Here is a 57,671-nt window from a genome sequence, read left to right on the forward strand (position 1 = left end):
TATAAACCCAAGTATTAATTGAACTTTCTTGTCTAAAACTGTCTAAACTTTTCCAAATTCTAATTAAAACTTCTTGAAATAGGTCATCTGCATCAGCTGTATTTCCCATAAAACCTAAGCAAAGACGATAGATTTTATCTTTTAAATCTGCATAGATTTGGTCAAAATATTTTTCTTTATTTTTCATAAAATTCAGCAAAATTACTACGGTAAATCGAACTGATTTTATGAGAAGTATTAAATGATTTCTGTGTAATTATTGCTGTTTTTTTCATCTAATTTGTTTGAATGATTTACTCTTTAGATTAGCAAATGAAGTTTTTATTACACTTTTTCTTGACGTTTTTTATTCGAAGTGGTTTTCAGCTTGTGCCTAAAGTGTTTGTGTATGATTTCGTTGCGTGGTTTAAGCAACTAATTTAGCAAATAGAAACCGAATAGAAAATCTACGACGATTTTCGTAAGTGGGCTAGAGCTAGCAATAAATTATATACGGTGTTAGCTACAGATTAATTTACAAAATACATTTCCAAATTCCCTTTTCCTTTTGCAAAGATCTTTCCACGAGAAAGACATGTAAAGTCATTTTTAATCTGTTCATAGGTGGATGAAGATATATTGATCTTACCTGCCTCACCAGCGGATTCTATTCTGCTGGCAGTATTTATTGTGTCTCCAAAAAGGTCGTACGCAAACTTCTTTTTACCTACAACACCTGCTACTACAGTTCCTGAATGTATCCCAACCCTCATTTTCCATTTTATTTCATGGCTTTTATTTCTCTCCTCAAGATAGGATAGCATCATTTGTGCTGCTCTAATACAGTTAGTAGCGTGATTTGTCATTTCTTTTTCAAGGCCACAAGCTGCCATATATGAATCACCAATTGTTTCAATTTTTTCAACTTCCGTTTCTTCCATTATTTCATCGAATCGACCAAAAATATCATTGAGTTCATTGACCAAAGTGATTGCCGATATGGATGCTACAAGCTTCGTAAAATTTTCAAAATCAGTAAATAGTACAGTGATATTCTTATGTCTTTTAGGAATTGTTTTACCGCTTTCTTTTAAGTCTCTGATTATGTTTGCTGGTAGAATATTATGCAGAAGGTCATCTGATTTTTTCTGTTCAGCCATTAAAGATTCCTCTGATTTATCAATTAGAACAGACAAACTGGATATGAGTATGAGGCAAATGAATCCAGTAATACTGATATTAACTATTTGCGATATGTAAGAATCTAATCCGTCAAAATGAGCTGTTATATTTGATTGAAATATTACAGTAATAATCAAAGTCAGGCAAGCTAGAATACTAAATACACGGGCTATATCCCTTGCCTTTCTAGGGAAAGTCATGTATGGTAGGATAATAATCAGAAAACAAACGATTGCAACGCCAGAGGAATATCCCAACAAATAAAGAAACAAGATAACAGACATATAAGATGCCAGAATAAGCCATATGGAAGCTAGGACCCGCCACCCTTTCCTGTTGAAAATTAAGGCCATAAGAAACATTAAACCCAACAAAGCATTACTCCCATAAATCACCAATTCGTCTGTGAGAAACAATGCAATTAGCATCCAAATTACATTATAAATTACACCTAAAATCGAAGCGATATTCGTTACGCGCAAATATCTGATTTCAGTATAGGAAGAGTTATAATTAGCACCAATGTCAACCATTCTTTGAAAAAATCCAGATTTTTTTTTATCATAAGTTGACATAAGCTCTTCTTAATTTCTATGGATTATTCTCGTATTCTATTGTAGCTAACGCTTAAAAATAATTTAATTATTAAAGATATATATATATTCTTACGAATAAAGTAATTCCGTGTATTATAATAGTTAAAGATGTAAACAAATGGTCATTTTGTATATCAAAAAATTAGGTATATTTCTATATGATATACAAAATGAACATAATATTTTTGGTGTATAAATATTTGCATATTACTTAGCCATATTTATAAACTAAGTAGAACTTTTATTGTGATTTACGATTTAATTATATCTCGGTATTCCTCAAAAAAAGCCTCAAATAAAGTCATTTTTTCATTAAAGAATTCCATAACATTGCGCCAAGAATTTTTGTTATGGATAGATACTTTTTGTTCTAAAGGTATGTATATACGTGAAATTTCTTTACCGTTTTCTAAGTAGTATTCCTCTTCGTAAATAGCTTCTGGTAAGTATTCACTTTGTAGAATGTTTTTAAGAGCAACTAGCTTTTCCCAACAGTTAATTCGGTTTTCTAAATCATCTTCTAGATCTAATGCAACTAGTGCAGATTTGGTATCGAAATTAAATTTAAAAGCGACACCTTTTATTTTGGTGTCATATAAAATCCACTTTTTTGGAAATGATTTTCCGAAGCTGGTCCAAAACTCTTGTCGTAGTTGTCGACTTTCTTCTTTTGAAAACATTTAAATAAAATATGCAATCACAATACCTAAACAAATCGCAATCAACTTAGATAAATTGAATTTATGACCTTCACCAGTTTCAAACAGAATCGTTGTAGAAATATGTAAAAATATACCAATGACAACTGCATTTATAACATCCACATAATCCGCAACAAAAGCAGTATTATTAGAAACGTATGTTCCTAAAGGTGTCATGGCTGCAAATATGATTATAAAACTTGCAATTTGCGGTTTCGTATAACTAGACTGTAATAAAAAAGCTGTGATCAAGGCTGCAATTGGTATTTTATGGATTAAAACCCCATACACCATATCATTGTGCTGGTGAATAGGAAACCCTTCTAAAAAACTATGAATACAAAGGCTTATGAACAATAACCAAGGAAATTGTGTATCTTCTTTATGAATATGCACATGACCATGCTCAGCACCTTTAGAAAAGAACTCTAAAATAATCTGAAGCAGAATACCGCACATAATGAATAAGCCTGTTTGCTTTGCTTCTAAATGTTCATATACCTCAGGTAATAAATCAAATAATGTGAGTGCCAATAAAAAAGCTCCACTAAAAGAGAGTAATAATTTAGTGCTGACGGATTTTTGCTTTTTGGTTAAAACCGCAATAACAACACCAATAATGATAGCATATATTGGAAATAGATACTTATTCATATCTGCAATTTACTTAAATATCATAATCAAACGTTCTGATGTTTTTGAATGGTATTGACGTAGTTTGTAATCACCAAATACATCTAACAAATAGACTCCAGCTTCTTCAAATAATGTTTTAAAATCTTCTAAAGTAAACGCCTTTACACGTTCCTGAAATTCGTAATGTTCGCCATCAGCCTCAAAGCTAATATCTTTTATAATATAACCATCTTTGACACTACGTTTTTGATGAAAGTCAATCCCTTCAACCGTCTTTACATTTTCTTCCACTAAATTTTCAATAATGTAATTGACATTCATAAAGTCAATGACACCAAAACCAAATTCATTTAATTCAGCTTTTATTGACTTTATGGTCTCAAGATTACAATTTTCGTCTTCAAAATACCCAAAGCTTGTAAAGAGGTTAAAAACAGCATCAAATGTTTCAGGATAGGTTTTACTCATATCATGTACATCGAACTTTAGGGTTTCATTTTCAAATTGCTTGGCGTGAGCAATGCTTTGTTCAGATAAATCAACACCAGTAACATTATAGCCAAGTGTATTAAGATAAACGGAATGTCTGCCTTTACCACATGCTAAATCTAAGATTTTACCGCCTTCAGGAAGGTTAAGGTAGTTGGTGAGATTATCCATAAACCCTTGTGCTTCTGAATGGTCACGATCTTTATATAGAATATGGTAGTAAGGCGTGTCAAACCACGACGCGTACCATTGTTTTGTTGATTTAGTCATAATCTTAAATGTCCTGCAAAAATAGTGTAAATTTGCAATCTCTCAGACGTAATATATGGACAATAATTTCAAGATGGTTGCCAAAACTTTATTTGGCTTCGAAGATATTTTAGCAAAAGAACTGACACAGCTTGGTGCCATGGAGGTAGAGAAGGGTGTGCGTAACGTTAGTTTTGTTGGTGATAAAGGCTTTATGTACAAAGCCAATCTTGGTATACGTACTGCTATTAAAATTCTTAAACCAATCAAATCTTTTAGAGTCACTAGAGAAGATGATTTGTATAAGAATGTTAAAAACATGAAGTGGGAAAACTATCTAAAAGCCACTGGTTCTCTTGCTGTTGATGCGACTGTACATAACAGTATTTTTACACATTCGCAGTACACAGCTTTAAAAACAAAAGATGCAATTGTAGATCGTTTTAGAGAAAATGATGGGACAAGACCAGATGTAGATTTACGTTTTCCGGATTTAAAAATTAATGTGCATATAGATCGTCAGCGCTGTACCATTTCATTAGACACCTCTGGTGAATCCTTGCACAGACGTGGTTATAAAACAGCAACCAATATTGCACCAATTAACGAAGTGCTTGCTGCTGGACTAATTATGATGAGCGGTTGGGATGGACAAACAGATTTTATGGATCCTATGTGCGGTAGTGGAACCATGTTAGCAGAAGCTGCTATGATTGCGTGTAATATTCCACCAAATTTGATGCGTAAGGAATTTGCTTTTGAACGTTGGGAAGATTGGGATGTCGATTTATTTGAAAAGATTGAAGAATCTTTACTAAAGAAAACACGCGATTTTCATCATAAAATATTAGGCTATGATAAGTCACCTTCTGCTGTTGCTAAAGCTAAAGAGAATATTAAGAATGCGCATTTAGACGAGTTTGTACATATTCAACATGAAGATTTCTTTAAAACTCAAAAAGCAGGAACAGATAAATTGCACATGGTGTTTAACCCACCTTATGGTGAGCGTTTAGAGAATTTGAATGTTGAAGAATTCTATAGTAATATTGGTTCAACACTAAAGCATGGTTATCCTAATACAAATGCTTGGTTAATAACATCTAATCTTGAAGCTTTAAAGTTTGTTGGATTACGTCCATCTCGAAAAATAAAAGTCTTTAATGCAAAGCTTGAAGCACGTTTAGTAAAGTATGAGATGTATGAAGGTAGTAAAAAGGCTAAGAAGCAGAATCTTTAATCAACGCTCTAATTCATCTAATTGCAAATTATAATCGTATTGCAAATCTTCGTGTAATACGCTAATCTTTTTCTTGATAGATAATATTTGCCTTTCGTAAAGGTTACTCAACGTCGTATTTCTGTGAATAGATGGTCTTAATTCATTTAAACGATCGCAGAAATAGAGTAGAAGTTCTACTTCAGTAGATTTTTTAAGTGAGTAACGACTGTAAACTCTAATTTGTCTTAGAATCTTTCTAATGGTCTTTTTCATGTAGAAGTAACTATCTGAGTTGATACCTTCAAACAATTCATCTAAGGTAGACTTTACACTTGCAATGTAAACATCTTCATCATGAGACTCAAATAACAAATAGGTGAGTAGTGCTTTGTTCTCTTTTTTAAATTTTCCTAAGCGTAAGCATAATTCTAATAGCTCTTCTTGCGGTAGGTGCTTTAGTTCTTTTTTAATAGTGACTATGGATTCAATCTTCATGGTATAAATTTAGAACTAAAAAACAAAGAAGGCAAAAATGCCTTCTTTATTATAATGTAATATATTGTCGAGATTAGTTTTTACAATATTCGTCGACAATTAGCTTTAAGTTGTCAAAGTTGCTTAAATCAAATTCTCCATTCTTTAAGTCTTCAGCTAAACTCTTACAGTTATCAATATACTTAGCCAATTTTCCTGAAACCTTTTCATTTTTTCTACCGTCAATCATAAAGCCTTCTTTTTTATCTGAGAACTTTAAAACATAAGTACCTTCTTCACCTGGCTTCGACAATACCATATGGCCATTATTCTCATAAATGATTTCATAGAAGTACGAATTGTCAAATCCGAAGTTAGATGCATTCGACATTTTTTTAAGTGCATTTCCTTTTGTTTTCATTCCCATAAAACACTTTTCTGTGCCTTTATCATCTGCACAAAACTTCACCTTATTTTTTGCAGCAAACTTTTTTGTTCTTGGTCTATTTTTTTCATTCATATACTTTACACTAACAAACTTTCCGAATTTATCAATAGTATTCATTTCGGCATAATCGCTTTGTTGTTGCGCAGGATTGATCTCTAGTTTTTCGAAAATTGCATAGACAGTGCCTTTATAGGTTTTGCCATCTTCATCTGTAATTGAACCTTCAACACCATATAAATTAATGCTATTTTCTTTGGCTACTTTTACACGCTCATTATGCAACTTGGCTTTGTATGCCTTAGCTTCGTGTTGTAATTGATATCCTCTCCCTAATAACTCTTCTACAAATATTTGTGCAAACGATCTTGAGAAACGTCCTGTCATCATGGTACGAGAACCATAGTCGAATTTAAACTCTTCATCAGTATAAGTAGTCGCATCTACATCAGTACATGTAGAACAACCTTTTGCAGTACCAATTGTAATACCATCTAAATCTTTAACTGTGTATGTATTTTGAGAATAAGATACACGACCAGCAATTTTTGTACCTCTAGATCCACCAAATAGAATTGTACCATCGTCTTTTACAAACGGATCGTATTTGCCAACGGTTTTTTGTCTCTCAGCTTCATCTGCTTTTGCAGACACAACAGCTTTAGCATATTTATCGCTTAATACTTCGCGCTCAACAGCAAAGAATTCATTGACCTTAGCCATATCAATACCGTTTGTTGTGATGAGTTCGTATTTTTCGCTAAGTAGTTTAATTACGAGTTTTGTAACACTAAATGAAGTCATTAAAACTTCGTATGGAATCTCAGTTTTTTTGCCATCTGCAGAAGTTAATTCTAGCCATTGAAACCCTTCAAGGTTTGAAGCTGACATACCTTTAAACGAGACATTGAAAGCCTTTTCGTCCTTAAGAGTTGAGAATTTCCAAAAATCTCTTGTATCGTCATCTACTTTTGCAACTGCTGTACCATCAAAAGTAATGATACCTTTTTTTACTTTAATTTTTTGCCCGAAACTTAATAACGGAAGTGTTATTAATAAGACAAGAATAATTCTTTTCATCTTTTTTAAAATTATTGATTAAGATTGATGTTCTGAATTTAAGTCAGAATTTATCAGCATGCGAAAATACAATAATTAAGCCATAATCATAAAGTTCAGATTTTCATGAAATTATTTTAAGTATTATGATAGAAAGTAGTGTTTTACTAAAATAAGTTCACGGTTTTGTTTTCATCTTCTTTTTTAATAGTGATTAATAATTTTCTGAACCCTAGGCTATTAACTTTGTAAACCTTAGTGCCAACGGTCCAGTTTTCTTTCCTTGTGGCGTTTGGTATCATAGGAAAGCCATAGCCAAATTTTGAGCCGTCTGACTTAGGGCCAACAACTTCAAAATGATTGCGGTTAGACGAATTATTTTTAATCTTGAATTTAATAAATATAGCTTCCGGATTCTTTAGTTCTTCGCTGTTATTTAGCACATATACTTTTCCTCCTTTTTTAGTCTTAACTTTTAGTTGTTTTGGTTTTTCTAAATAAATTAGTTTTCCATCATTAGAAACATCTGCCCATAGTAGGTCAGTAACATTAACGGTGATTTTTCCCCAACTCCAAAGATTAACATATGCTTTTTCGGTTATGAGTTTTGAGGCATCAATAGTCGCCAATTCACTTCCTAATCTTAATTCTTTGGTTTTGCCTTCTATAATAATGTTGCCCACAGGTGCATTAACTCTTAGTTCATCATTATCTACGTTAATAATCTTAGTAGTATCATGTGTCCCAGATTCTACACGTCTTAAGTTTGGTGCTCCAATTGTTATGATTGCATTTTGTGATGGTGAAATCCATTCTTTTTGATTGAGATGTAATACACCATCTACAACTTCAGTGTCAATTAAATCGAATAAATTACTGTCTGTAGTGATTTGCATACCTGCTTTAGCTGATTGGTCGATAGTAACTTTTGCATAAAAATTAATTTTTATATGGTCTAAGCTGTCAACATTAAAGCTTCGCGTTTCAATGGCTTTATTTCCTTTTATTTGAGCTATTGCTGTCATTCCAACAAGCAATAACAATAATGTTATTTTAGTTTTCATAATTCAATTTTTTGTAATCTTTTCTTCAGGATTATTGAATACTGCTTCATAGATTATTGTTTCTGGTTTGTAATCAAAAGTGATACTTCTATTGTTTTGATCTTGTAATTCGAACTCAGAATCATTATTTACAAATTTGAATTCTATAGTACTATTTGCTGTATAAATTTCGAAGGTTTCTTCGTATATTCCATTATTATCTTCATCGCTTAGAAATGTGGTTTCATCCCATGACAGCGGGTAGTTCCCTCTAATACCTACTTTGGAATGATTTTTAATTTCCGTCATATCCAATTTAACGATAATCGTCTTTGGCTGTGTTTGTTGAACACAACTAGCAGTTAATAAGATCAGTAAAATTGTGCTAAGTTGTTTTAATAATTTCATGCTGATATAAATTAGATTTTTGTGAATTCGTAAGTGTTTCTTATAAAGCGTTCATCTGCATTTTTAAGTAAAACTTCTTTAGTTTCCTTATAACTGGTCTCACTAAATTGACGTGTTATAAACATGGTTGCTTTTTTACCATTATCTTTACCTTCGTAAGAGGTTACAAAGATTCGTGTACCATTTTCTAGTGTATTGCTTACCACTTTCTCATTACCATAGTAGGTGCCATTCTTTTTAATCTTTACGGAAGACTTATTATTTTTCTTAGGCTCGTAAGTGTATTGAATATTGTATGTTATGCGTTCTCCTTCAATTTTAATTTGTAATGTTGCATCAACACTTGAAGGATTTCCTGATTGATAATCTTTGTAAGTAAGTTGCCCTTTCCAACTGGTGTTGTTCAAAATTTCCAAATCTGATAATTTTAGAGTGTCTTGAGCATTACAAGTAAAAGTAAGAAGAGAAAGACAAAGACAGAGTGTTGTAAATAGATGTTTCATAATGTTTGTTTTTTTGATATTATTGTTTTAATTTTTTACTAATGAGATAATCGATACCGAAACGCCCAGAACCTAAGCATAAATTGTAAATAGAAACCCATAAGAATCCAATAGCAGGTAGCATTGACCATAGGCCTTGGTTCCATTTTTGCATAAATATGGCAACGAGCATGGTACACATAATTAAGAATGAAGCTAAACGAGTTTTTAGGCCTAGCAATAGAAATAATCCTCCTACAGCTTCGCTAAATGCTCCCATCCAAGCAAAGAAAATTGGTGCAGCAGCAAAAATACCTCCATAGGATGCGACGTCTTCAGGAAACCATGCAGCCACTTCAAACAGGTTTAAGTTTTGCTCTTCTGCTGTCCATGGCATTCCAAATTTATCTGCGCCAAACATCGTAGTAAGCCAAAGACCACATAAAACTCTTGGGATAGCAAAAATGAGATCTATAGCCCAATGTTTTTGAGTTATTGGAGTAACTAAAAATTTTAGTATTGTGCTTAAGTGTGTCATAACAAATGGTTTTAATTGTTGTTGACACAAATTTCGGTTGTAAGTTTTCGACAGACGACTTATTACGTACTAGAGCGTCCCAAATACGATTTGAGACGTCTTAATTTAATTGAGAATTTAAATATTCGGTAGGTGAGTGGTTTGTTAGTTTCTTAAAAACCCTATTAAATGTTGCTTTACTATTAAAACCACATTCTTGAGCAATACCTAATAATGACAATTGCTTATGCTTATTTTCTCTTAGCATAGTTTTAAAGGCTTCTACACGATACTCATTTACAAAGTCATTAAAATTCTTTTTAAAGGCTGTATTTATGATTTCTGAGAGTTGCCCTCTAGACATTTTGGCCATTTTTGCCAAATCTGATAAATTAAGTTCAGGATTGAGATATGCTTTTTTAGTTTCCATTAAGTTTTTTACGATGGTAATATCTGAATCTGCAATAGCTTTTTCTTCAAAATCATTAATCTCTTCAGGTATACCAATAGTTTTAGGAGTAAATGTAAAGTCAAGCTTATTAAGCTTTGTAGTGTCTGTAAAGTAGCCTTTAATGCCTACATAAAGTGTTACAAGAGCCATAAATAAATTTAACCACCAGCGTTGTTGGTAACCAAGATCCATAAAACGAGACCCTATAATATCTTGAATTGTACCATACAAAAATGAAAGACTAAATAGTACAAGAAAACTTAGAATCCAATTGAGCTCTAATTTATAGGTGTTAGAAAAGTATTGAATAATTTTTTTCCTATAGCTATAAAATAGCTGAAAGGTAAACGCCAGGTATACTAACATAAACGGAGTCTCTATATAACTCATTATAGATTGCACGTAGGCTTCATCTAATTCAATTTTTAAAATACCATTTTGGGTATCATTAAAACCAGGTTGTAGAGTATCATACGTATATATACTAAATCGATATACAATGACTGCAAAAGCCAATGCAAAATGCCACCAATATGATTTTTTAAATCTGAAGTTAGAGGTGGTTATAGATTTAACGTACAGATAAATCAGTGGTGCTAAGGCTACACCTATATTGATAAGGAAATAATTGATTTTAGTCGTTCTAAATTCATTATACCAACCCATAAACCCGACAGTATAGCAGATTTGAGCATAACAGGTTAAGAGTAAAATAAGGCCTAGAAATAAGTCTGAGATGTTACGTTTCTTAAAATACCGAGTCAATAAAAGTATTACAAATATGAGTCCTTGTAATACTAGAATTAATAGAGGTAAACTCCAACGGTTAAAATCTGGAAACATATTGTTCTTATTGAGAAAACTAAAATAATATTATTATCTCGATTTAAGAAAATCAATAGGTCTCAATTTGTAATTAATACCTTATAAAGAGGTGAAAAAACAACTGATTCTTAATTTCTATTCATTTAAAATTGCGCGTAGTGATTTATGACGAATAGTTTCCAAGTCCTTAACTTCGTATGGTATGCTTTTAAGGATATATTCAAAAGCTGCAATTCTTGCGCTTGTTTTTCTATTCGCTTTAATAATTTTCCAAGGTGCATTAACCTGTGTTTCCTCAAACATCTTTTCTTTATAGGTTGTGTAATCGTCCCAAAGCAATAATGCGCGCTTATCAACTTCACTATATTTCCATTTTTTTATAGGAGTACTCACAATATCTTTAAAACGACGTTCTTGCTCTTTCTTTGTAATGGAGAAATAAAATTTCAATAAATAAATACCTGAGTCTTGTATCATTTTTTCAAAAGCATTAACATGGCTCATAAAGATGTCGTATTCCTTCTTAGTGCAAAACCCATTAACAGGTTCTACTACAGCTCTATTATACCAACTTCTATCAAAAAATACAATTTCGCCGTTGTTTGGTAAACGATTAATGTAACGTTGAAAATACCATTGGCCCATTTCCGTTTCATTGGGTTTTGGTAAGGCAACAACTCTAATGGCTCTTGGTGGTAAATGCTGAATGATACGTCTAATGGCTCCACCTTTTCCGGCAGCATCTCGGCCTTCAAAAAGAATCACTACTTTTTTGTTATGCTTTGCAACCCATTGCTGAAGAATAAGCATTTCTACTTGAAGTTTTTCGAGTCGTTTTTCGTATTTAACATTATTAATAGTCTTATTAATATTCAGGTTTTTTTGACGTAATAAAGCCTCTAAACCTTTTTTTGTGTTTATAATAGATAAGTTCTTTTCTGTCATGGTTAAAGGTGATTTTATTATTGGTCTAATTGAACAGTATTTCTAAAATAGCGTTGTACAATGTTGGGATCTGGCAAAAGTGCTTTGCAGTTACTCCCTTTATTATCATAATCAAAAAGGCTTAAAACGTATTTAATACTTTCTAAACGTGCACGTTTTTTATCATTAGACTTTATAACTACCCAGGGACTAAAAGAATTATGTGTTCTAGAAAACATTTGATTTTTATAAACCGTAAAGTCATCCCAAAGTTCTTGTCCCTTTTCATCAACAGGACTGAATTTCCACTTTTTTAGCGGATTTCTCAACCGCTTTTCAAAACGACGTTGTTGCTCTTCCTTAGAAACAGAAAACCAAAACTTAATAATTTTTGTATCAGATTCAAAGAGCATATTTTCAAATTCTGGTACCTGAATTATAAAACGGTTATATTGTTCTTTGGTACAGAATCCCATTACAGGTTCTACAACCGCTCTGTTATACCAACTTCTGTCGAAAAACACAATTTCTCCAGCATCTGGCAATTCTTTGATATACCGATTGAAGTACCATTGTCTTTTTTCAATCTCTGTTGGTTTATTTAAGGCTACAACACGCCTTGCTCTAGGATTAAGGTGCTCTATAAAACGTTTTATGGTTCCTCCCTTACCAGAAGCATCTCTCCCTTCAAAAATGATAGCTATTTTTTTATTTTCTTTTTGAACCCATCTTTGAAAATCAACAAGTTCTGCTTGCAGTGGTAGTAATTCTTGTTCGTAGGCATATTTGTCTAATGCAGATTGAAACGTTGGATTATCAGCTTTGTTTTTTTCAAGGTAATTTACCAAATCTGCCTTTCGCTTGAAGGTACTTAGAATGTCTTGTGTTAGCATATAGTGTGGATTAGTCGTTGCCTTTCAAAGCTAAAGATATTTCAAAACATAGTTTATGACAAATGTCATACATAAAAAAGACCTTCGCTTAATTTAAAGGAAGGTCTTTCTTTTGATTTTAAATAAGTTTTATCTCAGTTTTGGAAAATCCATAGGACTCAACTCATGCATTACACCATAAATAGCTTCAAAAATGTCTTCAACCGAAGGTTTTGAGAAATAGTCGCCATCTGTTCCGTAAGCAGGTCTATGTGGTTTTGCTGCTAATGTTTTTGGTTGACTATCTAAATATTGAAATGCATTTTGGGTATTTAATATTTCATTGAGAATATAAGCAGAAGCACCACCTTTAATATCCTCATCTATAACCATAACCCGATTGGTCTTTGCAATACTTTTAACGATATCATGATTAAGGTCAAAAGGTAACAAAGACTGTACATCAATAATTTCGGCATCAATACCAACTTCTAATAATTCTTTAGCAGCTTGTTCTACCAAGCGCAGAGTGGAACCATAAGACACCAAGGTGATATCTTCACCTTCTCTAACCGTTTCAACAACACCAATTGGTGTTTTAAATTCACCAATATTGTTTGGTAATTTTTCTTTAAGCCTATAGCCATTTAAGCATTCTACAACTAAAGCGGGTTCATCACTTTCTAATAAGGTATTGTAGAATCCTGCAGCTTTGGTCATATCTCTTGGAACAAGCACGTGGATACCTCTAATAAGGTTTAAAATACCACCCATCTGAGAACCAGAATGCCAGATGCCTTCTAAACGGTGACCTCTCGTTCTTACAATCAGTGGTGCTTTTTGACGACCTTTGGTTCTGTACTGTACAGTGGCCAAATCGTCACTCATTATTTGGAGCGCATACATCACATAGTCTAAATACTGAATTTCGGCAATAGGTCGCAAACCACGCATGGCCATACCAATGCCTTGACCAACAATAGTAGCTTCTCTTATCCCTGTATCTGAGACTCTAAGTTTACCGTATTTTTCCTGTAATCCTTCTAAACCTTGATTAACATCTCCTATATATCCAGCATCTTCACCGAAAATCAATGCCTCAGGATATTTACCGAAGATAGCATCAAAATTTTCTCTTAAAACCACACGTCCATCAACATCTTGTGAATCGGCATCATAGGTTGGCACCACTGCAGATTGATTTAAGGCATTGAGATCTGATTGGCTATGTAAGTGAGAACTATATTTTGGTTGAACTTCATTGAGATAATTATTTATCCAAGCTTGAAGTGCTAGTTTTTCTGAAGAATCTTCCGAAACCACATAGCGTAATGCTTTACGGCTAGCGGAAAGAATATCTCTTCTTAACGGTTCTTCTATCGCTACTAAATCGTTTATTAATTTTTTAATGAACACACCATTATGACTCGATGAGGCTAATTGCTCTAATAAATGTATAGCATGTTTACGCTCAGCCAAAATAGGATTTATAAATGAAGTCCAAGCTGCTTTTTTACCCTCTCTAACGGCCTTTTTAATACTGCGCTCTATGGCTGTCAATTCTTCATCTGAAGAAATATCATTGCTTATCATCCACTTTCGCAGTTGTGTATTACAATCATATTCTTCTTCCCAAGCCAAACGCTCACTATCCTTATAACGCTCATGAGAACCCGATGTAGAATGACCTTGAGGCTGTGTTAGTTGTTGTACATGGATCATTACAGGTACATGTTCTTTTCTAGAAATTTGCGCTGCGCGTTGGTAGGTATCTATGAGTTCAGGATAATTCCATCCATCAACTCTGAAAATTTCATAGCCTTTTTCGTTGGTATTACGCTGAAAACCTTTTAAAATCTCAGAAATGTTTTCTTTTGTGGTTTGGTGTTTGGCATGTACTGAAATACCATATTCATCATCCCAAATACTTATTACCATTGGCACTTGTAGTACACCTGCTGCATTTATAGTTTCAAAAAACAAGCCTTCACTTGTACTTGCATTTCCAATAGTTCCCCAGGCAATTTCATTACCATCTTTAGAAAAATTGGTGGTGTCTATACCTTTTACTTCTCTGTAGATTTTCGATGCTTGTGCTAAACCTAATAATCTTGGCATTTGTCCTGCTGTAGGCGAAATATCTGCACTAGAATTTTTTTGTTGGGTAAGGTCTTTCCAATGTCCATTCTCATCTAAACTGTGTGTTGCAAAGTGTCCACCCATTTGGCGACCAGCAGACATAGGTTCTTCTGTAATATCTGTATTGGCATATAAACCAGCAAAGAATTGCTCTATGGTAAGTTCACCTATAGCCATCATAAACGTTTGATCTCTATAATAACCAGATCTAAAATCACCATTTTCAAAAGCTTTTGCCCAGGCAATTTGTGGGACTTCTTTACCATCACCAAAAATCCCAAACTTTGCTTTACCAGTTAAAACCTCTCTACGACCAAGTAAACTACATTCGCGACTTGTAACAGCTAATTTGTAGTCGTTTAAAACTTCAGCTTTAAAATCTTCAAATGTAATTTCAGTTTTGGCGTTAGGGTTTATATTCATAGAGGTTGCTTTTTTGGTCAAGCAAAATTACGAATTTTTGAAATTTTATGCAACAGTAAAAAACGTTATATTATTGAATTATTCTCAATTAAAAGGGGTTTGGTTAATATATAATTCAATAAATCAAAAAAAATTAACTTTTTGATAAGAATTTGTTAATACCACTTTCTTCTAAAAAGACCTAGAAGTACTTGTGGGTCTACAGTGAACATAAAGCGTATACGCTGATCGTAATTTGGTTGCGCAATTTCCCAGCCTAGATTAGAATAAATTGGTAAATAAATTTCAAAATAATCTTCTACAAGATTGAGTCTTATACCAGAATCATAAACAAATTTTGGGTCTATATTTTTATTTTTTACTAAGCCTAAATCAGTATAGGCTTGTATGTAGCGCCATATGGAAGTACTAAAATTAACTGTGGTCATCCATTGATTTGCAAACTCGGCATCTAATTCATCTAATTGCGATTTAAAGCCACCTTCGGCTATAATTATTTGTTGGCTAAAAAGACCAGAATCTTCCGAACGTCCTAAATAGTTAAGGTCAAATAAATAATCTTGAGGTCTGTCTAAAGCAAAACTAAAATAGTCAGATGCTGGATCTGAGTTGTTCTTTAAGAAAAAACCTGCAAAAAGCCTTAGGTTTACATTTCGGTTGCCTTGGGTCAATTTTCTGAACTCGTAATTTAAAGAGAGCTTACTAAATTGGTTTGAAACTTGAAAATCGGTATTGAATGAAGAAAAGTTAATAATTCCAGGATTGGCGTGTGTGTATCTTAAATTAAATACTCCATAGTCTGGCTCGTCAATTTCTATGACAGCGTTTTCACCAGCTGTTCTATTGATACTGACATATCTTGCTGAAATCACATCTATTTTGTTAGATCTAAAGTTGTCGTCATCTCTAAATGCGAATTCAACTGAAGGTCTAATCCTAGTAAAAAAAGCATCTTCAGCAAAAGAACGATAGCCGGCAGTAAGACCGTATGTGACGTTAAAAAGATTTTGATTTTCTAAATTATGCGTATAAAAAGCACTGACACTTCCGGTTAAGGATTTAGATTTTGTGGCATACTGCGGTGAGATTCTATAATTTAATCGTTTCCTTAAAATTGTTTTGTTGTACACCTTTGTACCCAATGTTAAACCGTCATATATATTATTAAATTCTACTAAGGGCATAAAGAAAATCTGATTATAGTCAGGGTCTTCAATATCCTTAAAAAGTCTAAACTGTAGAGGTTTGTTATTAAGGATAGATCCGTTTACAGATTTATAATTATCACGTTGATTGAATTCTGGGATGTTGTTATCATAATCTATTACAAACTTATCTGTGCTGTCTTTTGGTAATAGAATAGTCTTTTCTCCTTTAATGTTTTCCACCCATAATTTACCGATAACAGAGTCGTTACTTAGCTTAAAAATAGAAACAGGCATCTTATTATCTCTCTTATTTTTAATGGTAAGTCTTATCGAATCTTCAGTAGTTTCAACAGATTTTATTTTGAAATCTATCTTTTTTCTTGTGCCTATAAAATCCTTAAAAAACCAATCGATATCCTTTGAGGTCTTGGATTTTATAAAGCTTTCAAAATCGCTGATCTTAATAGGTTTTAATTGATTTTTTGTTAAGAATTCTGTAATGCTACTAGTTAAATTTATATCATCGGTAAACTGGTCCAAATAGTTCAACCCAACACCAGCTTTATATTTGCCAGCAATATTAGCATTGAATTTTGTTAAAGAATCTTTTGAAGTATTTAATGGTTGATCTCTGTTTTTTCTTGCAATTTCCATGGAGTACAAAAAGTACTGAAAATTGAAATCTAAGTCTGCAGCATGAAACGCTTTGATTCCCCAAATATTAGCTAAATTCCCTAATAATTTCATGTCTGGATAGTATGTGTCTACATACTTCATTAAGAAGTAAATCTGTAAACCTTCGATGAGCCAATGTTCTTTTCGAGGATTTAGGAGTATCGTATTATCGAGATATTTTTTTGTAGCTGTTTTTAAAAGTTTTAATTCATATTGAAATTGCTCTGGAAAAGGGCTTAAAAAACTAGGAAGTTGATTAAGACCATACAACGGGTTCTTATTGTAATCAATTTCAGAAACAACTAACATATTATGTGGATAGGCACCAAGGTTATCAGTTAAAAAGCGTGTTATTCTATCTGTTATAAGCGCTTTTTCTCCACCAGTTAATCCTTTTTCATTAATGTCCGAAAGCACAATAAAATCATCGGTCTGTATAAAGCTGAATCTCGGAAATTTTCTAAGTGATAAATAGGTGTCTATACGATCTTTACCACTTAATATTGAGGTTTGCGTACGATTTGGAACGTCAGATTCTAAAATAAGACCATCTAACTCCGAAGTTACTCTATAGTTTAAAGGATGCGTAATCCTTAAGCTAATATCTGCTTTTGGAATAAATAAATCGTCTAAATTCTTGTTACTATAATAATGCCATTTACCATCATATATCGTTGGAGTGATATACCAATACTTCAACTCAAAATCTCCATTCTTTGTAAAGCCATAATCGGTAAATGTGGCATCAGGAACAAAAAGATTATAGTTAAGCTTTATAGTATAAGCTTCACCAGGTTGCAAAGGATCTTTTAAGACCACCTTTATAACGTCGGGATGTGTCTTAAGATTATTGTATTCTAGTGATGCATTGTTTTTATCTTTAATGGAGGTTACCACAGTGTAGCCACGCTGTTCACTTTTTGCCAAATGAAATTTTGTACTGAATTCTTCTTCAAAGCGCTTAGCAAGTGGTGTGGATTTTGTAGAGTAGCTGTTATTCCAATCGTTCAGGTATATTTCAGATAATACATCATTCGATTCGTTTTTGTAAACGATGGTTTGAGAAATAGAAATAGTTTTAGTTTCTACTGCTACAACAGCGTCAATTTCAATTCTATTTTGAGCAACAAGGAAGTTGCAAAAAATGAATAAGACAAATGATATGTATAGGGTTTTTATCAATTAGAAATTAGGAATTTAAGCGATTTTATTTGTTGATTAGGGCTTGTTAAATAATATAACCCACTTTGTAAATCAGAAACATCGAATTGTTGATCATTTTCTGAATTGAGCTGCAATGATTTTACCTTTTGACCTAGGCTATTATAAATATTTAAATATTCATTAAAGAGTTGAGATGAATTAACGTAAATATTTAAATAATAATCAGTTATGCTATTTTTTAATTTAAAATAACTAGCAATTTCAGTATCAGTAATGTTGAGTAAAGAAGCATCTGTTTCTAGTAATACCGTAACGGGAAGATGATCGCTGAAATTGTGCAATGCATCTCTTATATCAAAAGAAAATTGTGAGGTGGAATTGCCACAATTCGTCGAATTAATACGACTGTTATAACAAGACACTAAACCATTATTACCATACACTTGGTAAGAGTCTGGTACATAAGTTATGTTAGCTGTACTAATCATATTTTCTGATGTTAAAATAAAATCAAAACGGTCATCAAAACCACCTGTGGAACCTCCCAAACCTGTTTGAGTTCTTGTAGATTGCGTAAAGACATCAACAAAACTTGTATTATTATTCCAACTGCCAATGCGATTTGCAGGATCAGCAAATGTAATGTTGTTAGAGCTATCTAAGAGTTCTTGAAAAGCGGATTCTGATGCTGTATAAAGGTTTAGGTCGCCTCCCAAAAGCACATTAGTGTCCGCTGGTAAGGTATTTAAATAGGTGTCTAAATCTTGTACCATTTCAAAGCGTCTTTGTGCGTTTGTGGTTCCACTAGAGGCTTTTAAATGACAAATAACGACATAAAAGACTACCGGATTGGTATCTTGGTCAATCGTATTCAATTTTAGCTTATAAAGGTTAAAGTCTCGCAAATAGGTAGGCACAATAATCTCTTCTTCGATTATAAATTTGGTAGAATCATAATACAATAAGTTTTGTAAATCATTTTGATCACCAGTAGTGTCATCAGAAGTATTAGAGACATAGGTGGCCATTTCAAAGTTAGAATTGATGAAGGTTCGGGTAATGCCTAACACATTATTAGCACCAGCAATATTATTGAGCTCACAGACTAAAAATAAATCAGGTTGATAATCTGATAATATAAACTCTAGATCATCCTCACGATTTGGTACAGCATCTTCTAAGGGATAGTTCAACAAATTATAGAACATCACCTTAAATGTTTCTTGGGCAGAAGCATTTAAAACGCATAACAGAGTTATCGTAAAAAAAACCAATATTTTCTTCTTCATAGCGGTGAATATAAAAATGGTTTTCTTAGAAATTAGGACTAAGATCGTATTCTTTATAAAAATCGTTGAGGACCTCTAGGACTTCATCCGATGTGTCTACCAAATGTATTAAATCTAAATCTTTTGCGCTAATATTACCTGCATCTAAAAGGGTGGTTTTTACCCAGTCCATTAAGCCTCCCCAAAATTCTCTTCCAACCAAAATAATAGGAAAGGTTTCTATCTTATGGGTTTGGATAAGTGTTATGGCTTCAAACAATTCATCTAAAGTGCCAAAACCTCCTGGCATAACAACAAAGCCTTGTGAGTATTTTACGAACATCACCTTACGAACAAAGAAATAGTCAAAGTCTAAGCTTTTGTCATTATCTATGTATGGATTATCGTGCTGCTCAAAAGGCAATTCAATGTTAAGACCTACAGAAGTTCCTCCTGCAATATGAGCACCTTTATTACCAGCTTCCATAATACCTGGTCCACCACCTGTAATAACACCATAACCATGATCTACTATTTTAGAAGCTACTTCCTCTGCTAACTTATAGTACTTGTGGTCTGGTTTTGTTCTTGCTGATCCGAAAATGGAAACACAAGGGCCTATTTTACTCAACTTTTCATAACCATTGACAAACTCTCCCATAATCTTGAAAATCGCCCAAGAGTCATTTGTTTTTATTTCATTCCAGCCTTTATGCTTATTTTCTTTTCTCATAATACCTTTTAAAATTTAGTCTAAACATTATAAAAGCCATATAGACATATGGCTTTCATAAAATGTGGAGCTCAAATTTAATGTAAATTGAGCGAAATAGTCCAGTTATTAACAAAAAAATAAGCGTACAGATTATAAATCCGTACGCTCTTTTATTTCTAATGTATAATTAGCCTATAGCGGTTTTCTACCACTAATTATATTGTACAATATAACGACTACAGCAATTACCAGTAAAATATGTATTAAGTTACTAGAACCTAATCCAGGAACAATTCCTAATAAACCTAATAACCATACAACTATGGCAATTACAGCGACAAGCCAAAGAATATTCTTCATAATGTTTTGTGTTTATGTGTTAGTATAATTGAATATAAATACACTTATCGACATAAATGAAAATTTGAATCGTATGGGTTAAGATTTGGACGGAAGCAGTTCATATTAGTAGTTTAGTGCTACTTAATTCAGCTCTTTCTTCAAAAATTGTGCGGTATAACTCTTCTTATCTTTTATGAGTTGTTCTGGTGTACCTTTGGCGACTAACTGTCCACCACCTTTACCACCTTCGTATCCGATGTCAATGATGTAATCTACTGTTTTAATTACATCTAAGTTATGTTCAATAATTAAAACGGTATTCCCTTTATCCGCTAGCTTATTAAGCACTTTCATTAATACTCTAATATCTTCAAAGTGCAAACCCGTTGTTGGCTCGTCTAAGATATAAAACGTATTACCAGTATCGCGTTTACTCAACTCTGTAGCTAACTTAATACGTTGCGCTTCACCACCAGAAAGCGTGGTACTTTGTTGTCCTAATGTGATGTAGCCTAAACCGACATCTTTTATGGTTTTCAGTTTTCTATAGATTTTCGGAATATGCTCAAAGAAACCAACAGCCTCTTCAATAGTCATATTTAAGACATCGCTAATCGATTTGCCTTTGTAACGAATCTCCAAGGTTTCTCTATTAAAACGTTTACCTTGGCACGTTTCGCATTCTACATAAACATCTGGTAAAAAGTTCATTTCTATTACACGCAAGCCACCGCCTTTGCAGGTTTCGCAACGTCCACCAGCAACATTAAAACTAAAGCGGCCAGGTTTATAACCTCTTATCATTGCTTCTGGTATTTTAGAAAATAAGCTTCGTATTTCGCTAAAAGTACCTGTATATGTTGCAGGATTACTTCTTGGAGTTCTTCCAATTGGTGATTGGTTAATATCAATCACTTTATCTAAATGTTCTAGGCCTTTTATGCTTTTGTAAGGCATCGGTTTACGAACTCCGTTAAAATAATGTGCATTGAGAATAGGGTAGAGGGTTTCATTAATTAAGGTCGATTTCCCACTACCTGAAACTCCAGTCACTCCAATCATTTTACCTAACGGGAATTCCACATCCACGTTCTTCAGGTTATTACCAGTACAACCTTTTAGAACTAATTTTTTACCGTTGCCTTTGCGTCGTGTTTTAGGAACTTCAATTTCCTTTTCGCCGTTTAAGTAGGCTGCGGTTAAGGTATGATGCTCTAGTAATTCTTTTGGTGTGCCTTCACTTATAATTTCACCTCCATGCTTGCCTGCAAAAGGCCCAATGTCAATGACATGGTCCGCACGTTCTATCATGTCCTTGTCGTGTTCTACAACAATAATTGAGTTACCAACATCTCGCAATGCCACTAAAGAATTAATTAATTTTTCATTATCGCGCTGATGCAAGCCAATACTAGGTTCATCTAAAATATAAAGGACTCCAACCAACTGCGAACCGATTTGAGTAGCCAAGCGAATCCGTTGCGCTTCTCCACCAGAAAGGGATTTAGAACTTCTGTTTAATGATAAATAGGTTAAGCCGACATCCAATAAAAACTGAACGCGATTTCTTATTTCTTTGATGATTTCAGCAGAAATTTGTTGTTGCTTATTCGTTAAACGTGCGGTTAAGCCATCGAGCCAATCTCCAAGCTCTACGATATCCATCATTACCAATTCGGCAATGCTTTTACCATCCACTTTAAAATACAAGGATTCTTTGCGCAAACGCGAACCTTCGCAAACCGGACATTCCACCTTGTCCATATACGTTTTTGCCCAACGTGTTAAGGATGTAGAATCAGATTGGTATTGACTTTCAATGAAATTAGCAACCCCTTCAAAGTCAATTTTATAATCTCTGCTCACACCAAGTAGTTTACTTTCTACGGTAAACTTATCTTTTCCTCCATAAAGAATGATTTGTTTCGCTTCTTCAGGGATGTCTTTCCAAGCATCATTCAATGAAAACTCAAAACGCTGTGCTATGGTTTCAAACTGTTTAAAAATCCAGCTTTTTTTCTGTGGACCATGTGGAGCTAAAGCACCATTTTTTATGGATAAGCTTTCATCAGGAACTAATTTACGAGCATTCACCACATGCAATTCGCCAATACCATTACAATTAGCACAAGCCCCTTTTGGTGAGTTAAATGAAAAATTGTTTGGTTCTGGATTAGGATAGGAAATACCAGACGAAGGACACATTAAATTACGGCTAAAAAAACGCGGTTCGTTAGTCTCTTGGTCTATCACCATTAATACATCATCACCATGATACATGGCGGTGTTAATAGATTCCGTAAGACGCTTTTCGTTGTCTTGTGGGTCGTCTATCTTTAGTCTATCAATAACAATCTCAATATCATGCGTTTTGTAACGGTCTAATTTCATGCCTTTTTCAAGGTCAACGATGTCTCCATCCGTACGCACTTTTACAAAACCTTGTTTGGCAATTTGCTCAAATAATTCGCGATAATGGCCTTTACGAGAACGCACTACAGGCGATAAAATATTAATGCGTTTGCCTTTATACGATTCTAAAATTAAATCTTTAATCTGTTCGTCATTGTAGCTCACCATTTGTTCACCAGTCTCATAACTGTAAGCATCTGCAGCTCTGGCATAAAGTAAGCGCAAGAAATCATAGATTTCGGTAATGGTACCAACAGTAGAGCGTGGTGATTTACTCGTTGTTTTTTGCTCTATGGCAATAACTGGTGAGAGGCCATCAATTTTATCCACATCCGGACGTTCCAAACTGCCCAAGAATTGTCGTGCATAAGCCGAAAAGGTTTCAATATAACGACGTTGCCCTTCGGCATAAATGGTGTCGAAGGCTAAGGATGATTTTCCACTTCCTGAAAGTCCGGTAATGACGACCAGTTTTTCTCTAGGAATAGTAACATCTATATTTTTTAGGTTGTGAACGCGTGCTCCTTTTACTTCAATGGCATCGTTAAATTGACTCATAAATGGTGTTAATCAGCTTGTGTTTTTAGCAAAAGTGCAAAGGTACAATTTTTAGATGTTAATTTAGTGTGAAGATATAAGCATAGATGCAAAAGAAAAAGCCTTGAGTTAATCAAGGCTTTTATAATAAAATGTGTCTCTGTCTTACTTTGTTAACGACAGTTCTTTACTTTCAATAGCTTTGTTGTAATTAGCTTTTACGGTAGACTTTAAGCCAAAAAACTTTGAGCCATCTTTTTTCTTTAGCGTTACATAAGTGCTACCATCGGCCTTAGTCATAACGTCATCAACAACAACTGTAGCGTTATAGACGCTTTTGTAATTGGCAATTTTACCACGTTTTACTAAGATATTTAACTTTGGAAACTTTATATATCTATAATTCTGTGCAGTAGGTTCTTTAACTACAAGTTCATCACCAACTTTAGGAGTCGTTTGCGCACTAAGCATAAAACAGAATCCGAAAAATAAAAGGGTTAAAAATATTTTTTTCATAATTAAATCCATTTAAATTAGTAATACTGCAAAATTATTGAGAATAAATAAGAATGTCAACATTTTAGAGGTTTTTTAGCACCAAAACACTAATAATAATTTCCTTGTCAACCCAAGGGCTTTTTATATATTTAAAACTTATAGATTAATTACTACCAATGTCTAAGCAAAATAAGTTAGCCGACGCCATACAAAAACTAATAGAAGCCATATTATCTGCTTTAGGTCACAGTACTAAAAAGAAAAGAACATGGCACCAACACGTTGTGCCCAATGATGACGGTTGGGCTGTAAGACGAGAAGGTAATAAACGGATTACTTCTAAGCACCGCAAACAAAGCACTGCGATACGCAAAGCCAAAACCTTAGCTAAACGTTATAAAGCTGATGTGATTATTCATCGTGAAAGTGGAGGTATACGCGATCGGATAAGTTATAGAGAAGATTAGTAAGAAATACCTTGTAAACAATTAAATTTTTGAAAACATCATTGAATTAAAACAAAAGCTCCCCAAAAATAGGGGTTAGGATACTTAGTTTTGATGTTTTTTTGTGTTTTAAAAAAAGCCTCTCGTATCGAAAGATTATTCGTAAATATATTGGTGTAAAAATCTTCCATATACTCTTGAGTTACATTATCATCAACTTTCCATAATGAAAGTAGTAAATTTTTTGCACCTGCAATTTTAAGCCCCCTTTGAAGTCCAAAAACACCTTCATTACCTTCAGACTCTCCTAATGCTGTCTCACAAGCTGATAAAACAACCAGTTCAACATTTTTCAAATCTAAGCTTGCTATTTCATTTGCAGTCAGTATACCATCTTTTCTGTTATTGAAATTTTCTCCATATTGCCAAAAATAGTTTGCCTTTGCTAATGCTAAACCAGATCTATTCATTGGATTTTTGTCATTAATAAATAAAACAGACCCAAGCATTTCGGTGAAACCGAATTCATTTTTTAAAGGTTTTAAATAAAAAGCATGTGTTCCAATATGAATGATTTCTGGTTTTAAGAATGTGGAATTTATAAAGTTCTCTTCGGATGCGTCAAAACCTATCTTTTTATGGGTAATTATATTATTTGATTTTAATATTTCTTCTAAAGCATTTACTTCTTTTAATGTGCCGGGCAGTTCTGTGAATTTGCTACTCCTTGTCTTTACATTGGTTTGATCTTCTATTTCTTGGTTAAGTACGTAAGTAATTCCACCAAAAAGTAAAGCTTGATTGAAGTTTTGGGATATATTGGAGTTGGCGATATCTTTAGAGCTATTTATCCTAATTATATTGTATTTCTCACCCAAGCTAAGTTTAGAATTTATAGGTAGAGCTGAAAATGCAATATTTTGTAAAATACCAGTTGGGGCAATATAAATTTTATGAGACTCATCTAAAACCTTTTCAATGGGTAGCCAAATGTAATTATAAAGCAAACTTCCTTTTGCTTTGTACAATTCTGTAATTACGGACTTTGGATCTTTAAATTTTTGAGTTGTATTTTCTATAATTTGTCGTAATTCCAATTCATTAAATAAAGAGACATATGTCGGACTTTTTGAGTTTTTTGATAAAACAAAGGCACCATAATTGATTTTATGATTTTTAATATTAGACGTGTCTTTAAATTTTACAAACTCAATTACACTTTCATCTTTATTTAAATTTTGTTTTACAGTTTGCCAAGTGATAGTGTTTTCTTGAAGTCTTTTAAGAATGACTTTTTTACCTCGTTTTAAAAGTTCTTTTTCATAGACTCTGGCATAGTCCATTAGCGAATCTCTATTTAATACACTTACATTTCTTAGTTGATTTTTAACCAATTTCCAGTTCGTATTAATGGAGTCTAAATCTGTAGATTTGTAATCTTCTGATATACTATTACTTATGCTTTCAGTTGTATTTAATAATAACTGTTTACTTAATACAGCATAATCAAAACCATGTCCAATAATCTTAGATGGCCATTCATTTGATTCATCGATAAACCTAAATAAAGTCTCGGGTCCATAATCATTTTCTAAATTCTTTTTTCTTTTCTCCTCTGTAAACTCTAAAAGTTCCTCTAAGTAGATATCAGTAAAAGACTCACAAAACGCTATCATATTCTTATTCGCCATACTCACATTTCTTTTTTTTAAATAAAGGTTTGCAAAATCTGAAGAAATAACAGACTCTAAATATTTGAAGTCGTTGCTCTTTTCAAGGTCTTTTAAATTAGTGATTGCTAATTGTAAAAAATATTCGGCTTTATCAAAATTATTTTTAGCTAAAAAAGAAAGACCAATAAAATGATAAGCCTGAGATTGTAGGTGAGTTTTATTGCTATCCTTAGATTCCGTTGTTAAATACGTGATGTACTTTTTAAACCAAATTATAGCATTGTCAAAATCTCTATTATAATAATAAGCCTTTGCCATGATATCATAATTGATTTTTGCTTTGTATTTTTCAAGCTTAAGAATTTTTTTGCCATAGTCTACTGCTTTATCATATTCCTTACTAGATATGTATAAAGTCTGATAAGCATGATATATATCTAAATAAGTTATAGATACATTAGGTATATACTTAGTTGTTTTTTCAGCTAATTTCAGATATTTTAATGCTGTCTCAAAATCACCTAAAAAATAATTAACAACGAATAAATTTGAGTACATCCTTCTCTTAAACATAAGATATGTAGTAATGTCTGATTTTAATCCTGAGTCATCTAATTCTTCGATAGTTGTTTTGAGTGTTGTTATAATTTGATTATACATTTCTAACTCATAAAGATGTTCAGTTTCTTTTAACTTAGAGTGGTAATAACTAAAAAAGTACTTAGAGTTATCATTGTTCTTAATGCGCTCATCATTGATAGTTTTGTAATCTTGATAATTACCTTCAGATACAATAGATTGATCTATTTTGGCTTCGATTTTATTAAGCACATTACCTATTTCGGTACTTAATGCCCCACCTGCGTTATAATTGGTATTTTGAACCTCTTTCAAGAAGTTCTGCATGGTGTTTTCAGTATTTTCATAATACGCTTTAGAGCGTAACTCTTCAGAATATGAAAAAGGATTTATCAAAATAAACCTGTAATTCATATATTTTTTTGATGCAGACCATATGCCCCTCTGTCTAGTTCTTGGATCCAATATTTTACCAATGGTATCGTAGTCGTCCAATAAATCTTTAAGGTAAACGGTCGCTTTGGACAAGGTAATAGAATCTTTTCGCGAATTAACAAAGTTATCTATAGCATCTTCTTTAAGTCTAAGATAATATTGGCTTGGTAACTTTTTGTTTATAATTGATCCCTTAATAGCATTTGCGCGTTGAAACTGTAATTTTGATGCACCGATTGTATCTTTTTTTTTAAGGTAGATTGACATCTCTAAACCAACGATTTCAGCATAGCTATTGAGTATTTTTTCATTTTTAAAATCAAAATTTTTTAGCAATTTTTTTCTTACTGACTCAAGAGTATTTAAGGAGGTTTTTCTTATGTTTTTCTCGAATAGTAATTTGTACTCTTCAACAATAATAGTGGTAAAGGTCGCAAACACATCTGACTTTTTTAAATCAAAATGTTCTTTTAACTGAGTCTTTAAATCAGTAATGATTTTTAATGCTTCATCATACTTTTTCTGCTCTCTTTTAATGGTAATATCAAGGACCATAATAGAGCAATGAAACTCAAAGTCTTCAAACTTTTCTAGACTTGCTTGTTCTGATACTACATCTTTAATAGCATTAATATAGGGTATAGCATCAACAAAATGTCCCTTATCAATTAAGTATTTTGCTTCAGTATAATCTTTAATAGTTAGACCTGTTAATCGAGCAGATTGCGCATAGGTATGCGTCTGGATTATTAGACAAAATATGATTATGTTGTTTTTATTTAGCAAAGTATAAATGATATCATAATTACTGTATCAAAACAAAAGCTCCCCAATAATAGGGATTAGGATATTTTGTTTTGATGTTTTTTTGTGTTTTAAAAAAAGCCTCTTGTATCGAAAGATTATTCGTAAATATATTGTTATAAAAATCTTCCATATACTCTTGCGTTACAGTATCATCAACTTTCCAAAGAGAAACCAAAAGCTTTTGTGCTCCAGCCATTTTTAAACCTCTCTGAATACCAAACACACCTTCATTATTATTAGACGCTCCGAGTCCCGACTCACATGCTGATATCACAGCAAGTTTTACATCGCTTAAGTTTAGTGTTGATATTTCATTAGCAGTTAAAATACCATCTTCTCTATTTTGGGTTATTTTATTGCCATATTTCCAATAATAATTAGCGTCAGCTAAAGCCAATCCAGATCTATTCATAGCATCTCCGTCTTGTGTTAAAATGGTAGATCCAATCATATCCGTAACTTCAAAATCATCCGTGCTTGGCATTAAATAAAACGCATGTGTTCCAATATGGACAATATCTGGTTTTTTCAACATAGCTTTAACCAAGTTCTCTTCCGAAGCTTTATTTTGGCTATATGTCAAGCATTCGATTTGGTTGTCTTTTAGTAACTTTTCAATTTGTTCTATCTCTTTTTTGGTGCCTGGTAAAGCTCTAAAATCTCTACCTCTGTTTGCTCTATTCGTTCTAATCGGTGTCAATGGATCTATGGTTTTTTTAGTATAGTTGTAAGCTATGTCCCCAAACAATGCCGCTTTTGTAAAGCTGTGAGTCGTTTCTATTTTAGCTATATCTTTTGTGCTTCCCAATTGAATTAAATTAAATTCTTCGCTGAGTCTTTTGCTATTTGTTGAATCGATAAGTGCTGGGAAGGATATATTATGTAGTATTCCAGAAGGTGAAAAGTAAACAGTTGTGATCGTATTTAAATATTCATTTAATGGTTGCCATACAAGATCATATAATTCATCACTGTGTTGTTCATAAATCTCTGTGATAACAAGTTTTGTATCTGCTTTTTCATATCTTTTTTTATTCAAAATTGTGTTAAGTTGGTCTTCATTACATAGAGGAACAAATAAGGGTGCTTTAGCATCTTTTAGGAGTATAAATGCACCATATTCTGTGTTATTTTGTTCTTGTAAGAAGTAATAAGGGTTATAGGATACAAACTCTATCACCGCATCACCTGTTGTAATATGTTGTTGAATATCTTGCCATTCTATTTTAGAATTTTCAAATAATTCCAGAATAGACGCCTTACCGCGTATGATGAGCTCTCTTTCATAAACGCGCGCATAGTCCATCAACGAATCTCTATTAGCAATATTAACGTCTTTTAGTTGATTTTTTATCGCTTTCCATTTAGTGTTAATCGCCTTTAATTCTGGAATCTCATTAACTGAGGCATTCGTTCTAATGGTCTCAGACGTATTTAATAATAATTGTTTTGACATTAAGGCATAGTTATAACCCATAATTAAAATAGCATCCGAATGCATGTTGTTTTGAGATAAATAATAAAACAAGGTATTTGGACTATGTGCTTGGGCATCATTTATTTGCAGACGGCTCGTCTCGTCCATATTTAGTAGTGATTCAAAAAATGGTATACTGTACGTTTGCGCAAATTTTAGCATATAATCTTCTGCACGTTGCGGTAAACCCAATTCAGAATACAATATGCCAAGATCAGCATATAGCGTACCTAAAATATAGTCTTTAGATGGATTATTATACGTTGATTCTGAAAACCCTTTTAAAGCTGTTTTAAAATGCGTATTGGCCTCATCGTATTGTTTCGACGCCAAATAGTATTTACCAAGGTTATGATTTGCAAAATTTATGGAGTAAGCATAACCTGTATTTTCTTTTTGAAGCTCTAAGAACTCAAGATATTTTTTTTCCCAAATAAGTGCTTGCTCGTTATTATTTAATTCAAAATAGATACTCGCCATCATACTAAATTGCGACCATGTTGATGCGGTTGGGTTCTTTACTGATCTCTTAATATACTGAAGTGCTTTTTCATAATTCTTAGTTTGAAAATAAATAGAACCATAATACATATTAAAGCTGTTAATTATATCCTCACTAATTTTCCCATCAGGCTGCATTTTGTAGGCAATGGCCGCTTGGTCTAAATGGAATAGGGCTTTGTTGTAGTCTTTAAGCTGACTGTAAACAGTATAAAAATTTAAATGGATATAGTATATGAGTTCAAAATAAGAAGCGCGGTCTTTTTCTTTGAAATTAGAGTTATTTACTTCGACCAATAATTCATTTAATTTCGATAGATACTGATAATACATTGTCGAGATCATCAGCACATCGAGTTCTCCGAATTTATTTAAGTAATAGCCATAGTCTTTAGTAACGCTAGTTGCTTCTTTTTTTTGTTCCGTATTAAGGACCTTCTGATATCGGCCTTCTTGCAGTTCTTTATTGGAAATGGACTCATCAATATCTATAAGAGTTTCTTCAATGGATTCAATTAATTCATTACGATCTTTTTCGCTTAAATCTTTATTGTTTTTAATTTCCTTGGCGAGTTCTGTTAAATCGGCTTTGCCTTTAATTAGTTGTAGTTTACTCGCGCTATAATTTTTTGTGAACGGATTAACAAATTCTTCTTGAAATTCGAATATGTTATTGGCTAACTCGCCACGTAATTTATTATTGGTATAAGGATAAGATTTAAACTCTTTCAATAAGTCTTTAGATTGTGTTATGGATTCTTTTAGGGCTTTTTTGTACTCTTCTTCTGAGTCATTGAAATTGGCTAAATGACCTATAATATCTGCCTTTTCACTAAAATAGAAATCTATCATGTCTTCATTGCCGTCCATCATGCTTTTAATCTTATTCAGTTCATCGCGTTTTACCTCAAAAGCAGATTGTTTATCTGTCAAATTCATAAGGACTAAGTTTTCCAAAGAAGTCATCGTTTCAAAGGATGAAAATGCATTTTTATCTCTGAGGTCATACGTGTTAGTGATGTAAGTTTTATAATTTTGTAAGAGTTCCAGAGCATCATCATAACGTTGAGCATCTATCAAAATGCTATTTTCTTGCATAATTAAGATGCCATTTAATGAAAATACATCTGCTTTAAATACATCAAACAGATGCTTTAAATCTTTGCGCAAACCTTGTATTAAACTTAGTGCTTTATCATAATCTTTTTGGCCAGCATAGATATTACTTTCAATACTACTTATGGAAACAAGCGTGCTAAAGGCATCGAAAGATTTAGGGTTTTTGGATTTACTGATATGTGACTTCACTTTATTAACATACACCAAAGCTTCTTTGTAATTTTCATCGTTACAATGGTCTCTGGCGAGCTTATAATCTTCATAAGTGTCAAGGTATAAGCTATTACTCTGTGTATAGCCTAAAAATACAGAACACCATAATAGCGCTGCAAAAAAATATTTATGCATAGTGTTGGTAATTTGCTTAAATTTAAGGCTTTTAGTAAAACGCAGATTAATGTACAGGCTATTATTTTTAATTTTTTGTTTTTGTAGTTTACAGTCTTTTTCTCAGGAAGCCTTCTTGGTTTTAGAAGTAAAAGGCACTATTACCTACGATAGTATTAACAAGCCTATTGCTGCTAATGACGAATTTTTTGGCAATCCTAAATTTAAATTTGCTTCTAATGAGGCCTCTGCCGTTATTTTAAGTACTACACAAGGACGCGTAATTTTATTTGCCAATCAACCAGAACCAAAAGCCACCAGATCGGCATTGGTTTACTATCTTCAAACTAATATATTACCAGAAAAAAAGTATAATGCCACAAGAGGAGGAGATGTAGCTACCATAAATGTTTACTTTAAAGGCAACAGCTTATATCAAAACAAAACCATTGGAGTCATGTCTCGTGCTCAAAAGACAGGCGACTTCTACCTGTCGTATTTAAAAAATGATAATATCTACCTCACTAAATTAACAAGAGAAGAACGGCTTATACATATAACTGCTGAGACATTTACGCAACCAGATAACGATAAAACCTATCCCATAAAAACGATTAACCTACATTATCAAGATAAGGATACGAAGGAATTCACTACAATTAATAGTTTCACTTTTCAGATTTATAATATAGAACATATTCAAGGCACTATTAAGCACTATAAATCTTGGTTAAGTGGTCATAACACGCCCGCAAAAGAGCAAATTGCGTTCTGTGAAGATTATCTTTTACAAAATTTTGGTAGTGATCTAGACCTAAAAGACTTAGGATTTGATTAAGATTTTAACAAAAAAGAACATCTGGTTTGTTGTCCTCAATTCTATTGTTGCACTCGTTTTGTTCTTTCTTATTCAAAAGGTTTATTTTCTTCCTGGTGATGATAGTAAAGTGTTCTTTTTAGGACCAGTGATAAAAAACTACCTCTCTAAAACATCGTCTGCGCCAAAAGCAGATGATATTTTATTGATAAACACCCATTACGATAATGAGGTCATCACTAAATACGATTCTGTCGGTCATGTATACGGCAATCAAGTCGTGGTTGATCGTTCAAAACTCCTCACATTCTTTAAGAAGTTAAAAGCCACAAATTCGCATAAATATGTGATTTGCGATATTATGTTTGAGGATAGTACAGCTTATGACAGCGAATTGGCCAATGTGCTAAAATCTACAGAACGCTTGTTGATACCACGTACTGATAGCCTCGGAGCTATAGCAGCACCCTTTAGAGCTGTAAATTCAGGTCTCGTGGAAGTCTATGCGGTGGCCAACCTCTTTTATAAATATAAGTTGTACGATCGCCAAAATCATTTAAAATCAATGCCTCTAAAACTCTATGAGGATATTCATAAGTTGCATTACGAAGATTACCGTCTCTTTGGAAAACTTGGTGATAAATTTATTCTAAATGACTTTGTGCCCGAGCATTATATTAATAGCTATAACGTGTTCGAAACCAAAGCCTATAAGGTCAACAATTTAGGTGATGTAAGTAAAGCCAACCTCATTTTTAATAATTTCGTAGAAGACAGAATTATAGTCATAGGTAATTTTAATGTAGATACCAGAGGTACTATTTACGGAGATATTCCGAGTTCTTTAACATTACTCAATACCTATTTGGGGATGGAGAAGGGCAAAAATGTAATAAGTTTTGGTTTAATACTGGTGTTATGGCTTATATGTTTAGGATACTCATTTGCCGTTATCATCCCTAAAGCCACCTTCAAAAATGTTCTATTACGAATACCGTTTGTAAGTGGCATTTTAATGGGCGTATCCTATGCCTTTGTGATGATCGTCTTATCTCTGCTGATATACTTTGTTTTTAATGTTAATTTAAGCCTCATTTACTTAGCAGCGTTTTTTTATTTAGAGAATTTAATCTTTCATAGAAAAATACACTGGAAACGTTTTAAGAGTAATTTGCAACCTGAAGACACCAACCAACCCTTATAAAACAAATGTGATTATTCATCGCGAAAGTGGAGGTATACGCGATCGGATAAGCTATCGCGATTAAGACGCATCAGAGTTATAATGTCGTAGGATTTTCTACTAAGCGGCAACTACCAGCCACCACCTCCGCCTCCTCCGCCTCCTCCGCCAGAGAAGCCTCCTCCACCCGAACCACTGCCACTGCTCGATGGTGGTGTTGCAGATCTACTAATTGAATTAGATAATGATGAATTTAAACTATGGTTAAAGCTTGAGAAGTTGGTCACACGACCAGCATACCATGTTGGTTGATAACTTTGGTCAACCATAGCTGTGTTAATGAGCCTCTGAAATTTTGCTCCCCAAACATCTTCAGCACCTAACACAATCGCATAAGGCAAGAGTTGTTCAAAAATTTCTGGTGTTAAATCTGGTGGATTAAAATGTGCAATTTGCTTTTCTTCTGCAGCACTCATGTATAGTTTAAAGCCTTCAATCGTTGATTTCAACTTCAACTTTTCTATACTAGGTTTTCGTATGAGGTATTGGTAAATCAAAAAGCAAATAATATTCAATGCCAAAAATACAGCGAATATTACACCATCATTGTCACCTTCAAAGTATTCAGAAACAAGAACGACAAACGCCACAACATAAGCCACTATAGTAATGAATGGTAGTAACCAGAATTTGTAATTAAAACCTTCATAAATCAAGCTGTTATGTTGTTTTTTTAATGAAGTTCTGTATGCTTTGACGGCACTACCGATATCAGAATCGTACTTACCATCTAATTTAAGTTGGTCTGTGCCAGCAAATAATTTTGAGAATAGCACCTTTTCCTCATTCATCAGTAGACTGGTATCGTCCTTTAATTTATGGATGATAAATAGTTGATTTTTAAACAACCCAAACACGTAGTCCTGCGTTTTTTCTTCAATTTTAAGATAGCCTTTAACAGCCAAATTTATAATAGTACCAGTGATTAAATCTCCATGATAGCGCAGCTTATCTATCATACCTACAGATGCAGGCGACATATTATTTGGGATTTCCCACTGTGGTATTACAGTTGGTTTTGGCGGATCAATTCCAAATCGTAACCAGGTGTAGCCATAATAAAACAAGAGCGCTAAACTGATAAACGCACTTAAAATAAGCGCCCCAAACTTCTGAAAAAATGTGGGTGGTGGAGGTGGAGGTGGTTGGGTAACGAGACCTTTGTTAAAACCTACAGCCACAGTTAAGTTTTCGCCAGCGTTTAATTGACCAGCATTAAAACGTATGCTATTATCCGATAGCGTTGTAGCATTGCAGTTGCTACTACGGCTGCCATACCGTCCTGTATAACACGCATTTTGAATAATGGTGCCACCTGATGGCAGCGTGATGTCACAAGACACCTCACCAAAACCTAAGGCCCAATCAAAACCATTGACATTCCAATAGAGTTCATCATAATTTTCAAAAAAGCGAATTTGTCCTGTCATTCGGTACGTAATTGTATAGTCGTACGTGCCTTCACTTAAAAACACATCGCGTTCACCAACATATATGGTGATGGAACCATTACTACTTTTAGTATGGTATTTAGACGACCGTCCATCTCTTTCTACAGATAGTATCTTAACATCGTGCTTTACCTTGTTGCCAGAACTATCAATACGCACCGTTGGGATGGTGCGTGTAATACCACGTTTAAAAATAGTACCATTGGCATAAATTTTAATAGACTCTGTTACCGCAATGGTACTTGAAGGTTCTACGTTGATAGCAGAATGAAAAGAAAGCACACGTTCCATTTGCGTCAACGACGCCAATGAGTGACTTACTAATAGTATAAGACATAAGAGTTTTCGCAACGCTTAAAATTTTACTTGTGGATTCTCACGTTCTGAAGCCATTTCAATTTCAAAAAATTCTGCTTTTTTAAAGTTGGTCAGTCCTGCAATAATGTTAGATGGAAACGAATCAATAACAATATTATAATCTCGTGTTGTACCATTATAATAACGTCGCGCTTTTTCAATATCACCTTCTATAACAGATAATTCGTTTTGCAGGTTTAAAAAGTTTTCATTGGCTTTTAAATCAGGGTATTGTTCTGCAACCGCATATAAGTTAATTAAGGCCTTGTTTAATTGATTTTCAGCAGCCTGTTGTTCGTCTACTGTTGTTGCATTCTGAGCCTGACTTCGGGCTTTAGTCACATTTTCAAACGTTTCCTTTTCATGGCTGGCATAGCCTTTTACCGTTTCCACTAGGTTAGGTATTAAATTATAACGTTTTTTTAATTGCACGTCAATACCACTCCAGGCTTCATCGACGAGAGTGCCTAATTTTACCAATCGGTTGTAAATGCCAATGCCATAAAATGCGGACAACACTAGAAAACCTAGAAATACATATAATACGATCATAGAAATGAATTTTAATAAGACTTAAAGGTATTGAAAAATTACCAATATATCTTACGGAAGTTTCAGAGTTATCAGATTATTGCCATGCAGATGCTTAAGGGCTAAAATCGTAGCCAAACCTTATAATGCCTATGTTGTGATACACAGAGAAAGTGCAGGGATTCGGGATCGGATGAGTTATAAGGATGATTAATGTAATTTGTTTCAGAATCCCTTTGTGTTTTGTAGTACTTTTTTTATTTTTAGCTATTCCCTTAATTAACAACAGCGACTCAATCAGAGCCGCTTTATTTATGCAATAAAACCAATGAAATAGCAAAGCTTATTACTGGTAAACAACTTACTGTTCAATTATGAATCATTTTTCAGACAAAGAATATCAAATTCTAAAACAAGATACGGCCGAAGTTAGAGCATCCATAAACCGATACATAGGGTATATTATCACTATAACAGGTGTTTCAGGATTTATAAAGTTTTATTTCGATAGTGAAATTGGCACCTCTGGCACCTTAACCATGTTTTTTGTGTCATTACTGGTTTTAACACTGTTGTTCGAAGTGGTATGGTATAAATTTAAATCGCACAACCGCATGGTGGGTTACATGCAATTATTAATGCAAGAAGTAGATGCCTTCCCTTACCATATTATTGATACAAACAAGCATTGGAAAAACAAGGACTATATAAAATATTGGAAAATATATAAGGAAGAACCCTACGATAAAGGCCTTAAACACTGCTTTAGTTGGGAATTTGTAATGTCTAGATTAAATAGCAACCAGTTTAACAAAAATAAAGATTATGATGACGAATTAAAATCCTTTACCAACGCCTTAGATAAAAGTAATTTTATTTTCAGTCTACCAACTAATTTAATGGCCTATACAGGCATTATGGATTGTTATGATGACGAGAATAATAAAATTGACCGAGATGTCGATTTTGTTTCAAATATTGTGTTTCCTATACACAAAAAGAACAATTCGATCGCTATGTGGAGCTTGCCTCCGTTTAAGTATTTAAGATTTTTATATTTCAATAAGAATAAGGATATAAAATTAGACCATATCACTGTAGAGAAGAGATACTTGGTTTATGGTTGGGGCTATCCAAGAAAAATAACTCAAATTGCATTTATGGCGGTGTGCCTAACCTATGCCTTTTTTACGTATTATATAGTCAATAACTATGAGTGGTATTACAAGTCTCCAAACGATGTAAATACAGAGGTAAAAGATAACTTAAACCTAATAAGCGACGCTTTATCTCAATTAACATTAGACCTCTCCCTACCCTTAATTCTATTTATAGGCTCTAGTTTTATTCTTAGATTCTGGTTTATGAGATATGTTAAAGGCTTAAAAGAGCTCGTTTATGGTAAACATTCTATAGATTATTACTGTTGGGATTTCTTTGTGTACAGAGTGCAAATGCTCAATAATAAAGATTTAGTACCCATGTATTATTCCAGAGCTTATATAAGGTATTTTAAATCTAAACTCTATCTAGAAGTTTTAGAATATAATAAGAATAAGAAAACGATACTTAAGATTATAGGAGACGAAAATAGTCAGCATTTAGAGACGTATATAACAGATTTAAAAGCGCATAAAGAATTTTCTGAAACTACAAAAAGCAAAGCACTGCACTCAGCTTTAGTCAAAGCGTTTAAAGCCATGAAAAAGAACGCTAAAAAGCCTGGTGAGAAAAATATCTCTAAAGTTATATTGCAACGCTATTTTGAACCTATTGAGTTTGCATCTAAAAAAACGTAACGAAAATGAAACACCTCCAAAGGATGAAGGTGCTCAAAACATAGAAAACAAAGCACTGCCATAAAAAATGCTAAGGTTTTAGCTAAGCCTAATAAGGCAGATATGATTATTCATCGCTAAAGTGGTAGGGTTCGGGATCGGATTAGTTATAGAGAAGATTAGTTAAAAAATAGCTTGTTTATTTAGCAACTATAATTTCACTACCTTATAAATTCTAACAAATCCGTTAGATTAAAACAAGTTACCATGGCTAAATCAAAAGATTCAAAGAAAAACGTAAAAAAAGAAGCAGCATTAACACCTAAAGAAAAAAAGGCAGCAAAACGTGCTAAAAAAGCAAATCGCCAATAAAGACTTAAGCATAGATTAATAAAACCACTTCATTTGGAGTGGTTTTTTGTTATAAAGCTATTACCTTTAGTAACAACTAAAACGCATAACAGTGATAGACATAAAATTAGCCGTACTCATCGATGGAGATAACATACCATCAGCTTACGTAAAAGAAATGATGGAAGAGATTGCTAAATATGGCAATCCTACTATAAAGCGTATTTATGGCGATTGGACAAAACCGCATTTATCCAAATGGAAAAATATGCTCTTAGAAAATGCTATTACACCTATACAGCAGTATGGCTATACCACTGGTAAAAATGCCACCGATTCTGCAATGATTATTGATGCTATGGATATTTTATATTCAGAAAAAGTGGATGGTTTTTGTTTGGTCTCTAGTGATAGCGATTTTACACGTTTGGCAACGCGTTTGCGTGAAGCTGGTATGGCAGTGTATGGGATTGGAGAAAAGAAAACACCAAAACCGTTTATTGTGGCCTGCGATAAATTTATTTATATAGAGATTTTAAAAGACCAAGTTTCAGACTCTGAATCTGAAGCCACAGAAATTACTAAAGGCCGTAAAAGTAGCTACGATAAAATTACCCAAAAAGAGATTCGGTTTATCGCATCAACCATAGATGATGTGTCCGATGATGATGGTTGGGCGTTTTTAGGTGATGTTGGGAGTTTACTGCAAAAGAAACAACCCAATTTTGATTCTCGTAATTATGGCTTTCAGAAATTAACTCCGTTGATTAAATCCATTCCCAATTTCGAGATTGAAAGACGTGAAGACTCAAGAGGGCACAAGAAACTGATTTATGTAAAAATTAAAGAGGTGGCATCTAAAGGTAAACGACGCTAAACCATTATTACTCTGCAGAAAGAAATAGTCTATTCAAGGGATCTAGATGCAGATTACTACGTCCTTCGTCCTCGTAATGACGTAACTAGTAGTTTTTATGTTAGAACATTTCTTGTTTAAGAAGGATTAAAAAATAGGAATTGGACGTAATTATATTAAATGAATTATAAAAAAAATGTCGTCCGTATCTCCATAACAGTTAAGGGTCTTATCTTTGCAAAAAAGAATTGCATTTATGTCTAAAGCCAAAAAACCAGATCAGATTGTATTTAATGAAGATACACAAAGCTATGATGCGGCTTTAAAACCGTATGCGACTAATGTTGGTGCACCTGCCATTAGAGTTACGGATAACTCCACCTGGAAAAATAGAAATATCGATAAGGCCAATAAGCAAATTAAATCTAAATATTTAGAGCTTAAAGCGGAGTACGATAAAATGATTGAAGAGTTAGAGTATAATACCTTGGTGTATAATTCGCGCTACAATTTTGAGCCTATTGTTGGTGAGACCTATCATTTATATCGCGATAAAAATGAAGACGCCTTTTTATCTATTATAGCTCCGTCTGAGAGTAATTTCGATTTTATAGGAAGCTTTACATTAAATAGCGAGTTTGTTTGGAAAAAGAGTGCTGACTAATTTTTTTATGTCGGTTCTATAGATTCAAACCTTTTACATTTCCCATTTCTAAATCCAATACTAATAATTTATGAAACGTTGGCAATTGGGCTCCACTTTCTGTGGTCGTCCAGTTCTCCCAAGAGGCTTCTAAACCATCAATAGGCAAAATCTGTGTCCACATTTGGTAGCTTTTTGGTTTTCCACTAGCATCAAAATGCCATAAATACGAATCACCAGGTGTGCTGCCGCCAGAGGTGTAGGTAACAAGTAAAGCCTCTTTGTTATCTTCTGTGGTGACTAAGCGACGTTCTACACCAGCATCAAAGACTTTGTATGGAGCAACGAGCCAAAAGGAGTCGTTGTTAAAGTAGCTTTCTGCTTTATGGATGTAATCGTGTTTTTCAATACCATTATACTCCTGTTTGGCTACAAATACCTTAGAGTTGTCATGGTTTTCTAAATCTAAAATCACAGTGATTTCATCCCAAGTGACTTCGCAAGTCTTGTCAGTTTTGTACCATTTGTAATGGTGTATGCCTTTGAAGGTCCACTCTAAGTAATCGGTATTATGATAGGCCTCTTCGTTTAATGCGGTTAGCATTCTGGTTGCGAGTTCATCCGCTTTTGCTCCTTGCTGTCCTGTTGGTAAAGGTTCGTTGTATTTGAGATATAGGAATCCGAAGAGTAAGAGGGTTGGTAGGGTGAAGAAGATAATGACTCCTCCTATGATTTTAAGGATGCGTTTGGTTTTTGATTTTTTTGCCATGAATTATTTTTTTGTAAAGTATTTAAATTTTTTATTGAGTTCATTTTTTTCTTGATAAAAAAACGAACCAAAAAAATCAAGACTGCCGATGATTTAGCTAAACATATTGTTCGCTACGGCACAAAAATAATGTGTTTCGATTAATATGGTAATTAAGTTCACCAAAAAATCAATTCGTAAAGTATATTATGTTCTTATACCATCGATTTTTGCTTTTTCCTTCGCTTCACTGCATGTTTTACGCTAAATAATCGAAGGTCGGGTTTTCCGACTTTGTCGGAATTTCAAGTACATTATTGGCTTAAAGGTTTTGTCATGCTGAACTTGTTTCAGCATCTATTTGCCTGTGAGATCCTGAAACGAGTTCAGGATGACAAAGTGAATAACTTTTCTTTTATGGCTTTAGCCAAAACATTTGCGGCTTCAGGATGATGTCTGAACCATAATTCAGGTTCTATGAGTTCTAATTCTGCTAAAGCAATCTTTCCGTTATTATCATTAAAAATATCAACGCGTGCATAAAGCGGTAATTCATCGCAAGCGTTCACAGCATGTATAGCGAATTGAATTTCTGCTTCTGTTGGAATATAGTCATAAACAGAACCTCCAAAATCATCTTGCACTCTAAAATCACCAGCCTTTGCCTTTTTGAGAATAGCATGTGTAAACTGCCCATTAAAGACCATCATAGACACTTCACCTTCGGTTACAATATTGGTTTGAAAAGGTTGTAGCATCATGGCTTCGTTAGCAATCAGTGTTTTAAATACCGCTTCGTGCTTATCTAAATTTTCTTGGTTGAGCTTGTAAGTATGTCGCGCTGCACCAGAGACGCAAGGTTTTACGACGGTTTCTTTCCAACCTGTTTCAGTATGTAAATCTTTTAAAGTTTTAGATGAGCCCACTTCAATAAACACCGTTTCTGCAATATGAACTCCATTTTTTTGAATGTCTTGTAGATAGTGTTTATCGATGTTCCAACGAATTAATCGTTCAGAATTTATAAGTTGTGTTTGTTTAGAGACCGTAGTTAACCATTCTGAGAACTCATCAAAACGGTCGAAATAATCCCAAGTGCTTCTAAATAAAATTGCTTTGGTAGTTGACCAATCAAATGTTGAATCATCCCAAGCTTTTCTATCAACGTTGAGGCCTTCAGCTTTTAGAGTATTTACTACTAATGCGTCTTCATAAAAGACATTATGTTTGTATGGATCATCACTATCATTTAAATAGCGATGATCTGTTAAGACAACGACGTCGTATTTTCGCATACTGTTTCTATGTTTTTATGTTCATTTTGCCTTGATGCAAACTGCGAAGCATATCATGAGCTCCATAAAGTAAGTATCTGCGAATAAACGAACCAAAAATTACTCAATATTCTATTTTATTAAATTGGATTCCGTGAATCTTCGATTTCAAAACGATTTATAATGAAATTGCTGAAGCACCATTCGCTGATGCATTAAAGTCACAAGATATTAAATAACTAATTATATTCAATCCTAGATACAAGTATTCAGCAAAGTTTAGTACTCATTATTTCTGAAAATCGTTGCTTCCGACGTTGTCGGAGTTTCAAGTAAATTATTGGCTTAAAGGTTTTGTCATGCTGAACTTGTTTCAGGATCTCAAGCTATATGAGATGCTGAAACAAGTTCAGGATGACAATATAATTGGCTTTATTTATTTTTAATTATCAGACTTATAACCAGCTGGTCGTTTCCAACGTACTGGCGCTGCTGGTTCAGGTTTCATTTTAAATTCATTGGCTTTCAATAATTTCAGAGCTTCTTGTACACCACGCTCTAACTGAGGATCGTTTCCTTTTGATGTTAATTTTGGATCTTGTATCACTTCAATATCTGGCGCAACTCCTTCGCCTTCAACAGCCCATTCGCCATCAACATCATAAAAACCGCCACGTGGTGCGACCATACGTCCACCATCAATAAAACGCGGAGTATCCCAAGTGCCTACTAAACCTCCCCAAGTTCTGGTGCCTATTAATGGTCCAATGTTTTTCATCTTAAACATATATGGTAGTAAATCACCACCAGAACCTGCACGCTCGTTAATGAGCATTACTTTTGGTCCCCAAATTCCTGCAATCGGAGTGGTCCAAGGGCGTTTGTCACCAGCTTTACTATTAAAATATCCGAATAACTCTCGCGACATAATATCAATCATATAATCTGCAGCTGAGCCACCACCATTATTACGCTCATCAATCACAACTCCTTTTTTGTCTTGTTGCGAAAAATAGTAACGGTTAAAGGATGTAAATCCACCACCACCAGTGTTTGGTACATAGACATAGGCGAGTTTTCCATTGGACAATTCATCAACCTTTCTACGATTGCCTTCAACCCAATCAATGGTTCTTAAACCACGTTCGCTACTGACCGGTTTTACCAAAATGGTTCTGGCATCAGTCATGTTTGGTTTAGAGTTTACCGTAATATTTATTTCGCGTCCAGCAGTTTGTTCTAATACACTATAAGGATTTACACCAGAGGACAGCTTCTTGCCATTAATAGCCAAAAGATAATCACCTTCATTAACATTAATTCCTGGCTGCGCTAATGGAGCTTTTAGATTCGGATTCCAACGTTCTCCATTATATATTTTAGTAATCTTATAGTTACCTTTTTCTAACACAATATCGCAACCTAATAAGCCAACTGGTACACCATCTACATCAGGAAAATCTCCGCCAGACACATATGAATGCCCTACAGCAACTTCACCACTCATAATATCCACCACATAGTTTAAGTCGGTTCTATGACGCACATGGTCTATCCAAGGTGAATACCACTCGTAAACATCGTCCCAAGGAGCTCCATGCACATTGTCTACATATAAGAAGTCTCTCATATATCTCCAACCTTCTTTAAAGATTTGATGTGCTTCTGCTTTTGGGTCGAGCTTAATTTTAAGATTCGTTTTTAAATTGTCTTTACCTGGTTTTGGTGGTGCAGCAGCACTGGTTAAAACCCAACTTCTATTCTGAAAGAGTAAGACTGAATTCCGATCTTCTGATGCTACCATTTGATTAACACCATCAGCAAAATCTTCTGCCTTATCTTTTTCAATATCAAAAGCATGCACTTTTAATCCCCTTTCATTAGGAATAGCTTCTGCAACAAATACCTTATTCTTAGGGCCTTTGAGTAGTGCTACATAATTTCGAGCAGGAAGATTTAAAGCTACAGCACGATCGAAAATACCATTTTCGTCTATAGTAACTGTAATAGCTTTGTCACCGTTTGATCCATTTTTTTTGTCGTCTTTCTTATCGTTGTTTTTCTTTTTGTCATCGGCATCGTCCTCTTTTTTCTTGATTTCTTCCATATCATTCTTTGGAAGATTAGGTGCTTCATCTTTGGCACTTAATACCACAGCATACAAGCTCCGTGTTAAATTAGCGGCAGGATCGTAATTACTCATATCTAACCAACCTGTTTGTAATCCATAATTAGTACTTGCTAAGGTGTAAAGATATTTTCCTGAGGCATCCCAAACCGGAGTAATAGCATCGGCTATTGGATCCGTAATTTGAATCGTTTTTTTAGAATCTACATTGTAAGCAAAGATGGCTTTAAAATGACTTTCTTGTTGCTTCGCAAAGGCTATCCATTTGCTGTCTGGTGACCACACCGGATTCATAGAACGGTTAGGATGTGCATAGCGATCGGTAGCCACTTTAATGGTTTTTTTAGTATCTAGATTAAGAATCCAAATATTATAATGTGTATCTGTGTAAGCAATATGCTTTCCATCTGGTGACCAATCAGGTTGAAAGTAAAACGTAGGATTGGGTAATGAAATAGCTTCTGCATTCTGTCCGTCTTGATCAGCAAGCATTAATTGATATTCTCCGCCTTTATCAGAAAACCAAGCAATTTTATCTCCTTTTGGTGACCAAATAGGACTGCGATCTGCCACTCCAGGTGAGTTGGTGATATTGGTCCAAGTTCCATTTTCTTTAGGTACAGTGAAGATATCTCCTCTATGTTCAAAAATGGCACGTTTACCTTTTGGTGAGACATTAGGATTGGTTAAATTATTTGCTGAAACATCATCCCATTTTGTGCGATAAAAATTTAAGTCGGCTTTAACGTCTATATTTAATTGGTTACTACTTCCTGAATTTGGATCATACACATGAAGATAACCTCCTTGTTCGTAAACAATTTTATCTTTACTGGCATCTAAACTTTTTACATCGAATTTCTTATGAAGGGTAATTTGTTTTTCTTCCTTAGTTGACGGATTGAAGGACCAGATATTCATGGTATAATCGCGCTCAGACATAAAATAAACAAGACCATCTAACCACACAGGATCTAAATGACGCTCTTTAGTGGGTTGCGAGGTTCTGGTTAGTGCTTTAGTTTTCATATTCACTACCCAAATTGGCATGGCTTGTCCACCTCTGTAGTTTCTCCATTCGGCATCCCAACCTGTAATTGGTGTATAAGCGATATGTTTGCCGTCGGTAGACATTTCGCCATAGGCAGCTCTCGGAATATCTAAAGCTTCTGGTAAACCTCCTGTTGTAGCTACTGTAAAAAATTTATTAGTCATGGTTGGTTGACTTTCCCTGCCGGAGCGGAACAATACTTTTCCATCTGGTGTCCAACCTTGTACAAAATCTCCTGAAGGATGATATGTCAATCGCTTTGGTTCTCCTCCTTCAGCTGGCATTACATAGACATCTACATTACCATCGTATTGTGCCGTAAAAGCAATCTGTTTTCCGTCGTTAGAAAAATGAGGACTAGATTCGTAACCTTCGTCACTGGTAAGTCTAATGGCTGTGCCTCCGTTTATAGAAGCTTTCCATAGATCGTTAGCATACACGAATGCTACATCGTCTCCGTGTAATGTTGGTTGTCTTAATAGTTGTGTGCCTTGGGAAAACGTGAATAGTGAATAGCATAAGGCTAAAGTGAAAAAGATTTTTTTCATTTTTTGATTGGTTTTAGAAAGTTGATTTGTTGTAAGATTTGGTGATTATAAATATACAATTTACAAGATGAGAATTTTAGAAAACAATGTTAAAAACTTTTATACGTTCATTTTGCCTTGATGCAAAACGAACCAAAAGATCAAAACGATTTGTTAGGAAATTACTGCGTATCGCTCGCTAAGGCATTCATGTATTAGTGAATAGTTTTAGTACTTATTTCAATCCTTGATTGATTTTCAGAATAATTTATGTTGCTCGCTATTTCTGAAAATCGTTGCTTCCGACTTTGTCGGAATTTCAAGTGCATGTTTGGCTTACAGGTTTTGTCATGCTAAACTCGTTTCAGCATCTTACTATTGATTTAGATCCTGAAACTAGTTCAGGATGACAAAGTATAGCGGTTTTTTATTAAAACCCAACTGCAGTATCATCACCGCGATAATCTGCTCCTCCTTCTAAAGACCCATCGTCTAAAACAAGAATGGCTTCGACCCTTGCTGTAATTGGTGCTGCTTCTTCATTAATAAAATAGCCTTTTTCTGTGAGTTTTTGTTTTAAGTCTTCAGAAAATAAATCGACTTCCATACGTATTTGGTCTGGTAACCACTGATGGTGTAGGCGAGGTGCATCTACGGCGTCTTGCATTGTCATTTCAAATTCGTGGACATTCAAAATGGTTTGCAAAACAGAAGTAATAATTGTTGAACCTCCTGGAGTTCCTAAGACCATAAATAGCTTTCCTTCTTTTTCTATAATTGTAGGCGTCATAGCACTTAACATTCGCTTTTCTGGTGCAATGCTATTAGCTTTACCACCAATGAGACCATACACATTCGGAACACCTGGTTTACTGCTAAAGTCGTCCATCTCATTATTTAAGAAGAATCCAAGATCCTCAACAAATAGTTTTGATCCATAACCGCTATTTAGGGTTACTGTGACTGCAACTGCATTCCCAAATTGATCAACGATAGAGTAGTGCGTGGTTTCTTCGGGCTCTTGGTAATTAGCAAATTCGGAAACTTCCATAGTGTAATTCGGAATTATGCCATAAGAAATAGAATCTGAAGGTGTTATATTTTCAAATGAAAAACTTTCCATTCGCTCGTTTAAGTATTGAGTATCTAATAACTCTTTCATAGGAATATTTACAAAATCTGAATCTCCTAAATAGTAGCTACGATCGGCATAAGCTCTTTTTTCGGCTTCTACCATAACTTGAATAGCTTCAGGCGAATTATGCTCATATTGTCCTATATCATAAGGTTCCATCATTTTCATTATTTGTGCCAAACACAATCCACCACTAGATGGAGGAGCCATGGAAATAATATTGAGATTATCGTAATTAAATTGAATAGGTGTTCTCCATTTGGCTTCATATTTTTCTAAATCTTCAAGTGTAATGATACTCCCTTTAGATTGTAGATAATTGATCAGTTTTTTTGCGGTTTCACCTTTGTAGAATTCGTCGCGTCCATTTTTAGAGATACGCTTTAAAGTTTCTGCTAAAGCTTTATTTTTCAATAATGATTCTGCTGCAACCGACTTATTAAACATAGTTTGTTTTCCATTTACAGCCGTAATAATACTGTCATACAATATAAACTTATCGTGTTGTTTTTGAGTCACAATAAATCCTTCTTGAGCTAATTCTATAACAGGCTTCAACAAAACATCTATTGGTAAGCTGCCGAATTTTTTGTGTGCTGCAAAAATACCAGCTATAGTTCCAGGTATTCCAACAGCATGCACTCCTACAGTACTTTTATCTTTTACGACATTACCAGCTTCATCGAGATACATGTCTTTGTGAGCCGCAATAGGAGCTTTTTCGCGATAGTCAAGAGATCCGACCTCACCTGTATTTAGACGATATACCATAAATCCACCACCACCAAGATTGCCAGCGTAAGGATAGACTACTGCGAGTGCCATTTCTGTAGCGAACATAGCATCAAAAGCATTGCCACCTTGTTTTAAAATATCAACACCAATTTTTGAAGCTTCAGCACGAGCACTTACAACCATTGCTTTTTGGGCCATAAGCCCTCTGTTATTTGTTTTAGAATTAGATTGTGATTTATCAGTTTTGCAACTTGTTATACAAAGGAGTAATGCAATTAGTAAGACAAGGACACGGTTCATATATTAAATTGTTTTTCTATTTCTAAACGTTTATCGGTGCTGAATTCAATAAGGTCTTTAAAGAAAACTATAAAATCTTGTTCAAAAGCTTTGTAGTTTTCTTGCAGTTCTTTCGTGGCCTCATTCATTTTTGAGCGTCCTTTAGTTCTTCTGTTCATTCCATTTAAAACTAGTTGAATACCATCAATAGTAGCATAGCTTAATAACCAATTACCTTCTACCATTATTGGAGTCATTCTTTTAAAACGCTCTGGTAACATGTCTATATGATGAGTTAAACTTTTGTAGAAATCATCAACATATTTTTCTAGAGGAATATGGGAATAGGTTGTCCAGTTTTTTGCTAAAAAATGATCAAAAAAGATATCTATAATGACACCACTGTAATGCCCATAATTTTTGTGTAATCTTTTAGTGCATTGTCTAAAGACAGGATGCGCATCTGTATAGGAGTCAATTCTCCGATGCAACTGAATACCAACTTGTATTTCTGTAGGATACAACTTGTATTTATTGCCTCTAACACCATCTCCAACAAAGTTTCCGATGGTGATTAATTCGTTATTTCCCGAGAGGTAAATGTGCGCTAAGAAATTCATTTGTCGAATTTACAAATTCGTAATCACATTTTTGGATGAAGAGAGGGTTTAAAAACAATACTTCGATTTTGTTATGCGTCTTTTTAAGCCATTTTTCGTTCCTTTAATTCTCATTTAGCTATGGCTAAACTGCGATTTTGGTGCCTTAACTGACTCAAAAATTCACTATAACAAATGTCAAAAATCATTTTCAAACCGTCTCTAAGATATTATATTTGCTGAAAATTAAAACTATATGACTTTAATAAAATCTATTTCAGGAATTCGTGGCACTATTGGTGGAACCGTTGATGACAATTTAACTCCGATTGACGCAGTTAAATTTGCAGCAGCATATGGCACATGGTTAAAACAACAACGCAATAAAGATAACTATCGCGTAGTCGTTGGAAGAGACGCTAGGATTTCTGGTGAAATGATTCAGAATTTAGTAATGAACACTTTGGTGGGTTTAGGAATTCATGTTATTGATTTAGGTTTGTCCACAACTCCAACAGTTGAAATTGCTGTACCTATGGAGCATGCTGATGGAGGAATTATTCTTACTGCAAGTCATAATCCTAAGCAATGGAACGCGTTAAAACTTTTGAATGCTAAAGGTGAATTTTTAAATGGTGAAGAAGGTCAGAAGATTTTAGAGATTGCTGAATCTAATACTATGAACTTTGCTGAAGTAGACGATTTAGGAAAAATCACCAAAAACGAAGCTTATATAGATTTACATATTGATGAAGTTTTAGAATTACTACTAGTTAATAAGAAAGCCATTGAAGCAGCTAACTTTAAAGTGGTTGTTGATGGAGTGAATTCTACAGGTGGTATTGCTATTCCTTTATTGCTAGAGCGTTTAGGAGTACATCCTGTAAAATTATATTGTGACCCAACTGGTCATTTTCCACATAATCCAGAACCACTTAAAGAGCATTTAGGAGATTTGGCTGAAGCTGTAGTTAAGGAACGCGCTGACTTTGGTATTGTAGTAGATCCGGATGTAGATCGTTTGGCATTTATGGATGAGACTGGTGAAATGTTTGGTGAAGAATATACTTTGGTGGCTTGTGCAGATTATGTATTGAGTAAGACACCTGGAAACACTGTAAGTAATATGAGTTCTACTAGAGCTTTACGAGATGTTACTGAAAAGCATGGTGGCACTTATGAAGCGAGTGCTGTTGGCGAAGTGAATGTTGTTAATTTGATGAAGAAAAACAATGTGGTTATTGGAGGCGAAGGTAATGGAGGTATTATTTATCCTGAATCACATTATGGACGTGATGCTTTAGTTGGTGTAGCATTGTTCTTGAGTTTATTGGCTGAAAAGAAAATGAAAGTCAGCGAATTAAGAGCGACGTATCCTAATTATTATATGAGTAAAAAGAAAATACAATTAACTCCAGGATTAGATGTCGATGGTATTTTAAGCACAATGGAATCTAATTATAGTCACGAAAAATTAACGACTATTGATGGTGTTAAAATTGACTTTGCTGATAGTTGGGTACATTTACGCAAGAGTAATACGGAGCCAATAATTAGAATTTATACGGAGGCTCCATCTCAAGATGCGGCTGATACCTTAGCAGATCTTTTCATTGCTGAAATTAAGGCTGTTGCTAATATTTAGTATCTTTGAACTACTAATTAAACCCATAAAAGGTCTATGATTTCTGAAACTAATACTATCGAAGCTATTGATTTAGAAGCTTATTTTGGTAAGTTCAGAAAACATATTATTGGTCAGAATCAAACTTTTATCTCACCTTACGGTGAGCAAAAAATCATCTACACGGATTGGACAGCTTCAGGTCGTTTATATAGACCGATAGAAGAGAAGCTTTGTAATGAATTCGGACCTTTTGTGGCTAATACGCATACCGAGACAACGGTTTCTGGTACAGCAATGACCAAAGCTTACCATAAAGCCAAACAGATTATAAAAGATCATGTAAATTGCAATGATGATGATGTCTTAATTGTATCTGGTAATGGTATGACTGGTGTAGTGAACAAGTTTCAACGTATACTAGGTTTAAAAGTTCCTGAAAATTTAAAGGATTATACGAATATACCTGATGAGATGCGACCTGTAGTTTTTGTAACACATATGGAGCATCATTCTAATCAGACGTCGTGGCTAGAAACTATGGCTAAGGTTGAGGTTATCCCACCAGATGAAAATGGTCTGTTTAGTCTTAAAAACCTAGAAAAGTTATTAATTCAATACAAAGATTGTACTATTAAAATTGCCTCCATTATTGGTGGCTCTAATGTTACAGGCATTCAGAATCCACATCATAAAATTGCTAAATTAATGCACCAACATGGTGGAGTTTGTTTTGTAGATTTCGCGTGTTCTGCGCCTTATGTTACTATTGATATGCATCCTGAAGATGAAGACGAACAATTAGATGCGATTTTCTTTTCTCCTCATAAGTTCCTTGGTGGTCCAGGTACTTCGGGTGTTTTGGTTTTCAATAAAAAGCTATATAAAAATATGGTGCCAGATTGTCCAGGTGGAGGTACTGTAAGCTGGACTAATCCTTGGGGCGAACATAAATACATAGATAATATTGAAGATAGAGAAGATGGTGGTACACCAGGTTTTCTTCAAACTATAAAAACAGCCCTTTCTATTCGGTTAAAAGAACAAATGGGAGTTGCCAATATGCTAAAGCGCGAGCACCAATTGGTCACTACAGTATTTGAGACGTTAAATGACGTAGATAATATTAATATTCTTGCTAGTCAACATAAAGAACGTTTGGGTGTCATTTCATTTTATATTGACGATTTACATTATAATCTAGGAGTAAAGTTATTGAATGATAAATTTGGAATTCAGACGCGTGGTGGGTGCAGTTGTGCTGGTACTTATGGACATTTTTTATTACATGTAGATCAGAAAATGTCTCACGAGCTGACCAATGAAATTTCAATAGGAGACTTAGTGCGCAAACCAGGTTGGATACGAATGTCTATTCATCCAACAACAACAAACGCAGAAATTGAGTTTGTTTGTGATAGTATTAAAGATTTAGCAAAAAATCATAAAACTTGGGCTCAGGACTATGAATACTCAAGATCTAATAATGAGTTTGTTCATAAATCACTTTTAGACAAACCTTGCACGGCTACTAATGTCGATAATTGGTTTGATTTATAATAAAGTCAGTTGTGGATTCAAAGCCATCACATCATTCAGATGAAATCTTAAAAAGACGATATATTGATGGTAAAAGCTATAAATATCTTAAAAAGCATTTAATGCTTCAAGGGTTTAGCAATAATGCGTCTGTAATAAAATTAAAGTCAGTTGATAATCAATTTAAAACTCTAAGATTAAAAAGGGCTAAAAAGGATTTACTGATAGCTATTATTTTGATTTCAGTTCCACTGATGAACTTTATAATTTTCTATTTTGATTTAGTAAGCGATTTTCGGTACAAAATAGGTCTTATACAAATATGCTGTATCCTAGCTTCTAGAGTCTTTTTTCTATCTTACTATAGCGTTGTGCGAGATAAGGATAAATTTTAATCTTATTGAAATTCAGCTGGCACTTTATCTCTATGTTTCCAGCGTTTGTGTGTCCACAAATAATATTCAGGTGCTTCCAAGATTTGCTCTTCTAAAAGTTTAAAGAATATATCTGTGATTTCATAATTTTTATATTCTTTTGGGTGTTCTGTAATCGTATTAAAAGTTGTTTCATAAAAGCCACGTTTGATGCGTTTCACACTGAAAAACACGACTGCCATATCCAATTTTTTTGCCAACATCTCTGCACCTGTATACATAGGTACTTTAATACCCATAAATTCATTCCAGTGAAATGCTTTATTGACTTTTGGCGATTGGTCTGAAGCGAATCCGTTAATCGTTAATTCTCCCTTTTTCTTGCACTCACTTAAAACCGAAAAGGTTTCTTTAGTAGTAATAAGATATGTATTGTGCCTTGCCCTAATACGCTTCACTAACTTGTCAAAATATTTATTAGCTAAACGTTTGTATATCGCGTAGCCTTTGTGCTCTATATATTTTTGCAGTATAAAAATCCATTCCCAACTACCATAATGGCCACACATTAAAATAATACTGCGTTGTTTTTTTTCGAGATCGTTAATAACTTCTATGTTAGTGAATTTATAGCGCTTTTTTAACTCAGCTTCTGAAATAGATAATGATTTAATTGCTTCTACCATCATATCACATAAATGGTGATAAAATTTACTTGTGATAATAGAAATTTCGTTTTCAGATTTATCAGGGAACACTAATCTTAGGTTTTCTTTTACTGTAGATTTTCTATAACCAAATACGCGATAAAGTAAAAAATAGAGTACATCAGATAAGCCATAAAGTAGCCTAAATGGAAGAATAGAAACTAACCAAAGGATAGGGTAAACTAATATATAGGCAATAAGTTGCATAGACGCATGTTCTTTCTAAAGCGCAAATATATTATATTTGAATCAATAGATAGTTTTATGAACTTAGATCCGGTTACAATTGCAATAATAGCAACGAACGTCATAATGTCTTTTAAAGGATTTGGTGATCGTTTATTTTTTGAAAAATATAAATTTAATGTAGGAAGTATAAGAAGAGGTGAGCAGATACGCATGTTTAGTTCAGGTTTTTTACATGTAGATACTACACATTTATTTTTCAATATGTTTACGCTTTATTTCTTCGCAGATGCTGTAATATTTGAACTTGGTCAATTAAATTTTATAATCATTTATGTTGCGAGTTTAATATTTGGTAATTTACTATCGTTATATTTTCACAAGGAAGAGTATTGGTATAACGCGGTAGGTGCTAGTGGAGCAGTAACTGGTGTCTTGTATGCAGCAATACTTTTACAACCAGAAATGAATTTGTATATGTTCTTTGTACCTATACCAATTCCGGGCTATGTTTTTGGTATTGGCTATTTGTTATACTCTATTTATGGCATGAAAAAAAGAATAGGAAATATTGGGCACGATGCTCACTTTGGAGGAGCAGTAGGCGGTTATGCCGTCACACTTATACTATTACCGAGTTTATTTGAAACTGATTTAGGTCATATAGGCTTATTGGCGATACCTATTATTATTCTTTTTGTTTTGTATAAAACAGGAAAGCTCAATTAACTCTAATTGAGTCTCCTAATAATTTTAGATAAGATTAATTATTTAAAGAATCACACAATTTCATTGCCTTACACTTAATAAGACTAAGCAGAAAAATTGAAAGATACTTTGCGAAGTAAATCTTAAAATAGTTCCTAGCCATTTTATAAGAATCATAATATTTTACAATACTTTTGTAGTAAAGCAAAGAACTATGCATAACGATACTATTGTAGCTTTAGCAACTCCTTCTGGTAGCGGAGCGATTGCTGTAATACGTTTATCTGGTGATGATGCTATTGCTATTGCTTCACAAAACTTTAAATCAGTTTCTAATAAGGTTTTAAAACAGCAAAGTACGCATACCATCCATTTAGGACATATCGTTGATGGTGAGCGAACAATTGATGAGGTTTTAGTCTCTATTTTTAAAAATCCAAATTCCTATACTGGTGAAGATGTCATAGAAATATCTTGTCATGGCTCATCTTATATTCAGCAGGAAATCATTCAGTTGTTTTTAAGACAAGGTTGCAGAATGGCAACTGCTGGTGAATTTACGCTAAGAGCTTTTTTAAATGGTAAGTTAGATTTGAGTCAGGCAGAAGCTGTAGCCGATTTAATATCAAGTGATAATGAAGCTTCTCATCAAATAGCTATGCAGCAAATGCGTGGAGGCTTTTCTTCTGAGATTGCTAAACTTAGAGAAGAACTTCTAAACTTTGCATCTTTAATAGAGTTAGAGCTCGATTTTGCAGAAGAGGATGTAGAATTTGCAGATAGAAAACAATTTAAAGAGCTTATAGAGCGGATTAACTTTGTGTTGAAGCGTTTGATAGATTCTTTTGCTGTAGGTAATGTGATTAAAAATGGTATACCTGTAGCCATTGTTGGAGAACCAAATGTTGGTAAATCCACATTACTTAATGCCTTGCTCAATGAAGATAGAGCTATTGTATCTGAAATTGCAGGAACTACAAGAGATACTATTGAAGACGAGATCTCCATTGGAGGTATTGGTTTTCGATTTATAGATACAGCAGGTATTCGTGAGACTCAAGATATTGTTGAGAGTATTGGCATAAAAAAGACCTTCGAAAAAATAGAACAATCTCAAGTGGTCATTTATTTGTTTGATGCTCAAATGAATATTAAAAATTTGGAAGCTGTAAGAGTTGAGATTGAAAAAATACGAAACAAACACCCGCAAAAACCTTTATTGATTATAGCGAATAAAATAGATACTCTTGACGATATTCAATTAGCAGAAATTAATGCATCAATTCCAGATGTCTCATTATTATCTGCTAAAACTGGCTTTGGTGTCGAGCAATTGACAAATTCACTTCTTAACTTAATAAATACAGGTGCATTAAGAAATAATGAAACCATTGTCACTAATACACGTCATTACGATGCTTTGTTGAAAGCTTTTGAAGAAATACAAAAAGTGCAACATGGATTAGAAACAGGACTCTCTGGTGATTTGTTGGCAATTGATATACGCCAAGCCTTGTATCACTTTGGTGAGATTACGGGAGAGATTACTAATGATGATCTATTAGGCAATATTTTTGCGAATTTTTGTATTGGGAAGTAACTTACTTTCTTTTATTTGTTAATCCCTTGTTATTGTAGACTTTATAGTGTTTTATCTTCTTTTATTTGTTGCTTATTTGCTCTTTTTTGATTAAATTTGTTGTGTATCTGTTGCCTTAAATACAGATTTGTTGCCCAAATCTGTTGGCGAGATTAAAGGCGAAATGATGCACCATAACGCACCACGTTGCACCATTGCGCTACATAAAGCACCATTTATGAGCAGTAATTTATTCATTCCTAAAACTTGTAAGCATTGTGGTAATGCGTTCACAGCACGTACAACAGTTACCAAATACTGTGGCGATATTTGTGCAAAAAGAGCTTATAAGGCACGCAAGCGTCAAGAAAAAATCCAAGCTACTCTTACTGAAGATATGCAACAACAAAAAGAAATTGTTGAGGTTCACAATACTAATGCTGTAAATAACAAAGATTTTTTAAGCGTAACAGAAGCCTCACAACTTATTGGGGTGAGTAGATGGACCATTCAAAGAATGATTCAACAAGGACGTTTAAAAGCGGTTCCTTTTGGTAGAAAGCGTATTGTGGCCAGATGGCAAATAGAAAACCTCTTTAATTAATTCCATTATGAAAGTAACATTAAGACAACGCAAGAAGAACGACAAAATAAGCCTGTATTTAGATTACTATCATAAAGGCAAACGTAAAACAGAATACTTACGCTTATACCTTACACCTAATCCTAAAACAAAAACGGAAAGAGAGGTTAATAAAAAAACCAAACAATTGGCTGAAACTATATGTGCACAGCGACAAATTGAAATTCAAAACGGTATTTATGGCTTTCAAGATATTGAGAAGCTAAAAGGTAGTTTTATTACTTACATCACAGCTTTAGCAGAAAAGAAAAATACAAGCTCTGGCAATTATGGTAATTGGAATAGTATGCTAAAACATTTAAAAAAGTTTTGTCCAACAGATGTTAGTTTTCAAGACATAGACAAATCGTTTGTTGAGCGTTTCAAAGAGTATTTAGATAAAGATGCAATAGGTAGAGCAGGTAAGCAACTGTCTCAAAATTCAAAATATTCGTATTACGGTAAATTTTCAGCTGCATTAAAACAAGCGGTCAAGGATGGCATATTAAAAGTAAATCCTGCAAATGGTGTAGAGTATTTTAAACAAGGTGAACCTCAACGAGAATTTTTAACGCTTGATGAATTACAAAAGGCAGTTAATACAGAATGTGAACTGCCTATTTTAAAGAATGCTTTTATTTTTTCAGCTTTAACCGGATTACGTTGGTCAGATATTGAAAAACTAATATGGTCAGAAATCCAGCACTCAAAAGAAATGGGATGTTATATCCGATTTAGGCAAAAGAAAACTAAAGGAGTTGAAACCTTACCAATATCAGACCAAGCAAGAAATCTATTAGGAGAAAAAGGTAATCCAGACGATAAAGTATTTGATGGCTTACATTATAGTGCCTGGTCTAATTTAAAATTACAACAATGGATGATGAAGGCAGGTATTACTAAAACTATTACGTTTCATTGTGCGCGTCATACCTACGCTACCTTACAATTAACTTTGGGTACAGACATATATACTGTATCAAAATTATTAGGTCATAAAGAGTTACGCACTACACAGATATATGCCAAAGTAATTGACGATAAAAAGAAAGAAGCTGCTAACCGTATTCAACTGGATTTATAATGAAAGGAAGTATATTTTCAAGTTTGGTTTCTATAACCAATGGCTTACATAGAGATAATAGACAGGAAAAGGATTTTAAATACCTACTGTCTGATTTTAAATTGAATCCAAAAGCCAATAATGCAGTTTTTAAAGTAAACTTTAAAAAGCCTTTAAATGCGAAAAAAGAATACTATCAAAAGCTAATATTTAATGAAACAGAAAATACAGTAGCATCATTTGCGAAGGAATTTCCTAAAAATGCAACTACACCAGAAAATAAATACACCTATATCATTCTACTTAATAAATTTGATAAGTACTTAAATGACATTGCAACTTATATCAATAAAAGAGGAATAACAGCAGATTTAAATAATGATGACAATTATATCATAAACAACCTAAAAGCGTCTGTTATGAGGTTGTATGCTGAACTACAAGAGCAATACGGACAGTTTTCGGAAAATACAAAATTCTCTATTTCTGAAATTGCAGAAAAATACTTTAATGATGAAACTTTTGATGTTAGCTTAATAGAAAAGAGCACCACTAAAAAAGTTGCTACCAAAAAAACATCAAAATCTAAAGCAACACCCAAGACTTCTTTTGGATATAAAAGTAATGACACTTCAACTTTGCTAACTGTACTTAAACAAGTAAATCTAAAAATCGATTTGTTAGATAACCGCACAACTGTTGAACAGTTGCAACAATTGTTATTAGCAAAAGATTTTGCAAATACAGAATCGCAAATTTATCTTCAATGTGAAACTACACAGTTTAGTTACCTTGTAACAAAACTTAAACCGTTTTTTAATGGTTTCAATCCTACCTCAATAGAACGTTCTGGAAAATTTATTACTAAAACAGGTACGCTATTAAAGGCGAATAATCTTCACAAAAACAAAGTTCACAACCCAAAAGAAAAGGAAGAAATAGATAAAATCATCCAACAACTGCAATAAAAAACAGTAAGAATAGTAAGAAACCTTACTGTTGTCTTACCCTTGTTTTACACTCTTACTAAAATCGGAAAGCCAATTTTGAACCTTTGTCCTGTTCTTGAAAACCAAGAATGACATTTGGCCAGATGTCCATTTACTATAAACTAAAATTTTATTAGTTATGGACGAAATATTAGAACGTCTCAAAATTATCGAACAGCACGTTTTAGACAGAAACATTATTGTAAAAAACGTATTGAGTTTTAACGAAGCGTGTAAGTTTTTGGAATTATCACAATCCCATTTATATAAACTTACAAGCACAGGAACCATTCCACATTATAAACCGAATGGTAAGAAAATTTATTTTAACAGAGTTGAATTAGAACAATGGTTATTAAGTAACCGTGTTGATTCACAAGACGAAATCGAACAGCAAGCTGCCGATTACCTCATTAAGAAAGGAGCGGTGAAGTTATGACGGAAATAATCGATTTACTCTTAACGCTCTCACAAGATATTAAGGACTTAAAAGCACGTATCGAATTGTTGCGACAATCGAGAGCAGAAGTATTAAAAG

Annotated in this window: 47 protein-coding genes (2 of these 47 running past the window's edge); 16 read left to right on the forward strand and 31 right to left on the reverse strand. The window is 33.8% G+C overall.

The features are described 5' to 3' along the window. The 5 genes from Q0822_RS13505 to Q0822_RS13525 form a co-directional block, all read right to left on the reverse strand. Positions 1 to 187, reverse strand: partial view of an RNA polymerase sigma factor gene (locus Q0822_RS13505; RefSeq protein ID WP_299124536.1) — the 5' portion only. Its footprint begins 305 nt before the window's first position; 187 of the gene's 492 nt are visible here — the first part of the coding sequence; it begins with the start codon at positions 185 to 187; the stop codon falls past the left edge of the window. Between the two features lie 322 nt (positions 188 to 509). Beyond that, on the reverse strand, positions 510 to 1,736 hold the full coding sequence (locus tag Q0822_RS13510) for an adenylate/guanylate cyclase domain-containing protein (RefSeq protein WP_299124538.1): 1,227 nt from the start codon (positions 1,734 to 1,736) through the stop codon (positions 510 to 512). A 272-nt stretch (positions 1,737 to 2,008) separates the two neighbouring features. Beyond that, positions 2,009 to 2,437 carry a DUF4268 domain-containing protein gene (locus tag Q0822_RS13515; protein ID WP_299124540.1) on the reverse strand — a complete coding sequence of 143 codons (429 nt, stop codon included), beginning with the start codon at positions 2,435 to 2,437 and terminating at the stop codon, positions 2,009 to 2,011. Then, positions 2,438 to 3,112 (reverse strand): ZIP family metal transporter, encoded by a 675-nt coding sequence (locus tag Q0822_RS13520; RefSeq protein WP_299124542.1) that lies wholly within the window; start codon positions 3,110 to 3,112, stop codon positions 2,438 to 2,440. Between the two features lie 9 nt (positions 3,113 to 3,121). Next, on the reverse strand, positions 3,122 to 3,853 hold the full coding sequence (locus Q0822_RS13525; RefSeq protein WP_299124544.1) for a class I SAM-dependent methyltransferase: 732 nt from the start codon (positions 3,851 to 3,853) through the stop codon (positions 3,122 to 3,124). A 55-nt stretch (positions 3,854 to 3,908) separates the two neighbouring features. Between Q0822_RS13525 and Q0822_RS13530 the strand changes: the two genes are divergently transcribed. Continuing rightward, positions 3,909 to 5,072 carry a THUMP domain-containing protein gene (locus Q0822_RS13530; RefSeq protein ID WP_299124546.1) on the forward strand — a complete coding sequence of 388 codons (1,164 nt, stop codon included), beginning with the start codon at positions 3,909 to 3,911 and terminating at the stop codon, positions 5,070 to 5,072. Here Q0822_RS13530 and Q0822_RS13535 read toward each other — a convergent pair whose 3' ends face one another. The 16 genes from Q0822_RS13535 to Q0822_RS13610 form a co-directional block, all read right to left on the reverse strand. Continuing rightward, a complete protein-coding gene (locus tag Q0822_RS13535; RefSeq protein WP_299124548.1) occupies positions 5,073 to 5,549 on the reverse strand; it encodes a hypothetical protein in 477 nt (158 codons plus the stop codon). Positions 5,550 to 5,622: 73 nt separating this feature from the next. Next, on the reverse strand, positions 5,623 to 7,053 hold the full coding sequence (locus tag Q0822_RS13540) for a hypothetical protein (RefSeq protein WP_299124550.1): 1,431 nt from the start codon (positions 7,051 to 7,053) through the stop codon (positions 5,623 to 5,625). Positions 7,054 to 7,199: 146 nt separating this feature from the next. Next, positions 7,200 to 8,096 (reverse strand): DUF2807 domain-containing protein, encoded by an 897-nt coding sequence (locus Q0822_RS13545; RefSeq protein WP_299124552.1) that lies wholly within the window; start codon positions 8,094 to 8,096, stop codon positions 7,200 to 7,202. A 3-nt stretch (positions 8,097 to 8,099) separates the two neighbouring features. Next, complete coding sequence (locus tag Q0822_RS13550; protein WP_299124554.1) at positions 8,100 to 8,483, reverse strand: hypothetical protein; 384 nt, start codon at positions 8,481 to 8,483, stop codon at positions 8,100 to 8,102. Positions 8,484 to 8,494: 11 nt separating this feature from the next. Then, the gene (locus tag Q0822_RS13555; protein WP_299124556.1) at positions 8,495 to 8,986 is read right to left on the reverse strand and encodes a hypothetical protein; all 492 of its coding nucleotides are present in this window, start codon (positions 8,984 to 8,986) and stop codon (positions 8,495 to 8,497) included. Between the two features lie 19 nt (positions 8,987 to 9,005). Continuing rightward, positions 9,006 to 9,503, reverse strand: a complete 498-nt coding sequence (locus Q0822_RS13560; RefSeq protein ID WP_299124558.1) for a DoxX family protein — start codon at positions 9,501 to 9,503, stop codon at positions 9,006 to 9,008. A gap of 100 nt (positions 9,504 to 9,603) precedes the next feature. Further along, the gene (locus Q0822_RS13565; protein ID WP_299124560.1) at positions 9,604 to 10,776 is read right to left on the reverse strand and encodes a helix-turn-helix domain-containing protein; all 1,173 of its coding nucleotides are present in this window, start codon (positions 10,774 to 10,776) and stop codon (positions 9,604 to 9,606) included. Between the two features lie 117 nt (positions 10,777 to 10,893). Continuing rightward, positions 10,894 to 11,703, reverse strand: a complete 810-nt coding sequence (gene ppk2 / locus Q0822_RS13570; protein WP_299124562.1) for a polyphosphate kinase 2 — start codon at positions 11,701 to 11,703, stop codon at positions 10,894 to 10,896. A gap of 17 nt (positions 11,704 to 11,720) precedes the next feature. After that, positions 11,721 to 12,575, reverse strand: coding sequence for a polyphosphate kinase 2 (gene ppk2, locus Q0822_RS13575; RefSeq protein ID WP_299124564.1), 855 nt, complete (start codon positions 12,573 to 12,575; stop codon positions 11,721 to 11,723). Between the two features lie 129 nt (positions 12,576 to 12,704). Continuing rightward, positions 12,705 to 15,116 carry an alpha-ketoacid dehydrogenase subunit alpha/beta gene (locus Q0822_RS13580; protein ID WP_299124566.1) on the reverse strand — a complete coding sequence of 804 codons (2,412 nt, stop codon included), beginning with the start codon at positions 15,114 to 15,116 and terminating at the stop codon, positions 12,705 to 12,707. 155 nt (positions 15,117 to 15,271) lie between these two features. Further along, positions 15,272 to 18,121 carry a metalloprotease gene (locus Q0822_RS13585; RefSeq protein ID WP_299124568.1) on the reverse strand — a complete coding sequence of 950 codons (2,850 nt, stop codon included), beginning with the start codon at positions 18,119 to 18,121 and terminating at the stop codon, positions 15,272 to 15,274. Further along, on the reverse strand, positions 18,118 to 19,392 hold the full coding sequence (locus Q0822_RS13590) for a T9SS type A sorting domain-containing protein (RefSeq protein ID WP_299124570.1): 1,275 nt from the start codon (positions 19,390 to 19,392) through the stop codon (positions 18,118 to 18,120). Before Q0822_RS13590 ends, Q0822_RS13585 begins: the two co-directional genes overlap by 4 nt. A 25-nt stretch (positions 19,393 to 19,417) precedes the next feature. Beyond that, positions 19,418 to 20,104, reverse strand: coding sequence for a TIGR00730 family Rossman fold protein (locus Q0822_RS13595; RefSeq protein WP_299124572.1), 687 nt, complete (start codon positions 20,102 to 20,104; stop codon positions 19,418 to 19,420). A gap of 174 nt (positions 20,105 to 20,278) precedes the next feature. Continuing rightward, positions 20,279 to 20,446 (reverse strand): lmo0937 family membrane protein, encoded by a 168-nt coding sequence (locus tag Q0822_RS13600; RefSeq protein WP_299124574.1) that lies wholly within the window; start codon positions 20,444 to 20,446, stop codon positions 20,279 to 20,281. Positions 20,447 to 20,569: 123 nt separating this feature from the next. Continuing rightward, positions 20,570 to 23,398 (reverse strand): excinuclease ABC subunit UvrA, encoded by a 2,829-nt coding sequence (gene uvrA / locus Q0822_RS13605; protein ID WP_299124576.1) that lies wholly within the window; start codon positions 23,396 to 23,398, stop codon positions 20,570 to 20,572. Between the two features lie 144 nt (positions 23,399 to 23,542). Further along, a complete protein-coding gene (locus tag Q0822_RS13610; RefSeq protein ID WP_299124578.1) occupies positions 23,543 to 23,893 on the reverse strand; it encodes a hypothetical protein in 351 nt (116 codons plus the stop codon). Positions 23,894 to 24,051: 158 nt separating this feature from the next. On the opposite strand from Q0822_RS13610, the gene Q0822_RS13615 reads away from it, so the two are divergent. Further along, positions 24,052 to 24,342, forward strand: a complete 291-nt coding sequence (locus Q0822_RS13615) for a DUF2188 domain-containing protein (protein WP_299124580.1) — start codon at positions 24,052 to 24,054, stop codon at positions 24,340 to 24,342. A gap of 38 nt (positions 24,343 to 24,380) precedes the next feature. Here Q0822_RS13615 and Q0822_RS13620 read toward each other — a convergent pair whose 3' ends face one another. Both Q0822_RS13620 and Q0822_RS13625 read right to left on the reverse strand, forming a co-directional pair. Next, positions 24,381 to 27,794 (reverse strand): CHAT domain-containing tetratricopeptide repeat protein, encoded by a 3,414-nt coding sequence (locus Q0822_RS13620; protein ID WP_299124583.1) that lies wholly within the window; start codon positions 27,792 to 27,794, stop codon positions 24,381 to 24,383. Between the two features lie 19 nt (positions 27,795 to 27,813). Beyond that, positions 27,814 to 31,260, reverse strand: a complete 3,447-nt coding sequence (locus tag Q0822_RS13625) for a CHAT domain-containing protein (RefSeq protein WP_299124585.1) — start codon at positions 31,258 to 31,260, stop codon at positions 27,814 to 27,816. Positions 31,261 to 31,309: 49 nt separating this feature from the next. Between Q0822_RS13625 and Q0822_RS13630 the strand changes: the two genes are divergently transcribed. Both Q0822_RS13630 and Q0822_RS13635 read left to right on the forward strand, forming a co-directional pair. Next, positions 31,310 to 32,077: a hypothetical protein gene (locus Q0822_RS13630; protein ID WP_299124587.1), complete on the forward strand. Its 768-nt coding sequence runs from the start codon at positions 31,310 to 31,312 to the stop codon at positions 32,075 to 32,077. Continuing rightward, on the forward strand, positions 32,070 to 33,260 hold the full coding sequence (locus tag Q0822_RS13635) for a hypothetical protein (protein WP_299124588.1): 1,191 nt from the start codon (positions 32,070 to 32,072) through the stop codon (positions 33,258 to 33,260). The genes Q0822_RS13630 and Q0822_RS13635 overlap by 8 nt, the downstream gene beginning before the upstream one ends. A 110-nt stretch (positions 33,261 to 33,370) precedes the next feature. Here the strand turns inward: Q0822_RS13635 and Q0822_RS13640 are convergent, their stop codons facing one another. Continuing rightward, on the reverse strand, positions 33,371 to 35,101 hold the full coding sequence (locus Q0822_RS13640; RefSeq protein WP_299124590.1) for a DUF2207 domain-containing protein: 1,731 nt from the start codon (positions 35,099 to 35,101) through the stop codon (positions 33,371 to 33,373). Between the two features lie 3 nt (positions 35,102 to 35,104). Then, complete coding sequence (locus Q0822_RS13645; RefSeq protein ID WP_299124592.1) at positions 35,105 to 35,659, reverse strand: LemA family protein; 555 nt, start codon at positions 35,657 to 35,659, stop codon at positions 35,105 to 35,107. Between the two features lie 353 nt (positions 35,660 to 36,012). On the opposite strand from Q0822_RS13645, the gene Q0822_RS13650 reads away from it, so the two are divergent. The 3 genes from Q0822_RS13650 to Q0822_RS13665 all read left to right on the forward strand — a co-directional run bounded on the left by Q0822_RS13650 (position 36,013) and on the right by Q0822_RS13665 (position 39,287). Next, positions 36,013 to 37,437: a hypothetical protein gene (locus tag Q0822_RS13650; protein ID WP_299124594.1), complete on the forward strand. Its 1,425-nt coding sequence runs from the start codon at positions 36,013 to 36,015 to the stop codon at positions 37,435 to 37,437. A gap of 445 nt (positions 37,438 to 37,882) precedes the next feature. Next, positions 37,883 to 38,644 (forward strand): NYN domain-containing protein, encoded by a 762-nt coding sequence (locus Q0822_RS13660; protein WP_299124803.1) that lies wholly within the window; start codon positions 37,883 to 37,885, stop codon positions 38,642 to 38,644. A gap of 235 nt (positions 38,645 to 38,879) precedes the next feature. Further along, on the forward strand, positions 38,880 to 39,287 hold the full coding sequence (locus Q0822_RS13665) for a DUF2452 domain-containing protein (RefSeq protein WP_299124596.1): 408 nt from the start codon (positions 38,880 to 38,882) through the stop codon (positions 39,285 to 39,287). Between the two features lie 16 nt (positions 39,288 to 39,303). On the opposite strand, the gene Q0822_RS13670 is transcribed toward Q0822_RS13665, so the two are convergent. From Q0822_RS13670 to Q0822_RS13690, 5 genes are all read right to left on the reverse strand, one after another. After that, positions 39,304 to 40,035: a hypothetical protein gene (locus tag Q0822_RS13670; protein ID WP_299124598.1), complete on the reverse strand. Its 732-nt coding sequence runs from the start codon at positions 40,033 to 40,035 to the stop codon at positions 39,304 to 39,306. Positions 40,036 to 40,400: 365 nt separating this feature from the next. After that, on the reverse strand, positions 40,401 to 41,309 hold the full coding sequence (locus Q0822_RS13675) for a hypothetical protein (RefSeq protein WP_299124599.1): 909 nt from the start codon (positions 41,307 to 41,309) through the stop codon (positions 40,401 to 40,403). A gap of 421 nt (positions 41,310 to 41,730) precedes the next feature. Continuing rightward, positions 41,731 to 45,015, reverse strand: a complete 3,285-nt coding sequence (locus Q0822_RS13680; protein ID WP_299124600.1) for a S41 family peptidase — start codon at positions 45,013 to 45,015, stop codon at positions 41,731 to 41,733. Between the two features lie 409 nt (positions 45,016 to 45,424). Further along, positions 45,425 to 47,164 (reverse strand): gamma-glutamyltransferase, encoded by a 1,740-nt coding sequence (ggt, locus tag Q0822_RS13685; protein WP_299124602.1) that lies wholly within the window; start codon positions 47,162 to 47,164, stop codon positions 45,425 to 45,427. Further along, on the reverse strand, positions 47,161 to 47,763 hold the full coding sequence (locus Q0822_RS13690; protein ID WP_299124604.1) for an ACP phosphodiesterase: 603 nt from the start codon (positions 47,761 to 47,763) through the stop codon (positions 47,161 to 47,163). The genes ggt and Q0822_RS13690 overlap by 4 nt, the downstream gene beginning before the upstream one ends. Positions 47,764 to 47,998: 235 nt before the next feature. Here Q0822_RS13690 and glmM point away from each other — a divergent pair, with 235 nt between their 5' ends. Both glmM and Q0822_RS13700 read left to right on the forward strand, forming a co-directional pair. Continuing rightward, positions 47,999 to 49,387, forward strand: coding sequence for a phosphoglucosamine mutase (glmM, locus tag Q0822_RS13695; RefSeq protein WP_299124606.1), 1,389 nt, complete (start codon positions 47,999 to 48,001; stop codon positions 49,385 to 49,387). Positions 49,388 to 49,423: 36 nt separating this feature from the next. Then, positions 49,424 to 50,926: an aminotransferase class V-fold PLP-dependent enzyme gene (locus Q0822_RS13700; RefSeq protein WP_299124608.1), complete on the forward strand. Its 1,503-nt coding sequence runs from the start codon at positions 49,424 to 49,426 to the stop codon at positions 50,924 to 50,926. A 376-nt stretch (positions 50,927 to 51,302) separates the two neighbouring features. On the opposite strand, the gene Q0822_RS13705 is transcribed toward Q0822_RS13700, so the two are convergent. Continuing rightward, the gene (locus tag Q0822_RS13705; RefSeq protein WP_299124610.1) at positions 51,303 to 52,193 is read right to left on the reverse strand and encodes a lysophospholipid acyltransferase family protein; all 891 of its coding nucleotides are present in this window, start codon (positions 52,191 to 52,193) and stop codon (positions 51,303 to 51,305) included. A gap of 57 nt (positions 52,194 to 52,250) precedes the next feature. On the opposite strand from Q0822_RS13705, the gene Q0822_RS13710 reads away from it, so the two are divergent. The 7 genes from Q0822_RS13710 to Q0822_RS13740 form a co-directional block, all read left to right on the forward strand. Continuing rightward, a complete protein-coding gene (locus Q0822_RS13710; protein WP_299124612.1) occupies positions 52,251 to 52,901 on the forward strand; it encodes a rhomboid family intramembrane serine protease in 651 nt (216 codons plus the stop codon). 193 nt (positions 52,902 to 53,094) lie between these two features. Continuing rightward, entirely contained in the window at positions 53,095 to 54,480 is a 1,386-nt protein-coding gene (gene mnmE, locus Q0822_RS13715; protein ID WP_299124615.1) for a tRNA uridine-5-carboxymethylaminomethyl(34) synthesis GTPase MnmE, read from the forward strand. 130 nt (positions 54,481 to 54,610) lie between these two features. Then, complete coding sequence (locus Q0822_RS13720) at positions 54,611 to 55,063, forward strand: helix-turn-helix domain-containing protein (RefSeq protein ID WP_299124617.1); 453 nt, start codon at positions 54,611 to 54,613, stop codon at positions 55,061 to 55,063. Between the two features lie 7 nt (positions 55,064 to 55,070). Continuing rightward, positions 55,071 to 56,165 carry a site-specific integrase gene (locus Q0822_RS13725; RefSeq protein WP_299124619.1) on the forward strand — a complete coding sequence of 365 codons (1,095 nt, stop codon included), beginning with the start codon at positions 55,071 to 55,073 and terminating at the stop codon, positions 56,163 to 56,165. Next, entirely contained in the window at positions 56,165 to 57,112 is a 948-nt protein-coding gene (locus Q0822_RS13730) for a DUF6617 family protein (protein WP_299124621.1), read from the forward strand. Before Q0822_RS13725 ends, Q0822_RS13730 begins: the two co-directional genes overlap by 1 nt. Before the next feature lie 160 nt (positions 57,113 to 57,272). Beyond that, entirely contained in the window at positions 57,273 to 57,572 is a 300-nt protein-coding gene (locus tag Q0822_RS13735) for a helix-turn-helix domain-containing protein (protein WP_155087805.1), read from the forward strand. Next, positions 57,569 to 57,671: the beginning of a helix-turn-helix domain-containing protein gene (locus Q0822_RS13740; RefSeq protein WP_299124622.1), read on the forward strand. It continues 194 nt past the right edge of the window; only the first 103 of its 297 coding nucleotides appear in the window; its start codon is at positions 57,569 to 57,571; its stop codon lies beyond the right edge, outside the window. Before Q0822_RS13735 ends, Q0822_RS13740 begins: the two co-directional genes overlap by 4 nt.

The sequence above is a fragment of the uncultured Winogradskyella sp. genome, assembly GCF_947496485.1.
Taxonomy (GTDB): Bacteria; Bacteroidota; Bacteroidia; order Flavobacteriales; family Flavobacteriaceae; genus Winogradskyella.

Coding starts and splice junctions, on each gene's coding strand:
- Q0822_RS13725 (WP_299124619.1), top strand. CDS start 55,071: ATGAAAGTAACATTAAGACAACGCAAGAAGAACGACAAAATAAGCCTG.
- Q0822_RS13710 (WP_299124612.1), top strand. CDS start 52,251: ATGAACTTAGATCCGGTTACAATTGCAATAATAGCAACGAACGTCATA.
- Q0822_RS13650 (WP_299124594.1), top strand. CDS start 36,013: ATGAATCATTTTTCAGACAAAGAATATCAAATTCTAAAACAAGATACG.
- Q0822_RS13615 (WP_299124580.1), top strand. CDS start 24,052: ATGTCTAAGCAAAATAAGTTAGCCGACGCCATACAAAAACTAATAGAA.
- Q0822_RS13735 (WP_155087805.1), top strand. CDS start 57,273: ATGGACGAAATATTAGAACGTCTCAAAATTATCGAACAGCACGTTTTA.
- Q0822_RS13730 (WP_299124621.1), top strand. CDS start 56,165: ATGAAAGGAAGTATATTTTCAAGTTTGGTTTCTATAACCAATGGCTTA.
- Q0822_RS13560 (WP_299124558.1), bottom strand. CDS start 9,503: ATGACACACTTAAGCACAATACTAAAATTTTTAGTTACTCCAATAACT.
- Q0822_RS13665 (WP_299124596.1), top strand. CDS start 38,880: ATGTCTAAAGCCAAAAAACCAGATCAGATTGTATTTAATGAAGATACA.
- Q0822_RS13530 (WP_299124546.1), top strand. CDS start 3,909: ATGGACAATAATTTCAAGATGGTTGCCAAAACTTTATTTGGCTTCGAA.
- Q0822_RS13550 (WP_299124554.1), bottom strand. CDS start 8,483: ATGAAATTATTAAAACAACTTAGCACAATTTTACTGATCTTATTAACT.
- Q0822_RS13595 (WP_299124572.1), bottom strand. CDS start 20,104: ATGAGAAAAGAAAATAAGCATAAAGGCTGGAATGAAATAAAAACAAAT.
- glmM (WP_299124606.1), top strand. CDS start 47,999: ATGACTTTAATAAAATCTATTTCAGGAATTCGTGGCACTATTGGTGGA.
- Q0822_RS13625 (WP_299124585.1), bottom strand. CDS start 31,260: ATGCATAAATATTTTTTTGCAGCGCTATTATGGTGTTCTGTATTTTTA.
- Q0822_RS13705 (WP_299124610.1), bottom strand. CDS start 52,193: ATGCAACTTATTGCCTATATATTAGTTTACCCTATCCTTTGGTTAGTT.
- Q0822_RS13600 (WP_299124574.1), bottom strand. CDS start 20,446: ATGAAGAATATTCTTTGGCTTGTCGCTGTAATTGCCATAGTTGTATGG.
- ggt (WP_299124602.1), bottom strand. CDS start 47,164: ATGAACCGTGTCCTTGTCTTACTAATTGCATTACTCCTTTGTATAACA.
- Q0822_RS13540 (WP_299124550.1), bottom strand. CDS start 7,053: ATGAAAAGAATTATTCTTGTCTTATTAATAACACTTCCGTTATTAAGT.
- Q0822_RS13670 (WP_299124598.1), bottom strand. CDS start 40,035: ATGGCAAAAAAATCAAAAACCAAACGCATCCTTAAAATCATAGGAGGA.
- Q0822_RS13700 (WP_299124608.1), top strand. CDS start 49,424: ATGATTTCTGAAACTAATACTATCGAAGCTATTGATTTAGAAGCTTAT.
- Q0822_RS13525 (WP_299124544.1), bottom strand. CDS start 3,853: ATGACTAAATCAACAAAACAATGGTACGCGTCGTGGTTTGACACGCCT.
- Q0822_RS13690 (WP_299124604.1), bottom strand. CDS start 47,763: ATGAATTTCTTAGCGCACATTTACCTCTCGGGAAATAACGAATTAATC.
- Q0822_RS13565 (WP_299124560.1), bottom strand. CDS start 10,776: ATGTTTCCAGATTTTAACCGTTGGAGTTTACCTCTATTAATTCTAGTA.
- Q0822_RS13610 (WP_299124578.1), bottom strand. CDS start 23,893: ATGAAAAAAATATTTTTAACCCTTTTATTTTTCGGATTCTGTTTTATG.
- uvrA (WP_299124576.1), bottom strand. CDS start 23,398: ATGAGTCAATTTAACGATGCCATTGAAGTAAAAGGAGCACGCGTTCAC.
- Q0822_RS13510 (WP_299124538.1), bottom strand. CDS start 1,736: ATGTCAACTTATGATAAAAAAAAATCTGGATTTTTTCAAAGAATGGTT.
- Q0822_RS13630 (WP_299124587.1), top strand. CDS start 31,310: ATGTACAGGCTATTATTTTTAATTTTTTGTTTTTGTAGTTTACAGTCT.
- Q0822_RS13535 (WP_299124548.1), bottom strand. CDS start 5,549: ATGAAGATTGAATCCATAGTCACTATTAAAAAAGAACTAAAGCACCTA.
- Q0822_RS13515 (WP_299124540.1), bottom strand. CDS start 2,437: ATGTTTTCAAAAGAAGAAAGTCGACAACTACGACAAGAGTTTTGGACC.
- Q0822_RS13520 (WP_299124542.1), bottom strand. CDS start 3,112: ATGAATAAGTATCTATTTCCAATATATGCTATCATTATTGGTGTTGTT.
- ppk2 (WP_299124564.1), bottom strand. CDS start 12,575: ATGCTAACACAAGACATTCTAAGTACCTTCAAGCGAAAGGCAGATTTG.
- mnmE (WP_299124615.1), top strand. CDS start 53,095: ATGCATAACGATACTATTGTAGCTTTAGCAACTCCTTCTGGTAGCGGA.
- Q0822_RS13545 (WP_299124552.1), bottom strand. CDS start 8,096: ATGAAAACTAAAATAACATTATTGTTATTGCTTGTTGGAATGACAGCA.
- Q0822_RS13590 (WP_299124570.1), bottom strand. CDS start 19,392: ATGAAGAAGAAAATATTGGTTTTTTTTACGATAACTCTGTTATGCGTT.
- Q0822_RS13645 (WP_299124592.1), bottom strand. CDS start 35,659: ATGATCGTATTATATGTATTTCTAGGTTTTCTAGTGTTGTCCGCATTT.
- Q0822_RS13580 (WP_299124566.1), bottom strand. CDS start 15,116: ATGAATATAAACCCTAACGCCAAAACTGAAATTACATTTGAAGATTTT.
- ppk2 (WP_299124562.1), bottom strand. CDS start 11,703: ATGACAGAAAAGAACTTATCTATTATAAACACAAAAAAAGGTTTAGAG.
- Q0822_RS13675 (WP_299124599.1), bottom strand. CDS start 41,309: ATGCGAAAATACGACGTCGTTGTCTTAACAGATCATCGCTATTTAAAT.
- Q0822_RS13555 (WP_299124556.1), bottom strand. CDS start 8,986: ATGAAACATCTATTTACAACACTCTGTCTTTGTCTTTCTCTTCTTACT.
- Q0822_RS13680 (WP_299124600.1), bottom strand. CDS start 45,015: ATGAAAAAAATCTTTTTCACTTTAGCCTTATGCTATTCACTATTCACG.